Below are 57,671 nucleotides of genomic sequence, written 5' to 3'. Positions count from 1 at the left end.
TCCTGGTTCACACCCGATGCATGACGGAACGATGTCGAATCGGCAAGATCGTTACGTATCGGGAATCAAATAACAAAAAGAACAACTAACCATTCACTATTCGACGCGAATCCTCCAAGATGGGCACGCCGCCGGCCGGGCATGCCCGGTCGCCCGACCGGCGGCGATACGCGGGCCAGCGTATCCCTCTTCCACTTGGAGAACACAATGCACAACAATGTGTTGCCGCGTTTCATCCCGCGCGCGCTTGCCGCGGGTTGCCTGCTCGCCGTGGCGAGCGTGTCCCAGGGCGCCGGCGTCTATGCGCCCTATGTCGACGTGACGCTCTATCCGACGCCGCTCGTCGACCAGATCGGCGTCCGGCAAGGCATCCAGCAGTTCACGCTCGCGTTCGTGGTCGCGGGCAACGGGTGTACGCCGTCGTGGGGCGGCGTGCAGCCGATCGGCAACGGCGCGAGCGGCCTGCTGACCGCGCTGTCGACGTCGATCGCGAGCTATCGCGCGAAAGGCGGCGAAGTCGCCGTGTCGTTCGGCGGCGCGAACGGCACGCCGCTGATGCAGGCATGCTCGACGGTTCCCGCGCTGGCGGGCGCGTACCAGACCGTGATCGACACGTACGGCCTCACGCACATCGACTTCGACATCGAGGGCGCGTCGCAGCTCGACACGGCCGCGGTCGCGCGCAACTTCCAGGCCGTCGCCCAGCTGCAGGCGAGTTATGCGGCGAAAGGCAAGCCGCTGCACGTCACGCTGACGCTGCCGACGATGCCGACCGGGCTCACGCAGGACGGCCTGAACGTCGTCAACGCGGCGATCTCGAACCGGACCGTGTTCGATGCGGTGAACGTGATGGCGATGGACTACGGCCCCGCGAACATCGACATGGGGGCCGCCGCGATCAGCGCCGCGCAGGCGCTGTACGCGCAACTCGATACGGCCTTCAAGTCGGCCGGCCAGCCGAAGACCAACGCCCAGCTCTGGCAGATGGTCGGCGTCACGCCGATGATCGGCGTGAACGACGTGCAGGGCGAAACCTTCACGCTCGCGAATGCGCAGAGCGTGCTGAACGCGGCGGTCGCCAACGGCTACGGCTTCTTCGGCAACTGGTCGGTCGGCCGCGACCAGGCGTGTCCGTCCGGCGGCACGTATGCGTCGCCGACCTGTTCGGGCGTCGCGCAGCAGCCGTACGCGTTCGCGACGATCTTCAGGCAGCTCGACGGCAAGTGGGGTGCGGGCGTCACGCAGGATCCGAACTACGGCGGCGGCTCGGACGGCGGCACGCCGCAACCGGGCGCGCCCTGGGCGGCCGGCCAGGTCTATACGGCCGGCGCGACCGTCACCTACCAGGGCACGACGTATCAGGCGCAATGGTGGACGCAGGGCGACGTGCCCGGCCAGGCCGCCGTGTGGAAACCGGTGGGCGGCGGCACGGCCACGTGGTCGGCGACCACCGCGTATTCAGGCGGCACCTGCGTGATGTACCAGGGCGCGAAATACTGCGCGAAATGGTGGACGCAAGGCGACAACCCGAGTGCGGGTGGTGTGTGGGTGAAGTCGTGATGCCGCGGATCGGCCGTCGCTAGGCCTGCACGTGCATCGGGGGCCGTTCACGGCGATCGCGGCCCGATCGCCGGCGGACGGCCCGCTTCGCTTGCCGGCCCTCTTCCGGTACGCCCCGCCCGCCGTCAGCCGCGCGCGTGTTCGGCGAGCAGCCGGGCCTTCGCGTCGACGAGCAGCGCCGCATGCGTATCGCGATGCTGGCGGATCCGCTCGGACGGCCCGACCACCGACAGCCCGTACCAGTCGCCGTCGAGCGTCAGCGCAACCGCGATCGCCGACAGCTCGGGCGCGCTCTCGCCGAAGTTCTCGGCCCAGCCGAGTTCGCGAAACCGCGCGGTTTGCGCGACGAGCGCGGGCAGGTCCGCCACCGTCGCGTCGGTGAAGCGCTCGAACGGCAACTGCGCGCCGAGCGCCTGCTGCGCGTCGCCGGCCAGTTCCGCGAAGATCGCCTTGCCGATCGAGTTCGCATGCAGCGGGCGCAGTTCGCCCGGCTCGCGCGTGTAACGGATCGCCTGCTCCGATTCGACGACGTCGAGGTAGGTGACCGACACACCCTGGATCTTGCCGAGCACGGCCGTCTCGCGGCTCGCGTCGCGCAGCGCGACGAGATGCGGATGGACGATGTCGACGACCGGGTCGGTCGCGTCGATCGCCGCAGCGATCGTCTGCAGGCGGCGCGTCGGGTAGTAGCCGCCGCGCCTGCGCACTTCGTACAGGTAGCCGCGGCTCACGAGCGTGCGCGCCATCGCGAGGCAGCTCGACGCCGGCACATTGAGCAGGCGCGCGAGTTCGGTGAGCGGCAGCGGCCGCCGTTCGGCGGCGAACAGCTCGAACAGGTCGAGCGTGCGGGCAACGAGTTTGACGTCCATGACGAGCGCTTGAATCGGAACGGGAAACCGCGCGCCGGGCCGGCTGCCGGGTCGGTACGGTCAGTACGACTTCGGCAGCCCGAGCACCTTCTCCGCGATGTAGCAGAGGATCAGTTGCGGACTCACGGGCGCGAGCCTCGGAATCATACACTCGCGCAGGTAGCGTTCGACATGGTATTCCTTCGCGTAGCCCATCCCGCCGTGCGTCGCGACCGCCGTCTGGCACGCCTGGAACGCGGCTTCCGCGCCGAGGTATTTCGCGGCGTTCGCTTCCGCGCCGCACGGCTGCCCCGCGTCGTAGCGCGTCGCGGCCTTCATCACCATCAGCCACGCGGCCTCGAGCTGCATCCACGCCTGCGCGAGCGGATGCTGGATCGACTGGTTCTGCCCGATCGGCCGGCCGAACACGACGCGCTCGCACGCATACTGCGTCGCGCGGCGCAGCGCGGCCTGCCCGAGGCCGATCGCCTCCGCCGCGATCAGGATGCGTTCCGGATTCAGACCGTGCAGCAGATAGCGGAAGCCGTCGCCTTCGTTGCCGATCAGATCGCCTTCCGGCACGCGCAGGTTGTCGATGAACAGCATGTTCGAATCGACCGCCTTGCGGCCCATCTTCTCGATCTCGCGCACCTCGACGCGCGACCGGTCGAGATCGGTGTAGAACAGGCTCAGGCCGTCGGTCGGCTTCGCGACCCGGTCGAGCGGCGTCGTGCGCGCGATGATCAGCATCTTGTTCGCCACCTGCGCGGTCGAGATCCAGATCTTGCGCCCGCTCAGCACGTAGTGGTCGCCGTCGCGGCGGGCCTGCGTGCTCAAGTGCGTGGTGTCGAGGCCCGCATCGGGTTCCGTCACCGCGAAGCACGCCTTGTCGCGCCCGGCGATCAGCGGCGGCAGGAAACGCGCCTTCTGGGCGTCGTTGCCGAACACCTGCACCGGGTTCAGCCCGAAGATGTTCATGTGGACGGCCGATGCGCCCGACAGGCCGGCACCCGATGCGCTGATCGTGCGCATCATCAGCGCGGCCTCGGTCATCCCGAGCCCGGCTCCGCCGTGCGCCGGGTCCATCGCGATGCCGAGCCAGCCGGCCTCGGCAAGCGCCGCGTGGAAATCGGCGGGAAACCCGCCCGCGCGATCGCGTTCCAGCCAGTAGTCGTCGCCGAAGCGCGCACAGATTTTCTCGATCGCGCTTTCGATTGCGCGCTGGTCGTCGGTCAGGTCGAACTGCATGGATGGCTCTCCGGGAAAAGGCCGAGCGGCCGCGCCGCTCTGAGGAAAATGCGAGGCGGCGCCAGGGGTTGCGCCCAGCGGAACGTCCCCTTGCGGGATGACCCCGTCGGGGCGCCGGCGCGGCGCGGCAGGCCTGGGGCGCTCACAACGGAAACACGCCGACGATCACCGCGGCGAACACCATCAGCACCGTGGCGGCGAACAGGAACGGAATCGTGAATTTCTGATGCTCGGCGAGCTCGACGCCGGTCAGGCCGACGATCAGGAACGTCGCGGGCGTGAGCGGGCTCACCGGGAACCCCGTCGTCATCTGGCCGAGCAGCGCGGCCTGCGCCATCTGGATCGGCGGCACACCGAGCAGCTTCGCGCTTTCCGCGAGCACCGGCAGCACGCCGAAGTAGAACGAATCGGGGTCGAACAGCAGGCTGAGCGGCATCGACAGCAGCCCGAGCACGAACGGCATGTGGCGCGCATGCTCGACCGGCACGTGCGCGACCACCACGTCCGCCATCGCCTTCAGCATCCCGGTGCCGGACATGATGCCGGTGAACGCGCCGGCCGCGAGCAGCACGCTCGCCATCATCAGCGCGGCCTTCGCATGCGCGTCGATCCGCTCGCGCTGGGCCTGCACGTCCGGGTAGTTGATCACGAGCGCGGCGACCGTGCCGAGCATGAACATCACCATCGGGTCGACGATGCCGGACACGAGCGTGACGAGCACCACGAGCGTCAGCGCGAGATTGATCCGGAAGCGTTCCGGCCGGCGTAACGCGCGCTCGGCATCGGTCAGCGCACGCGGCGCGATCGCGAGCGGTGCCGCGCCGGCACGATCGAGCCCGAGGCGTTTCGCCTCGCGCACGCCGAGCACGTACGCAGTGCCGAATACGAACACGAGCCCGACGATCTGCACCGGAATCATCGGCATGAAGATCGCGGAACCGGGAATGTGCAGTGCCGCCGACGCCCGCAGCATCGGCCCGACCCACGGCAGGAAATTGACGCCGGCCGACATCGACGCGACGCACGCGAGGATGCGCCGATCCATTCCGAGCCGCGTATAGAGCGGCATCATCGCGGGCAGCGTGACGAGAAACGTGACGGCGCCGGAGCCGTCGAGGTGAATCAGCAGCGCGAGCAGCGCCGACCCCATCACGATGCGCGGCGGATGGCAGCCGATCACGCGCAGCACGCCTGCGATGATCGGGTCGAGCATCCCGGCGTCGGTGAGGATACCGAAAAAAAGAATCGCAAAAACGAACATCCCGGCGATCGGGCCGATGTTCTGTACGCCGTGCACGATGAACTTGCCGGTCGCGAGCCCGAAACCGGCCGCGAGCGACGCGGCCACCGGCACGACGATCAGCGCGACGAGCGGCGACAGCCGCTTCGTGATGATCAGGCCGAACAGCGCGACGATGGCGATCGCGCCGATCCATGCAAGCATGATGCGTCTCCTCTTCAGCCGGTGCGCCCGTGCGTGGCCCGGCGTGGGGTTCGAATGGTCGTGCGGCACAGCGCCGCCGGTCGCGCGGTACGCGCCGGCGGCCGCGATGCCGGTCAGTTCCGGTGCGGGGCGTTATCGCGGTCGCTATCGCGTTCGTTATCGCGGTCGGTCGTGCAGCCGGTCGTGCCGGCGTCGGCGAATACCTGCGCCGCGTGTTCGTTCAGCGCGGGCGGCGGCCGCCGGTACGTGGCCGGCGTGCGGCCGAGCTTGATCGGCGACGCGATGCCGCGATGCCGGCCCAGCTCGACTTTCATCGCCCGATGCGCGACATGCGGATGATCGAGCGCCGCATCGAGCCCGAGCACCGGCGCGCACGGCACGCCGCGGCGCATCAGCTGCTCGGCGAGCGCCGCGCCGTCGTGCGCGGCCAGCGCCGTTTCGAGCAGCGTGCGCAGCACGGCGCGGTTCGCGCTGCGCGCGCGGTTGTCCGCGAAACGCGGGTCGCCGGGCCAGTCGCGCGTGCCGAGCACGTCGCACAGTGCCGCGAACTGCCCGTTGTTGCCGACCGCGAGAAAGATGTCGACGCTCGCCGTCGGAAAACTGTCGTACGGCGTGATGTTCGGATGCGCGTTGCCGGTGCGCACGGGCGCGTTGCCCGAATGAAAGAAGTTCGGCGTGTGCGGATGCAGGATCGACAGCGCGCAGTCGAACAGCGTCGCTTCGACGAACTGGCCGCGGCCGCTCGCGTCGCGCTCGCGCAGCGCCATCAGCACGCCGAGCGCCGCGTTCAGCCCGGTGACGAGATCGACGATCGGCACGCCGACCCGCAGCGGCGCGCCGCCCGCTTCGCCATTGACGCTCATCAGCCCCGCGAGCGCCTGCACGGCCGCGTCGTAGCCGGGCAGCCCGCCGAGCGGGCCGTCCGCACCGAAGCCCGACACACGGCAATGGACGAGGCGCGGAAACCGCGCATGCAGCGCGTCGAAACCGAGCCCCCAGCGCTCCATCGTGCCGATCTTGAAGTTCTCGACGATGGCGTCCGCGCCTTCGAGCAGGCCGAGCAGCCGCTCGCGGTCGGCCGGTTGCGTCAGGTCGAGCGCGATGCCGAGCTTGTTGCGGTTCACGCCGAGGAAGTACGACGCGGTATCGCCGTCGAACGGCGGCCCCCACGTGCGCGTTTCGTCGCCGGACGGCGGTTCGACCTTGATCACCTCCGCGCCGTGGTCGGCAAGGATCTGCGTGGCGTACGGGCCGCCCAGCACCCGCGACAGATCGATGATGCGCAATCCCGCCAGCGCGCCCTGCTGCTCGTGTTCCGCCATGCGTCCCGCTCCTGGTTCCGGTTGATCGGACTGCCGGTTCCGGCAGGTCCGGCGCCTGCGGCGCGACCGTCCGGATTCGACGAATAATTCTTGTGTGTGAATTTATATTCACACTGGAGAATTATGTTGTCAACCCCGGCGGCACCCTGAGACCGTGCGGAAGACTTCGCCGTGCAGGTGGAGACGACACCCGACACAGGCCGGTTGCGATGGCACCCCGCCTTTCGCTAAGCTGGCGGGAAACCTCAATCTCGAAAAATTCAGGCGGACTATTCATGAAACGGATGCTGCTGGCGGCCTTCGTACTGGCGTCGACGCTGGGTGTCGGACATGCGCAGACCCAGACGTACCACTTCGGCGAGGGACAGACGCAGATGCCCGGGGGAACGCCGCACGCCGCCGCGCCAACCGCACGGCACGCGAGCCCGTCGCCTCACCATCGGCGTGCCGTTCACAAGCGCCGCCATCCGCGCCACGTGAAGCCGACGCGCAGCGGGATCTACAAGCACACGTGACCCGGCGTCCGTTGCGCGACGCCGTGCATGGAACTGTCATGAACGACCGGTAGGATCGCTGCGGCTGCCTGCAAGCCGTCGCGGCCCGCCGCCGGGCAACGCGCCGCCGATGCGCACTTTCTCCACGATTCAGCACCTGTTTTGCCGAACATGAGTACCGGGCCGGACACCCTCGCCGTCATCAAGGAACGCGCCACGATCGTGTGCCGCCAGCACGGCAGCGTGCTGCTGGTCGCCCGCACCGCGTCGCGGTGGTCGCTGCCGGGCGGCACGATCCGGCGCGGCGAGACGCCGCTCGACGCCGCACTGCGGGAACTTGCCGAGGAAACACGGCTGGAGGGGCTCGCACTCGACTACGCGGTGCAGTTCGGCGGGCTGACGAAGCTCCATCACGTGTTCGTGGCCGACGTGCCGGCGCACCTGACGCCGCGGGCGAGCAACGAGATCGCCCGCTGCAAGTGGTTCACCGCCGACCGGCTCGACACGCTCCGGGCGAGCGTGCCGACGCGCAAGATCATCGAGTTGCTGCGGCTCGACTGTTTTTCGGCGATCGCGAACGGCCGGCTGCGCTGACGTCGATCCCACCCGCGCCCGTCACGTGCGCAGGAACGGGCCGGCCTTGTGTTCGAGCAGCGTGACGAGTTCGGGCTGCATGTACGCGTAGCGATCGGGAATGTCGAGGCAGACGACCTTCTTGTGCCGCAGATGCGTGCCGAATTGCGCGGCCAGCCTGGTCTTGTGCGCGCGCTCCATCACGAACACGACGTCGGCCCAGTCGAGCTGCTCGGCGCACACGTGTGTGTCCGCATCGGGCGCGAGGCCCGCCGAATCGGTTTCGACACCCGGCCACGCGGCGAATACCGCTTCGGCCGTCGGGCTGCGCAGCCGGTTGCGGCTGCAGATGAAGAGTGCCCGCGTCATGTCGCCGCGAGGTTCAACCTTGCGGAATCGTGCCCGGCCGGACGTACGCAAGCATGTGCGGCACGTAGTCGGCCTTGCCGAGTTCGACGCCATGGTGACGCAGGATCCCGTAAGCGGTGATCGCGTGGAAATTGAACTGCGGCAGTGCCCAGTCGCGCGCGTACTGCTCGCCCGTCATGTCGAACGCGATCCCGTTCGGCATCTCGAGCGCGATCGGCAGCGCGCCGCCGCCGTCGAGCGCATCCGGCGCGAGTTCGCCGAGAAATGCGAGCGTGCCGGCGATGATCGCCTGCGCATCGGCGAGCGAGCCGGGCTGCGCATCCGCATTCCATCCCGCCTCGCGCAAGGCCAGCAGCGCAGCCGGCAACGGTTCGCCACGCAGCCGGTGGATGGGCTCCATGGCCTGGAAGCACGAGAAGCGCACCTGTGCCGCGAGCGGATACATGTCGGGCGCCAGCTTCAACGTCATCGCCGTGTCGGGCGCGTCGCCCGCGGCCTGCCGGTGCGCAGCGGCCTTGTCGAGCCACGCGGTCTGTGCGCGCAGCATGTGGGTGAAGGTCGGAACGAGAAGTTGGGTCGGTGTCACGCGTGCGCTCCTGGGTCGGGTTGTCGTTTGCGCCACGATAGCAGCGTCGGCGCAAACGTGCATCCCGGCCCGGGTGACGAGCGCGATTCGATGCCGATTCAACGATCCGGCAAGGTGACGCAAGCGTGCGCGTGTTCCCCTACCGCAAGACGATCACGGCGCGCGGCCGTTGCTGCCCGGCCTCAAGGCTTGCCGTGCCGGGCCAGGAACCGGTCGAGCTGCGATGCAAACGCCTTGCCGTCGCGCGCGCTGAACGGCGCCGGCCCGCCCGTGTCGATCCCGGCGCTGCGCAACTGGTCCATCATCGCGCGCGTCGACAGGCGTTCCTCGATGTTCTCGCGGCTGAACCAGTTGCCGCGCGGGTCGAGCGCATGCGCGCCCTTGTCGAGGACGGCGGCGGCCAGCGGGATGTCGGCGGTGATCACGAGGTCGCCGGCTTCCGCCAGCTCGACGATCCGCGCATCGGCCACGTCGAAGCCGGCCGGCACCTGCACCGCCTTGATGAACGGCGACGGCGGCGTGCGCAGGAACTGGTTCGCGACCAGCGTCACGCAGATTTCGGCACGACGCGCGGCGCGAAACAGCATGTCCTTGATGACGGCGGGACACGCGTCGGCATCGACCAGTACTTGCATGGCGGTTTTTTCCAGTGGGCAGAAGCAGAAGCGGCGATCATAGCGCACCGCGGCCGGCGATCAGCCTGCGCGGCCCGCGCACAGCGCGTCGGCCGTCACCCACTGCGCGCCCCACGCGGCGGCCAGCCGCTCGCCCTGCCCGATCCGCACGGCCGCATCGTCGAAGTCGACGAACACGACGTGATCGGCCGCCGCGGGTTTGGCCGGCATCTCGCGCGTGCGTCCGTCGGACAGCACCCACAGCCAGCGCTGCTTGTCCGGGTCGCGCCGCGCCGCACGCGCGAGCAACTGCGCGGCGGCCGCGATGCCGTCGGCAAGCGGCGTACCGCCGCCACCGTCGACCGGTTCGAGCCAGCGCGCATTCCACCAGCGCGGCACGGCCGGGCCGAAGCGCCGCGCGGCGCCGTCGCCACCGAAACAGATCAGCGCGGTTTCGACCCGATCGCGCGCGGCCTCGTCGAAATACGCGACGATCAGCCCCTTCGCCAGTGCGAGCCGCCCGTGCGACAGCATCGACGCCGAACAGTCGAGCACGAAGCAATGCAGCGCATCCGGTGCGCCAGCCCGCTTGCGGAAGCGCAGATGGCCGCGATGCAACGGATCGCCGCGCTTCGCGGCGAACGTCGCCGGCCATGCGACGGCCGTGCCGGTGCGCGCCGTACCCGGCACGCGCGCGGCTGCGCCTGGCTGCCATCGAGGACCGCGAACGGCGTTCGCGGCGGCGCCGGCTCGATGGCTCAGCGTTTTTTTAGCGGCAGCGGCACCACGCTTTTCACGTCGCGCAGCCCCGCCGGCTCGGGCCGCAGGTAGCCCCAGTCGCCCTGCGCGACGGCGGCGCCGTTTCCGCTTGTGGCCGGTCGATCGTCCGGCTGCTGGCGTGCATCCGGCGGCGAACGGTCGTCGCGTGCGCGATCCGGCTGCGACGCGCCGGACGACGGCGGCGCACCGGCATGGCGTCGGTGCCGCAGCACGGCTTCGGCCACGCGCGCCACATGCGACACCGTCACCGCATCGGCATGCTCCAGTGCGGCGAGCGCGCGCGCCGCGCGCAACATCACGAGGTCGGCACGCAGCCCGTCGACGGCCGCGTCGATGCACAGCGCGCTGACGTGCGCATGCACCGCATCGCCGAAATCGAGCGTCGCCAGCCGTGCGCGCGCCGCGCGAATCCGTTCGCCGAGTGCGCGCTGCGCGGAGGCATGGCGCGCGCGGAACGCCTCCGGATCGAGATCGAATGCAAGCCGCGCCTTCACGATCCGCTCGCGCTGCGCGGCGTCGAAGCAGTTCTCCAGTTCGACCATCAGGCCGAAGCGGTCGAGCAGTTGCGGACGCAGCTCGCCCTCCTCGGGATTCATCGTGCCGACGAGCACGAAGCGCGCGTCGTGCGCGTGCGACACGCCATCGCGTTCGACGATGTTCACGCCGCTCGCGGCGACGTCGAGCAGCGTATCGACGAGCCCGTCGGCGAGCAGGTTCACCTCGTCGACATACAGCACGCCGAGATGCGCCCGCGCGAGCAGGCCCGGCCGGAAGCGCACGCCGTGGTCGGCGAGTGCATGCGCGAGGTCGAGCGTCCCCGTCACCTGCTCGTCGCTCGCCGACAGCGGCAGCGTGACGAACTGCCCTTCGGGCAACAGCTCGGCGAGGCCGCGCGCGGCGGTCGATTTCGCGGTGCCGCGCGGGCCGCTCACGAGCACGCCGCCGAGCGACGGGTCGATCGCGGCGAGCAGCAGCGCCTGCTGCAGCGCGTCCTGTGCGACGAGCGCCGCAAACGGAAAAACCACGCGCGCGCGGTGCGTCGTCGGATCGGTCATCGCCGTCCCCCTTCCTGGAGTTGTTCGCTGTCGAGCCAGACCGTTTCGATCCGCTCGCGATAGTCGCCCGGTTGCTGCCACAGGCCGCGCTGCATCGCCTCGACGAAGCGTTCGCAGATACCGTGCAGCGCCTTCGGGTTGTGCCGTTCGAGGAAGGCGCGGGTGGCGTCGTCGAACAGGTATGCGTCGGCGACGAGCGCGTACTGGTGGTCGGACAGCACGCGCGCGGTCGCGTCATAGCCGTACAGGTAGTCGACGGTCGCCGCCAGCTCGGCCGCACCCTTGTAACCATGGCGCTTCACGCCGTCGAGCCATTTCGGGTTGACGACGCGCGAACGGATCACGCGCGCGATTTCCTCGCGCAGCGTGCGCATCTTCGGCGCGACCGGGTTCGCGTGGTCGCCGTGGTAGATGCTCGGCTGCTGCCCGGACAGGTGCCGCACCGCCGCGGTCATCCCGCCCTGGAACTGGTAATAGTCGTTCGAATCGAGGATGTCGTGCTCGCGGCTGTCCTGGTTCTGCACGACCACGTCGATCGTCGCGAGCCGCTCGCCGAACACGTCGGCCGCGGCGTCGCCCGCGCTGTTCTGCGCATACGCATGGCCGCCCCACTGGCGGTACGCCTCTGCGAGATCGGCGTCGGTCTGCCAGCGGCGCTGGTCGATCAGGTCCTGCAGGCCCGCGCCGTAGCTGCCCGGCCGCGCGCCGAACACGCGCCAGCCGGCGCGGCGGCGCGCTTCGTCCGGCGCCACGCCCTGTGCGACCCACTTCGCGCGTTCGCGCTCGATGCGCGCGCGGATCGGGTTCAGTTCCTCCGGCTCGTCGAGCGCAGCCACCGCCTGCACCGCTGCGTCGAACAGATGCATCAGGTTCGGGAACGCGTCGCGGAAGAAACCCGAGACGCGCAGCGTCACGTCGATGCGCGGCCGGTCGAAGATCTCGATCGGCAGGATCTCGAAATCGGTCACGCGGTGGCTGCCGTGCGCCCATTTCGGCCGCACGCCAAGCAGCGCGAACGCCTGCGCGATGTCGTCGCCGCCCGTGCGCATCGTCGCCGTGCCCCACACCGACAGCCCGATCGCGCGCGGATAGTCGCCGTGATCCTGCAGATGGCGCTCGATCAGCTGCTGCGCGGATTTCAGGCCGAGCGTCCACGCGGCCTGCGTCGGCACCGCGCGCGTGTCGACCGAGTAGAAATTGCGGCCGGTCGGCAGCACGTCGGGGCGGCCGCGCGACGGCGAGCCGCTCGGCCCCGGCGGCACGAAGCGGCCGTCGAGCCCGCGCAGCAACTGACGCATTTCCTCGCCGCCGCACGCGTCGAGCGCCGGCAGCAGCGTCGCGCGGACGCGCTCGATCACGGCGAGCGTGTGCGGCCAGTCGCCGGGGGGCGGCGCGTCTTCCGCGCCCGTATGGCTGCCGTCGGCTGCACACAGCCTGTCCAGCCATTGCTGCGCGAGCCGTTCGAGCCGCTCGCGCGTATCGCCGGCATGGCGCCACGGCGATGCGTCGAGCGCGTGCAGGATCGCCGGTCGCGGGCCGACCCACGGCGCGGCCCAGTCGGCCGCGAGCGGGTCGAAATCATCGCCGAGCGCAAGATCGCGCGCGAGCGCGCCGATCAGTCCTGCGCGTGCGCCCTTGCCGTCGCCGACCGGAAAGCGCGCGAGCGCCAGCAGCGTGTCGCGCCGCTGGCGCCCGGCCGGCGACACGCCGAACACGTGCAGCCCGTCGCGAATCTGCGCTTCCTTCAGTTCGCACAGCCACGCGTCGACGCGCGTCAGCAGCGCATCCTCGTCGCCCGCGTCGCGCGGCGGCGACACGCTCAGCTCGTCGTGCAGCCGGTGTTCGGCGATCGTCGCGAGGATCGTCTTGCGCAGCAGCTTCGCGCGCCGCGCATCGACCATCAACGCTTCGTAGTATTCGTCGACCTGCCGCTCGAGATCCTGCAGCGGGCCGTAGTTTTCCGCGCGCGTGAGCGGCGGCATCAGGTGATCGACGATCACGGCCTGCGCGCGGCGCTTCGCCTGGCTGCCCTCGCCCGGATCGTTGACGATGAACGGATAAAGATGCGGCAGCGGCCCGAGGGTCAGGTCGGGCCAGCACGCGTCGGACAGCGCGACGCTCTTGCCCGGCAGCCATTCGAGGTTGCCGTGCTTGCCAAGGTGGATGACCGCGTCGATGCGATACGCATCGCGCAGCCAGAAATAGAACGCGAGATACGCATGCGGCGGCACGAGATCCGCGTCGTGGTAGCTCGCGTAGTCGTTCTCGCCGCGCGAGCGCGACGGCTGGATGCCGACGAACACGTTGCCCGCGCGCCAGCCGGCGATCGTGAAGCGCCCTTGCCGCAGCGTCGGATCGGCTTCGGGCGGGCCCCAGCGTTCGTTCAGCGCATCGCGCACGGCGGCCGGCAGCCGCGCGAAATGCGCGACGTAGTCGGCCAGCGGGAAGCTCTGGAAGGCGGGGCGCAGCGCATGCACGGCCGCGTCGTTGGTCACGCCTTCGGTGAGCCGCGCGATCAGCGCGTCGCCGTCGGGCGGCAGGTCGGCCACCGCGTAGCCCGCGTCGCGCAGCGCCGCGAGCACGCGCAGCGCGGACGCTGGCGTATCGAGCCCGACACCGTTGCCGATCCGCCCTTCGCTTTGCGGATAGTTCGCGAGAATCAGCGCGACGCGCTTGCTCGCGTTGTCGAGCGTGCGCAGCCGGCACCAGCCGCGCGCGAGCGCCGCGACGAACGCGATCCGCTCGGCGTCCGGCTGGTAGCGCACGACGTCGACCTCGGTATGCGGGCAGCGGTACGCGAGCCCCTTGAAGCTCACCGCGCGCGTGACGATCCGGCCGTCGACCTCGGGCAGCGCGATGTGCATCGCGATGTCGCGCGCATGCAGGCCCTGGTTGTCGGCCACCCATGCGTCGCGATTGCCGCCGGACAGGATCACCTGCAATACCGGCGCGTCGCCGGCGAGCACGTCGTGTTCCGGGCTGTCGATCGCGCCGGCCGCGAACGCGGTCGTGTTCAGCACGAGTGCGACGTCGTGCGTGTCGCAGAGCTGCGTGATGACTTCGCGGCTCACCGCATCCTTCAGCGACGTGACCGCGATCGGCAGCGGATTCAGCCCCTCCTGAACGAGCGCATCGGCCAGCGCATCGAACACGGCCGTGTTCGCGGCCTGCCAGTGCGCGCGATAGAACAGGATCGCGACGACCGGTGCGCCCGGCGTCCAGCGCGGACGCCAGTCGTCGACGCTCGCGCGGTCGCGCGCAGGGTGATACAGCGCGGCGGCCGGCAACGGGCGCGGCGGTTCGGGTTCGTCGCCGAACCCGAGCGTATGGAATGCGATGCTGCGCAGCAGCGCCTCGGCGTTGTGCACGCCGCCTTCGCGCAGGTAGCGCCACCACAGCCGGCACAGGCCGGGCGCGACCGTGCTCTTCGCGACGAGGTTCGGGTCTTCCTGCAGGTCGCCCGAGAACATCGCGAGCTGCTGCGCGCGCTTCGACGCGAGCGACACGGCCTGCTCGATCCCGTACGGCCAGTACGCCTCGCCGCCGAGATGGTCGATCACGACCGCCTTCGCGTGCTGCAACACGTCGTCGACGTAGAAATCGACCGACGCCGGCTGCCGCAGGAACGTGACGTTCGCGAGCCGCACACTCGGGAAGCCGGCCGGCAGGTGCGGTACGACGCTGGCAAGCAGCGACAGCGTCGTGTCGGCCGAGCTCAGGATCACGATGTCGGCCGGTTGCTGGTCGATCCGGACGACACCCTGCGTATCGTCGACGAAACCGCCCGGCGTGGTGCGCAGCAGATGCATCGTGCGTTACGCCTGTTGCGGTTCGGCCGCGCACGCGGCGTCGAACGCGCGTTGCAGCGCGGCCGCGTCGAGATCCTCGCCGATCAGCACGAAGCGGCTCGCGCGCGTTTCGCCGTCCTGCCAGCGACGGTCGAAATAGCTGTCGAAGCGGCGGCCGACACCCTGGATCACGAGCCGCATCGGCGCGCCGGGCAGCGCGGCGAAGCCTTTCGCGCGGTAGATCGTATGCGCTTCGACGACGCGCTGCAGCGCGGCGATCGTCGCCTCGCGCGTGCCGGCGTCGCCCGACACGACCACCGAGTCGAAATCGTCGTGATGGTGATCGTGATCGCCGTCGTCGGCCGAGCCGTGATGGTCGTGGCGCAGGTGGATCGTTTCTTCCGACGCCGATTCGAGGCCGAGCAGCATCGCGAGATCGAGCTCGCCGCGCGTCGCGCGCACGATCTTCACCTGCGGCGGGATCTCGTCGCGGATCGCGGTTTCGATCTGCGCGAATTCCGCGTCGCCGACGAGATCGGCCTTGTTCACGATCACGAGATCGGCGGACGACAGTTGATCGGCGAACAGCTCGTGCAGCGGCGATTCGTGGTCGAGGTTCGGGTCGGCGCGGCGCTGCGCGTCGACGGCCTGCGGGTTTTCCGCGAACTGGCCGCTCGCGGCGGCCGGCCCGTCGACGACGGTCACGACCGCGTCGACCGTGAAGCTGTTGCGGATCGTCGGCCAGTTGAACGCCTGCACGAGCGGCTTCGGCAGTGCGAGCCCGGACGTCTCGATCAGCACGTGGTCGATGTCCGCGCGGCGCTCGACGAGCGCTTCCATCACCGGATAGAACTCTTCCTGCACGGTGCAGCACAGGCAGCCGTTCGCGAGTTCGTAGAGCTGGCCCGATGCTTCGCCCTGCGCATCGTCGGCATCCTCGCAGCCGATGCCGCAACCCTTGAGGATTTCGCCGTCGATGCCGAGTTCGCCGAATTCGTTGACGATCACCGCGATGCGGCGGCCTTCGGCGTGTTGCAGGATGTGGCGCATCAGCGTCGTCTTGCCGCTGCCGAGAAAGCCCGTGACGATCGTGACGGGAAGCTTGCGTAGGGTCATGGAATATCCAGGTTGGTAAGGGAGGGTCACGCCGAGATCGTCACGTCGATCTCGTCGTAGCGCTTCAGCCGGTAGATCAGGGCCGACACGAGCCAGCAGGCGAGGAACAGGCCGATCACGACATAACCGAGCATGCCGAAGTGCGACGCCACCATCGACGCGAAGTCCCACACCGGGCCCTGCAGCGACAGCTTGTCCGCGAGCAGCGCCAGCACCTCGATGCCGCCGATCAGCGCGGCGACCAGCACCGACACGAAGGTGATCGTCATGTTGTAGTAGATCTTGCGGATCGGCCGCACGTACGCCCAGCGATACGCACCCATCATCAGGATGCCGTCGGTCGTGTCGACGAGCGTCATGCCGGCGGTGAACAGCATGGGCAGCGCCATCACGGACCAGAACGACAGGCCGCCCTGCACCTGCGCCGCCGAGATGCCGAACAGCGCGATCTCGGTCGCCGTGTCGAAGCCGAAGCCGAACAGGAACCCGACCGGATACAGGTGCCAGCTGCGCGACACGAGCCGGAACAGCGGACGGAACAGGCGCGCGAGCACGCCGCGCTGGTTCAGCAGCATGTCGAGATCGGCGTCGACGATCGGCTCGCCGCGCCGCGCGGCGCGAAACGTCCGGTAGACGGAAATCAGGATCAGCAGGTTCGCGATCGCGAGCACCAGCAGGAAGAATGCCGACACGCTCGTGCTGATCACGCCGCCCCACGCTTTCATGCTCTCGAAGCGCGCGAGCGACGCGGCCGTGAGCGTCACCACGACCGACATCACGATCACGACCGTCGAATGGCCGAGCGAGAAGAACAGGCCCGCGCCGAGCGGGCTGCGGCCCTCCTGCATCAGCTTGCGCGTGACGTTGTCGATCGCCGCGATGTGGTCGGCGTCGACCGCATGACGCAGCCCGAACACGTACGCGAGCAGCGCGGTGCCGAGCAGCACGGGCTGGCCGTGGAAGGCGGCGAATGCCCAGATCCACGCGCCTGCGTTGAAGGCGATCAGCAGCGCATAGATCGCGACGATCTTGCCGCGCAACCCGGACGGACTGTCGTTGAACAGGCGAAACAGCGAATCGAGCATGACGCTCCCTTGCGAACGGTCGACATGAAGAATGCCAACACGGCCGTCGCGACGCGGCCCCGCGCGATCCGGCCCTTCGTCGCACCGGAACATGCGCGCTCGCGCAGGCGGCCGGACGTCGGGAATCGGGAAACGCTCGGGTGTCGGGCACGCTGCGGCCGTGGACGATGCGCCGCCTCCCCGCGGCGCTGAACCCCAACGTTTAGGCCGGTATCCGGGCTGACGAACACGCCGCTTCGCCTTCCCGGATGCGCAAGGCATCCAGTGGCGGTCGTCCGCATGCGCGCGGCATGCGGCGAAGCGGCGCTGCATCGCGGCGGGCACGATGCGTTCGCTTACCGTTGCGGGGGCAGCACAGGTTGGCTCGACTGCGACGCAGGCAGGCTCCCTGTTTCCCGTTTAACTGCGCGCGCCGGAGCGGCGCGCGCGAGCACCAAAACGCGTGCGAGTGTAGGCGCCGGGGGCGGGAGCGTCAAGGCGGCGAGTGGCCAGGCCGGCCGGATGAACCGGCGGGCAGCGATCCGGCGCGGGTATGCCGGGGAAATCGTTCGACTGCCTGGCGCACCCGACAACCCCGTGCGGGATCGAACGCGAAGTAGTACGACTCGCCATCCGAAGCGGTTTTTCAGAATTGACGGTTGTTCACGTTGTCCGTAATAGCAAGGCCCGCGCCGCAGCAGGTGGTAAGCGCCCACCCCGCATGCGTTTGCGCCGGTGCGCTGTGCTATCGTATGCGCCGCGTTCGGTGCTCGCATGCGCATTCCGTGCATGCAGTTAAACGGGAAACAGGAGGTGGATTGCCGCCCTGCCTGTGCTGTCCCCGCAACGGTACGCCGCCCGCGCGACGCGCTTCCCCGCGCACGCGCCCATGCCGCCCACGATGCCACTGCCCTTCCACCGGGCGGGAAGGCTGCGGCCTGGCAAGCGGCCAGCCCGGATACCGGCCGACGCAAGGGGCGAGCCCGATGCTCGCCGAACGCCCGATCCGCGGGGGACGGACCGGGTGCGCATTCCGCCCGCGTTCGCGCGGGCTTCGCCCGATCCGTTATGCGTTGCCTGTCTGCCGGCCGCCGATGTGCCGCCCGCCTTCCCCTTTCCACTGTTTCGACACGGTGCGCGCCGTGCCGCGCCCGATGAGCCGCGCCTGGCTCATCGGCGCCGGCCCCGGCGACGCCGACCTGCTGACGCTCAAGGCCGTCCACGCGATCGGCTCGGCCGACGTGCTGCTCGTCGACGATCTCGTGAACCCCGACGTGCTGCGCCATGCGCGCGCCGACGCGCACATCGAGCACGTCGGCAAGCGCGGCGGCCATGCCTCGACGCCGCAGGAGGCGATCGTCGCGGCGATGCTCGCGCACCTGCGCGCGGGCCGCAGCGTCGCGCGGCTCAAGGGCGGCGACCCGTTCGTGTTCGGCCGCGGCGGCGAGGAACTGGCCGCGCTTGGCGCCGCGGGATTTCGAGTCGAGGTCGTGAGCGGCGTCACGGCGGGCATCGCCGCGCCGGCCGCGCTCGGCATTCCGGTCACGCAGCGCGGCGACGCGCAGGGCGTGATCTTCGTCACGGGCCACGGCGCGGGCGCCGACGAACCCGACTGGCGCGCGCTCGCGGCCACGCGCATGACGATCGTCGTCTACATGGGCATCCGCCGGCTCGACACGATTGCAGCCGCGCTGCGCGAAGGCGGCCTGCCCGGCGACACGCCGTGCGCGGCGATCGAGAATGCGACGCGCCCCGAACAGCGGCACGTGCTCGCGACGCTCGACACGCTCGTCGAACAGGTCGGCGCGACCGGCATCGGCTCGCCGGCCATCGTCGTGATCGGCCGCGTCGCGGCGTTCGCCCACGATCCCGCGGTGCGCGCCGCACTCGGCAGCCGCGCATGATGCGCGTCGCGATCGGGGTCGGTTTCCGCGCGGACGTGACGGCCGCGCAACTCGATGCCGCGATCCGCGTCGCGCTGATGCGGTACCCGGCTGCCGAACCGGCGCTCGTCGCCACGCTCGCCGACAAGGCGCGCGCACGCGCGCTGCGCACGCTGTGCGCGAGACGCGGCTGGCCGCTCGTCGCGTTCGACGCGGCACAGCTCGCGAGCCGCCCCGAACTGGCCGTGAGCGGCCCGTCGGATGCCGCGCTCGCCCGCTTCGGCGTCGCGGGCGTGGCCGAGCCGTGCGCGCAGCTCGCGGCGCCGCACGGCCGGCTGCTGGGCCCCAAATCCATCCGGGACGGTGTGACGGTCGCACTCGCCGGCCCGCTCTGAACCCTTTGTTTCGCTTTCTTTCGACAGGACGAATCCGATGAAAACCGACGCCGAATCCCATCAACGGATGACCGAACGCCGCCGCGCGGGCCACGAGAAGAAGCAGGCCGCCGCCGTCAACGAAAAGGGCCTGCTGATCGTCAACACCGGCAACGGCAAGGGCAAGAGCACGGCCGCGTTCGGCATGGCCGTGCGCGTGCTCGGCCACGGCATGCGGCTCGGTGTCGTGCAGTTCATCAAGGGCGCGCTGCACACGTCCGAGCGCGACTTCCTCGGCGCGGTTGCCGAATGCGATTTCGTGACGATGGGCGACGGCTACACGTGGAACACGCAGAACCGCGACGCCGACATCGCGACCGCGCGCAAGGGCTGGGACGAGGCGCGCCGGATGATCGAAAGCGGCGATTACCGGATGGTGATCCTCGACGAGTTGAACACGGTGCTGAAGTACGAATACCTGCCGCTCGACGAAGTGCTCGCGACGCTCGCCGCGCGTCCCGATTCGGTCCACGTCGTCGTGACCGGGCGGCATGCGCCCGATGCGCTGATCGACGCGGCCGACCTCGTCACCGAGATGCGGCTCGTCAAGCATCCGTACAAGGAGCAAGGCGTGAAGGCGCAGCGCGGCGTGGAGTTCTGAGCATGCCCGCCTGCCCCGCGCTGTTCGTCAGTGCGCCCGCGTCGGGCCAGGGCAAGACGTCGGTGACGGCCGGCCTCGCGCGGCTGCACCGCCGGCTCGGCCGCCGTGTGCGCGTGTTCAAGACCGGGCCCGACTTTCTCGATCCGATGCTGCTCGAACGCGCGAGCGGCGCCCCCGTGCATGCGCTCGATCTCGGGATGGTCGGCGAGGCCGGCTGCCGCGCGTTGCTTGCCGATGCCGCACGCGATGCCGACCTGATCCTGATCGAAGGCGTGATGGGGCTGTTCGACGGCACGCCGAGCAGTGCCGATCTTGCGGCTGCGTTCGGCGTGCCGGTCGTCGCGGTGATTTCCGCGAAGGCGATGGCGCAGACGTTCGCGGCGATCGCGTTCGGACTCGCCCGGTTCCGGCCGGGGCTGCCGTTTCACGGCGTGCTGGCGAACCGCGTCGGCTCGGCCCGGCACGCGGAACTGCTGCAACAGGCGCTGCCCGACGACCTGCGCTGGCTCGGGCACGTGCCGGCTGACGCGGGCATCGCGCTGCCGGAGCGGCATCTCGGCCTGCACCAGCCGTCCGACATCGACGATCTCGACGCACGGCTCGATCGCGCGGCCGACGTGCTCGCGCAGACGGCGCTCGCCGAATTGCCGCCCGCCGTCGCGTTCGCCGAACCGGACGCCACGGCGCCGCTGCCGCGTGCGCTCGCCGGCAAGCGGATCGCGATCGCGCGCGACGCGGCGTTTTCGTTCATCTATCCGGCGAATCTCGCGCTGCTCGACGCACTTGGAGCGCAGTTGCGCTTCTTCTCGCCGCTCGCCGACGAACCCGTGCCGGACGATTGCGACGCGCTGTTCCTGCCGGGCGGCTATCCGGAACTGCATGCGGCGACGCTTGCGGCGAATGACGCCACCGCACGGACCATTCGCGCGCATGCGGCGGCTCGCCGGCCGATCGTCGCGGAATGCGGGGGGATGGTGTATCTGTGTGAATCGCTGACCGACGTCGACGGTGTCACGACGTCGATGCTCGGGCTGTTGCCGGGGCGGGCGACGATGCAGCGCCGGTTCGCGGCGCTCGGCATGCAGCAGCTCGATACGCGTACCGGGCCGATGCGCGGCCATACGTTTCATTATTCGACGCTCGCGACGCCGCTGGAACCGGTCGCGAACGCGGCGCGCCCCGACGGCAAGCCGGGAAGCGGCGAAGCCGTCTATCGCCACGGCGCGATCGTCGCGACGTACATGCACCTGTACTGGCCGTCGAATCCGGAGGCAGTCGTGGCGCTGTTCGGCGGCACGGCGTTCTGACCGAAAAAACGGCGAGGCGCCGCGATGTCAGGGTTTTTCGCGGCCCGGCGCTTCCGAGCGCGAAGTGCGGATCACGGTGCCGTCGGGCGAGAAATGCGCGTTGAACATCGCGTCGCCCGATACACCGCCCTCGGCCCAGTGCCAGCTCCACACCTCTTCGTGGCTCAGCGCGTATTGCGCGATCTCGGTCGGCTTGCCGAGCAGTTGGCGCACGTCGTCCTTCGACATCCCGGGCACGACCTTCGCGATGTTCGCCGCCGTCAGCGCCTGCGTGATCGACACGAGCCGGCCGTCGGGCCCGAAATCGAGCATGTAGGTGCTCGTGCCGTACGGGCCACGCGGATATTCGAACCGCTGCGAGCCGTCGTCGCCCTGCCTGACCATTTCCGGCTTGCCCGCCTGGCGGAGCACGTCCTCGGTCGTCGACACGCCCGGTTGCAGATTGCCGAACGCCATCGGGTCGGGCTTGATCGCATTCACCGCGTCAGCCACTTTCTGGTCGTCGCACCCGGCTGCCAGAATGGCGACCGCACCGGCGGTCAGCACGGTCAGAAGCTGTTTTCGCATTTCATCCACACCTGTATTCATCGTGCCGGTCCGGCGTCGCGCGCAGCGTAGCACGCGACCTGTTCCGTCGATGTCAAGGAGCGTCAAATGCGGTCACGGCGCGCTTTCCAGTGGAACATGAGCCTGGGCGGGGATCTGCGCTGGCTCGTGCGTAGCGCCTTTGGCGCGTTTCCAATGCGAATGAGCCTGTTGTGTCGAGCTCCGGCCTTGCAGGCGCGGCAGCTCGCACGCCGCCGCGCCGCCGCATCACACCAGGAACGCCTCGGCCAGCTTGACCCAGTACGACGCGCCGGTGGGCAGTGCCGCGTCGTTGAAGTCGTAGCCGGGGTTGTGCACCATGCAGCCGCCCTCTCCGTCGCCGTTGCCGATGATCAGGTAGCAGCCCGGCCGCTTCTCGAGCAGGAACGCGAAATCCTCGCTGCCGGTGAGCGGCACCATCCCGTCGATCAGGTTCGCTTCGCCCACCCACTCGCGCGCGACGCCGCGCGCGAACGCGGTCATGTCCGTGTCGTTGACGAGCACCGGGTAGCGGCGCTGGTAGTCGATCGTCGCGGTCGCGCCGAACACGGCGGCCTGCGCATGCACGACTTCCTTGATACGCGTCTCGAGCAGGTCGCGCACCTCCGGCTTCAGCGCGCGCACCGACAGGCGCATCTGCGCGCGATCGGGAATCACGTTCGGCGCCTCGCCCGCGTGGATCGCGCCGACCGTGACGATCGCCATGTCGAGTGGCGACACGTTGCGCGACACGATCGTCTGCAGCGCAATGACGATCTGCGCGCACACGACCACCGAATCGACCGCCTTGTGCGGCACCGCGCCGTGGCCGCCGCGGCCCTGCACGTCGATGACGACGGTATCGGACGACGCCATGAACGGCCCCGGCAGGAAGCCGAATTTGCCCGTGGGGAAGCCCGGCATGTTGTGCATCGCGAAGATCGCGTCGCACGGGAACAGCTCGAACAGCCCTTCGTCGAGCATCTTCTTCGCGCCGCCGAGCCCTTCTTCCGCCGGCTGGAAAATCAGGTTCAGCGTGCCCGAGAAGCGGCGCTCGCGCGCAAGATGCTTCGCGGCGGCGAGCAGCATCGCCGTGTGGCCGTCGTGACCGCAGGCGTGCATCTTGCCGGCGATCTTGCTCTCGTACGGCAGGCCCGTGGCCTCGTGGATCGGCAACGCATCCATGTCGGCGCGCAGGCCGAGGCGCTGCGTGCCGTTGCCGACCTTCAGCTGCGCGACGACGCCCGTGCCGCCCAGCCCGCGATGCACCGTGTAGCCCCACGACTGCAGTTGCTCGGCGACGAGGTCGCTCGTCGCGAATTCCTCGAAGCCGAGCTCGGGGTGGGCATGGATGCGGTGCCGGATCTCGATCATTTCGTCGGCGAGGCCTGCGGGAATCACGCTGTGCGTCACGGTGTCGTCTCCTGTTTCTGCGGGGAATGTGCAGGCAAGGATAGTCGGTTCGCCAGCAACCGGACAGACGAAAAGTCGTCGCGGTAGCAACCGATGGTTGCCGTATCTGGTACCGCACACGATATGAGCTGACCGGCCATCCGGATGACTGCCGCACATGGTTCGGGCGCGCGAGGCTGTGGGCTTGACAGCGATTTGACGAGCGCCAGGATTCGACGATGACCGTTCAAGCATCCGGAATAATGCCGACACATCAACGTGTTACCGGTAATTGTTCACTTTTTGACGCCTGTACATTTTTTGTGTACGCTGATGAGGAAGTGAACAAGCAATCGCCCCCGATGCCCGAGAACGCCCCCCTTCCGATGTCGGAACAGCACGTGCTCGACGAAGCCTGCGCCGCGTTCGAACGCGCGACCCGGCGCTTCGGCGCGCGGCCCGTGCGCGTGCCGGCCACGTATGCCGGGCAAGCCGACGCGATGATCCGCTTCGACGTTGCCGGGCAGGTGTTCGAGATGCCGGCCGCCGTGAGCCAGCGCGTCGAATCGCTGCCGGGCGCACTCGCGGCACTGCGCCGCCGCGGCGTCGCGACCGCGACACCCGGCGAGCGGCCGCTGATGCTGATCGCCCCCTATCTTTCGGCCGAACTGGCCGCCGGCCTGACCGACCAGGGCATCCCGTTTCTCGACACCGCGGGCAACGCATGCCTGATTCAGCCGGAGGCGACCGTGATGATCGCGGGCCGGCCGAAACCCGCACGCACGCCGCGCCGGCAGGCATCGCGCGCGACGACGCCGAAGGGGCTGGCCGTGATGTTCGCGGTCGCGACACAGCCGGGCCTCGTCGCGCAGCCTTATCGGACGATTGCGGCCGCGTCGGGTGTCGCGCTCGGCACGGTCAACCTCGCGATGGACGACCTGATCGCGCGCGGCCTCGTCGGGCAGCGCCGCAATGGCGAGCGCCTGATACCCGACTGGCCGCGCTTCGTGCACGAATGGGTTGCGCTGTACCCGAGCCGCCTGCGCGCGAAACTGCCGAGCCGTCGTTATGCCAGCCTCGCGCCCGACTGGTGGCGCGATTTCGATTTCGCGTCGTTCGATGCGCGGCTCGGCGGCGAACCGGCGGCCGACCTGCTGACGCACGACCTGAAGCCGGCCGAGATCACCGTCTATACGCATGGCGCGGCATCGAACCGCCTGCTGCTCCAGGCCCGCCTGCGCCCGGACGACCACGGCGACGTCGAAATCGTCGAAGCATTCTGGCCGCACTCGCCCGTGCTCGACTGGCACGAGCCGCGCTTGCCGCTCGTACCGCCGCTCCTGATCTATGCGGATCTCGTCTCCTCCGGGGACAGCCGCAACCTTGCCGCCGCCGAACGGATCCATGACCGATACCTCGCCCATCCGCCCGCTTGAAGTCGACGCGCGCCGGCCGCTCGACCCGGCGGCGGTCGCGCTCTTGCAAGCGGTGAGCCATGCCTGCGCGCGCGTCGATGCGGCTTTCGTCGTCGCCGGCGCAACCGCGCGCGACATCCTGATGTGGCACGTCCACGGCATCCGGCCGGTGCGTGCGACACGGGACGTCGACGTTGCGGTGTGCGCGGTGAGCTGGCCGTTTCACGCGCAGCTCGTCGATGCGCTCGTTGCGACCGGGCAATTCACGCGCGCACCGAAACAACAGCAGAAACTGCTGTTCGACAGCGGCACGCACGGTTTTCGCACCGAACTCGATCTCGTGCCGTTCGGGCCGCTCGAAACGCCGCCGGGCGAGATCGCGTGGCCGCCGGGCGGCGAATTCGTGCTGAATGTGCTCGGCTTCCAGGAAGCGGTGGACACCGCGCAGCCGGTGTCGATCGACGCACGCACCGTCGTGCCGGTGGCCAGCCTGCCGGCGCTCGCGCTGCTGAAGCTGCTCGCCTGGAAGGACCGGCGTGCACGCCAGAACAGCGATGCGTACGACCTGCTGTTCCTGCTGCGGAATTTTCACGATGCAGGCAATCGCGAGCGCATCTGGGACGCCGCCCCCGACCTGCTGGAACGGCATGCGTTCCAGCCCGGCCTTGCCGCCGCCGCGCTGCTCGCGCGAGACGCGAAACGGATTGCCTCGCCGCACACGCGCGACACGATCCGCGTGCTGTTGTCCGACGAAGCGACCTATGCCACGCTCGGCCAGGATCTGCTGGCACGTGCGTTCGCGCTGTTGCCGGGTGAATTCAGCGATGACGCCAACCGGTATCTCGACGCATTTCGCGACGCCTTTCTCGAGGATTCACCCGCACCGCACGCATGACACGACGCTGTGGCGCCGCCGCGTCATCCCGCTTTCGCACTGCCGCGCTCAGGCTGCCCAGTCTTCGAGCGACAACCCGGCCACCCGGCCGAACTCCCGGCCGTTGTTCGTGACGAGCACCGCACCGGCCGCGATCGCATGCCCGGCGATCGACGCATCGTTCGCGCCGATCGGCATGCCGCGCGCGGCGAGATCGGCGCGAATCGCGGCCGTTGCATCGACGGCCGCCGTATCCCATGACAGCACGCCATCGAGCCGCGAGACAAAGGCCGTCACGAGTTCCGCATGCCTCGGCGAAGCCTTCCTGCCGACTGCGCCGAACCGCATTTCGGCATAAGTGATGGCCGACACGACGATCCGGTGCTGCGCATTGACGCACGATTGCAGCCGCGAAAGCACTACCGGCGGCCGCTCGCGCATGATGAACGAACAGATGTTCGTATCGAGCATGTAGAGCGTGGTCACTGGCCGGACTCCGTCGGCGCGGCGCCGCCGGAAAGGTCGAAGCGGCCGGACTCGATCACGGCCGGGCGTTCGGCGAGGAAATCGGCGTCGGCCAGCGGTTCGCTCGCGAACGAGAGCCACGTGGGCCGCACGGGCCGCAGCAGCAGCGTGTCGCCCTCGCGACGGATCTCGAGTTCCGTCACCCCCTCGAACTCCATGTCCTTCGGGATGCGGATTGCCTGGTTACGGGCGTTCTTGAAAATGGAAACGGTGCGCATGAGCCACTCCATGGGAGTACGATGCGCCCATTCTAGACATATGCTGGCATATGTCAAATTGAGGGAACGCAAATCGGACGTCGCGCCCCACGCTGCCACGGGTGTTTTTGTCATGTTGCCGGCCTGTCGTCGATGAGGAGAGCGATCCATTCTTCACGACGCAGGCCACGCGGTCCATATCCCGAACGGCCGATGCCGGTGCGGCACCGCACCGCGCGCAACGTCGCACCGACGCTGCGCACCCGCGCCGTCACGGCAACCGGAAAGTGTCGAAGAATGTGTCTCGCTCGATCACGGTGAGCGCCGCGCGCTTGTGCGGAAAATCGAACTCCTTCAGCGTGTGGAACCCGAGCCGGTGCATGTACGCGATGTGCCGCACGTGATCGACGCGCGGCTCGCCGACGAGCCGCTGCGTGCGCGGTTCGTCGACGAACATGTAGTGCAGCACCCCGCTCCACCATGCATGCAGCTTGCCGGCGCTCTGGAACCGCGAATCGCCGATCAGCAGGTGCAGCCCGCGATCGTAGTCGTGCGCATCGTAGAACGGCGCGAGACGATCCTCCTTCGCCCAGTAGAACTCGAAATAGCCGAACGGCGTGTCGTCGAAATAGCCGATCATCGGGTGCATGTGCGGATCGGCGAGCCGCTCGGCAAGATACGCCGCGTGCTCGTCGCGCGTGCCGCGCTGGTCCCAGAAATGCGCGACGCGATCGAGGTTCATCCAGCCGCTGAACAGGTCCGCATGCGCGTCGATGTCGACGGTGCGCAGGCTGAACGTCATCCCGACCTGCGGCATATGGCGTGCATAGATCTCGCCGGCCGGCGACGGCGGCCGCACCGGGTGCCGGTGGCCGTTCGTGATCGCATGGCGCAGCGGCATCCCGCCCGACGCGGGCGCCTTCAGCCACGGTCGCGGGTTCTGCCAGAAGGTCGTGCGCGATACGGTGAACCGCAGCGTGTCGCCCTCGGCCTGCGCGCCGTCGATCACGCCCTCGCGCACCGCGCGCGCGACGAACGACGCAACGGCAGCCGCATCGGCGCCGCCGAGCGGCACCGTGATCGTCGCCGCGTCGTATCGCGTGTCGGTGTTGAAGAGCGCGACGAACGCCGCGAGCAGTGCCTCCGGCGAATCGTCGGGCCGCCACGCGTCGAGCGAGCGCTCGGCGACCGTCATCGCCGGCCCGTGCACGGCGCCGTCGAGCGCCGCGGCCACTTCACCTTCGACGGCGTCGGCGGCGCCGGCCGGTTTCGTCAGCGTGTCTTGCATCACAGTGCTCCCGCGTCGTGGCGATCGGCGAGAACGTGCAGCCCCCGCTCGAGCGCCGGAAACAGGCTGCGCTGGAAGTTGTTCCAGCGCAGTTCGAGAATCGTGTCGTCCGGTGCGATCGGCGTGTCGAGCACGTCGCAGATCACCTCGCCGGAATCGATGCCGTTGTCGACGTAGTGGAACGACGCGCCCGTCATCATCACGGGCTCGACCGACGACGTCGCGCCGCTCGCCCAGTCGACCCGTTCGCCGCGCGCGCCGTGCAGCGCGTCGAGCGTCGCCCATGCGCCGCGCCGCTGGTACGGCGAACCGTCGGCGGTGATGCCCGGGTGGATGTTGGCGATGCGCCGGTGAAAGCGCGCGCCGGGCCGCACGAGCTCGTCGAGGATCACGAGCAGCCCGTCGAGCACGACGACATCGGCTTCGAGTTCGAGCAGGCGCTCGAGCAGGCGGCGCTCGAACGCCTGTTTGCCGGCTGCACGCTCGCGTGCGTCGCGCGGCAGCCGCCGGTACGTCGACGCAATCGTGCAGAACAGTTCGTCGACCGGCCGGCCCTGCACCGTCAACCCTTCCGGCAGGATCCACGGGCGGCCCGGCGTGCGCGCGAAACCGTAGTCGGCCACCTTCGCGCGGTCGGCCGGCGAACCGTCGTCGTCGTCGACGATCACGCCCTTGAGCGTGTAGCGCTCGCCGAGCGGCGAGTCGTTCAGGCGCTCGACGAGGAATTCGAGCGGCGCCTTCATGTAGCGCGTGCCGCCCTGATAAGCGACCGGCTGGCCGGCGCGATCGGCCGCGCCGTTGCGCAGCGACTGGATGTAGACGAGATTTTTCTTCGGCATGGATGCGTCGTGGAAAAGCGGACGAAGGCGCCGCGGCCGGCCCGCGCCGGCCACGAAGGCCGGCCGGCGGGCCGCGGCGCGCATCGTCACCAGTTGTATTTCGCGGTCGCGATCACCGTGCGGTCGGTGCCGAACACGCAGACGTTCACCGACTGGCAACCGCTGATGTAGTGGCGGTTGAACAGGTTCGTCCCGTTCACGGCGAAGCGCCAGTTGCGCGTGTCGTAGTGCACGCCCGCGTCGAACAGCGTGACGCTCGACACCGTCAGCGAGTTGTCGGACCCACCGGCCGACGCGCTCTGGTAGCGAACGCCGCCGCCGAAGCCCAGCCCCGCGAGCGCCCCCGTATGCCACGTCCAGTCGGCCCACAGCGACGCCATCTGGCGCGGACGCGGAATGTCGACCGGCCAGTTGTTCAGCGAGTTGTCGTTCGCCTTGATGACCTTCACGTCCTGATAGACGTACGAGGCGATCAGCGACAGGTTCGGCGTGACCTTGCCGGTCGCACTCAGCTCGATCCCGCGCGAACGCACCTCGCCGGACTGTACCGACTTGGTGCCGCTGTCGTCCTGGCTCGGCAGCGCCGGCGTGATGCCGTTGGTCTGGTTGATCTGGTAGATCGCCGCGTTCAGCATCAGGTTCTTGCCGGGCGGCTGCCAGCGCAGGCCGGCCTCGATCTGCTTGCCGCGCGTCGGCTGCGGCAGCCCGCCGCCGAGCAGGTTCACGCCGATCAGCGGATTGAACGACGTCGCGTAGCTGATGTACGGCGACAGCCCGTAGTCGCCCTGGTACGTGAGGCCGACGCGGCCGGTGAACGCCGTGACGTCCGCCTTCGTCGACGTGCCGCCCGCGCGGTCGTCCTGGCGCATGTTGACCCAGTCCTCGCGGCCGCCGAGCGTCAGCGTCCAGCGGTTCCACTTGATCTGGTCCTGCGCGTACAGGCCGAACGTGTTCATCGCCGTGTACGTGTTGGTGCGACCCGTGGTCTCCGGATTGGAGAACACCGACGTGGTCACGGGCGTGTACACCGGGTTGTAGATGTTCAGCGGCGGCGCGGCGGCAATCCACTCGCTGTCGGTTGCGGTCTGCCGGTTGTACTGGAAGCCGAGCAGCAGCGTGTGCTGCAGCGGGCCCGTCGCGAAGCGGCCTTCGACGTTGTTGTCGATGTCGAAGCGGCTGTAGTTCATCTGGAACACGCCGGCCCAGCGGCTGACATCGGTCGTGCTGCCGTCGACGAAGCCGTTGCCCCACACCGAACCGTTGTCGAGCGACAGGTGCATCAGGCGGACGTTCTGCCGGAACGTCCACGCCGAAGTCAGGTTCTGCTCGAACTGATAGCCGACCGACCACTGCTTCTTGCGGTAGTAGTTGAAGTTCGGGTCGCCTTCGTACACGTCCTTGTTGATCTGGCCGCTCGGGTTCGGCAGCACCGTGCCCTGCGCGGGCAGGAAGTTCGACGAGATGTCGCCCCAGTCCTGCAGGTACGTCGCGGACAGCGTCAGCGACGTATCCGCGTTCGGGCGCCAGCGGAACGACGGCGCGAGCGCGACGCGCTGGTCGTTGTTCGGGCCGGTCAGCGCATTGCCGTCGCGCGCGACGCCGACGAACCGGTACGCGTACTTGCCGTCCGGGTCGAGCTTGTCGCCCACGTCGATCATGAACTGCTTGCGCGCGTAGTTGCCGATCTGCACGCCGGCCTCGCGCACGCGCTCGCCGTCGGCGAGCTTGGTCTGCACGTCGATGATCGCGCCGGGGTCGCCCGCGCCGTACAGCACCGAGGTCGGCCCGCGCAGCACGGTGATGCTGTCGATCATGTACGGATCGACGCGCCAGCTCGCAAGGTTGATCGTGTTCGGCACCTGCAGCCCGTTCACGTAGGCGGTCGGCGTGAAGCCGCGCAGTGCCGCGTACCAGTCGGAACGGTTGTCCGAACCGTACGACGAGAAACCCGGCACGTAGCGCAGTGCCGCGTTCACGTCGGTCGCGCCGGTCATCTCGATCTGCTGCGCGGTGACGACGTTGATCGTCTGCGGGATCTCGTTGATCGGTGTATCGGTCTTCGTGCCGGTCCGGCTGCGCTTCGCGACGAGCCCGACCGTGCCGTCCCCTTCCGAGGCCGCGTTGACGTTGATCGTCGGCAGCGTACCGGTCGACGCACTGGCCGCCGCACCGCCCTGCGCACTGCTGGCCGACGCCGCGGCGCCTGCGTTCACGGCCGGCGCCGTCTGGGCATAGGCCTGCCCCGCCGCCGCACCGAACGCCACGCTTGCCGCGGCTGCGATCGCACGCAAACGCGTGCCTGTTGCCCACTCCATCTTTCTCTGCTCCACTTTTTTCATGCGGTCTCCGACCGCGCCTTTGTCAAAGAGCGAAAGCCATCCGGCTCGCGCTCACCCCGTTTTCCTGTCTTGTCTTGGCCGCGCCTTCGTCATGGGCGGGCGCGATCCCGTCTTCGAGCGACGCGCAGATTTCGTCCGCGCGGCGTGCCAGCACCGACAGCAGCGTGTCGGACAAACCGTGGCTGTCTTCGCAGCAGCCTTGCAGGTAGATGCGCGGCGCGAAGTGCGCGGGCGTCGCGAGCAGGTAATCGCGCGTCACGTCGCCACGCGCGAGCGCATCGCCCAGGTGCGGCGCAAGCCCTTCGAGCAGCGCCGAATGGGTGTCGCGGCGATAGCCGGTCGCGAGCACGAGCGCGTCGAAGCGCTCGACGCGCGTCGCACCGCTCATCCGGTCGCGCACCGTCAGCTCGACGCGGCCGTCGGCGGTGCGCACCGCGGCCTCGATCGCGCTGTTCGCGAGCAGCGCATGACGCGGCGTGCCGTCGATGCGCTGCAGGTACAGCATTTCGTAGATCTGTTCGATCAGCGGCCGGTCGACCACCGCGTAGTTCGTGTCGCGATAGCGGTCGAGCAGCGCGCGGCGCGCGTCATGCGGCTGCGCATAGACGACATCGGTGAATTCGGGGCTGAAGATCTCGTTGACGAACGGGCTGTCGTCGGCCGGCTTCAGCGCGCCCGCGCGCATCACGAGGCTCGCCTCGACATGCGGGAAGCGGCGCGCGAGATCGATGAACACCTCGGCCGCGCTCTGCCCCGCGCCGATCACCGCGATGCGGCGGCGCTCGCCGGACGGCGACGCGACGAGCCGGTCGATGTCGGTCAGGTAGGACGACGAGTGGATCACGCGGTCGCGACCGAGCGCGGCGAACGCGTCCGGGATCGCCGGCGTACCGCCGACGCCGACCGACAGCGCGCGCGTGACGCGCTGGCGCTCGTGGCCGGCGGCATCGCGCGACAGCACGCGCAGCGCGTCGATCCGCGCGCCGTCGCCGCGCACGGGCTCGATGCCCAGCACGGTCTCGCTGTAATGGACGCGATCGTCGAACGCGTCGGCCACCCAGCTCAGGTAGTCGTGGAACTCGACGCGGGTCGGGTAGAAGTTCTTCAGGTTGACGAATTCGTTCAGCCGGCCGCGTTCGAACAGGTAGTTGATGAACGTGTAGCGGCTTTTCGGATCGCGCATCGTGACGAGATCCTTCAGAAACGAGATCTGCATCCGGCAGTCGTCGAGCAGCATCCCGCGATGCCAGCCGAATTCAGGCTGGCGCTCGACGAAGCAATGGGCGAGCCCGCCGCGCTCCGCGAGGCGCACGGCCAGCGCCAGATTCGACGGCCCGAAGCCGACGCCGATCAGGTCGAATACGGTTTCTCTCTGCATGTCTCAGCTCCCTTGTCGGTGAATCCGGCGCGTCAGACGTGACGGCCGGAGAAGAACGTCTCGCGCAGCGTGCGCATCCACAGCGGCTGCGCGTCGGCCAGCGCGAGACGGCGCTGCCGCGCGAAGCCATGCCGCGCGAGATGATCGGCAACCCGCGCGTGGCCGGCCGGAACGGCACAGCCGACCGCTTCGGTACGCGGGTCGTCGAGAAACAGGTAATGAACGACGGACGGCAGCCAGCCCGCCACGCAATGCGGGCCGCGCCAGCGCGATTCGCCGACCAGCATCCGCAGCCCGCGGTCGTAGTCGCGCGCCGCGACGTGCGGCGCGAGCGCGTTTTCCTTCAGCCAGAACGCCTCGAAATACGCGAACGGTTCGCCGTCGAAGCAGCCGACGAGCGGCGTGACGTGCGGGTCGGCATCCGGCGCCGCACCTTGCCCGCCGTCCACGCCAGGCTGCGCGCCCGGCCAGCCGTCGCGCACGCGCGGCTCGTCGAACCAGCGCGCGACGCGTTGGGCATCCTCGGCCGGCTGCCAGCCGCGCAGCGTGAAGCGCACGCCGAGCGCCGGCAGGTCGCGCGCATAGACTTCGCCGCGCGGCGCCGGCGGCCGGCGCGGGTGGCGGCGGCCGTCGGTGAACACCGGCAGCGTCGCGCACGGCAGATGCGGGCCGACGAGCCACAGGTCGGCCTGCTGTGCCCAGCCTTCGCGCATGCAACGGCCGGCGTCGGCGAGCACGCCGCTCGCGCGCATCGCATCGAGCGCGACCGCCGGCCACGCGGCCGGGTCGAGCCGGATCGACGAGTGGCGCGCGCTGTCGGAAAACGCCGCGGCCAATGCGGCCAGCAGCGCACGCCGCTGGTCGGCCGGCGACGCGCGATGGTTGTATGCGACGAGGCGCAGCGCGCCGTCGTCGCCGAGTTGCGCGCGCAACAACTGCGCACCGATGCCGTCGCCCTGCGCGACGCGGATCTCCGCGCCGTCGCGCACGGCGAACAGGCCGTCCGCGAACGCGAGGCGGTAGGTATCGAGCATCGTGAATCCGTCCGGACGCACTTCAGCCAGCATGGCGTTCCTCCTGTCCCGTTTCCGTGCATGCGTCGAGCCGCGCGCCGAGTGCGGCGAAGGTCGGCGACGCGAACAGGTCCGCGACCGTCAGCGCGTGACCGGCGCGGCTGGCCGCGTCGACGAAGCGCACGACGTCGAACGACGTCGCGCCCGCTTCGAACAGGTCGGCATCGGGCGCGGGCGCGGCCGTCGCGAACGTGTCGGACCACAGCGCCGCGAGCGCAGCAGCCGCGTGCGGTGCGCGTAACGACGTTGCGGCGCATGCACCGCCTTTCGCGTGCGCGCGCGGCGACGCTTGCGCAACGGCATGCGTGTCGGGCGCGCCGAGGGCGGCTTCCGACGCGCCGGCGAAGCGCGCGACTTCGTCGTGGTAAACGTCGACGAGCACGTCGACGAAGCTGCGGTCGAGCAGTTCGTCCGCATACGAGAACGCGGCGCTCACGCGCCCGTCCGGATGTTCGACGACGTCCAGCTCCAGCGTGAACACGACGCGATGGCGCACGTCGTCGAACCCGGCCAGCGACAGGCCGGCCCAGTCGCGCGCGGCGGCACCGGTCGGGCGCAGGTAGTTGAACATCACCTGGAACAGCGGATTGGCCTGCGCGGCACGCGGCGCGCGCAGCGCCGCGACGACGTCCGCGAACGGCACGTCGGCGTGCGCATAGGCCGCGAGTGCCGTGTCGCGCACCTGTGCCAGCACGTCCGCGCGACGCGCGGCCGGGTCGATCCGCGTGCGCACGACGACCGAATTGATGAAGAGGCCGAGCGCCTCGCGGGCCGCGTCGCCCGTCAGCTCGCGCGTCGACGCGAGCACGCCGACCGGCTGGTCGGCCGCACCCGTCGCGCGGAACAAGGCGGTGTTGAGCGCCGCGTGCAGCAGCATCGGCAGCGTCGCGTGCGCGGCCGATGCCGTATCGCGCGCGGCGCGGATCAACGCGCCGTCGAATTCGAACGCGATGCGGGCCGCGCGCCATTGCGGCACGGCCGGCGCGTTGGCGCGCTGCGGCAGCAGGCGCGCCGGCAGGTCGGCCAGCGCATCGCGCCAGTAAGCGACGCGGGCCGGATGGCACGGCGCGGGCAGCACGAGCGGCCGGGCGACCGGTTGGGCGATCTCCCCGCCCGCCACGGCACCGCCCTGCACGCGGGCGACATAGCGCGCGCGAACCGCGTCGAGCCAGAGCTCGATCGATTCGCCATCCGACACGATGTGATGAATCGTCAGCGACAGCACGTGATCGTCCGCGCCGAGCCGCAGCACCCGCGCGCGCCACAGCGGCGCATCGGCCGCGAGGTCGAACGGCGCGAGCGCGTCCTCGTCGGTCAGCGCCGCCGCTCGGGCAAGCACATCGGATTGCGCCGACAGGTCGATCACCGGCAGTTCGACGGAAACGTCCGCGTCGATCCGCTGGCCCGGCAGCGCGCCGTCACGCGCCACGAGCCGCGCGCGCAGCGCCGGATGCGCGGCCGCGACATCCGAGAAGGCCGCACGCAGCGCATCGACGTCCAGCGGGCCGCGCACCCGCAGCGCGACCGGAATGTTGTACGCGGCGCTGTCCGGCTGCGCGCGCCACAGGAACCACAGCCCGAGCTGCGCCGGCGACAGCGGCCACACGCCGTGGGCGTCCGGTTGCGCCACCGCAACACCCGGCGCCGCGGCACCCGCATGCGCGGCGCGCGGCGCATCGGCCACCTGCCGCGCGTACTGCGCGAGCACCGGCGCTTCGAACAGCGCGCGCACCGGCACGTCGCGGCCGAGCCGCTCGGCCACGCGCGTCGCGACGCGCACGGCGGCGAGCGAATGGCCGCCGAGATCGAAGAAGTGATCGCCCCGGCCCACACGCTCGAGATTGAGCACGTCGCACCAGATCGCCGCGAGCGCGGCTTCGTCGCCGTCCTGCGGCGCTTCGTACGCGCGTTCGACGCGCACGGGCGCCGGCAGCCGTGCGCGATCGACCTTGCTGTTCGCATTGCGCGGCAGCGCGTCGAGCACGATCAGCTGCGCGGGCACCATGTAATCGGGCAGCGTGCGGCGCAGGTGTGCGTCGAGCGTCGCGGCTTCGACCGGCTGCGCGGCCGCCCGTGCGTCGGCGGTCAGCTCGACGTATGCAACGAGCTGCGCGAGTGCGCCCTGCCCGTGCACGACCGCACATGCTTCACGCACCGCGTCGTGCGCGGCAAGCTGCGCCTCGATCTCGCCGAGCTCGATGCGCAGCCCGCGCAGCTTCACCTGGTGGTCGACGCGGCCGAAGAAGTCGAACACGCCGTCCGCGCGACGCCGCACGAGGTCGCCCGTGCGGTACAGCCGCGCGCCCGGCGCGCCGTACGGATCGGGCACGAAACGCTCGGCCGTCAGCGCCGGACGGTCGAGATAGCCGCGCGCGACGCCGATCCCCTCGCCGCCCAGGTACAGTTCGCCGATCACGCCGACCGGCAGCGGATGTAGCCGCTCGTCGAGCACGTGCGCGGTGCGTGCGCCGACCAGCGTACCGATCGGCAGGTACGCGGCGTCGCCGAGCTTCGCGAGATCGTCGCCCGGCCGGAACATCCACAGCGTCGGCGTGATGACCGTCTCGGTCGGCCCGTAGCCGTTGACCACGCGCACGTTCGGCAGCGCGCGGCGCAGCATCGCGAACGCCTCGCGCGACGTCGCCTCGCCGCCGACGGTCAGCGACCGCAGTGTCGGCGGCGCGCCGTGCGCGAGCGCCCATTCGGCGAGCTGCGCGGCGCAGCCGGGCGGCACGTAGGTCATCGTCACGCCGTCGCGGACCATCATCGCGCAGGTCTGCGCCGGCGGCCACAGCACGTCGGCCGTCACCGACACGGCGGCACCCGACATGTATTGCGAGAACCAGCCTTCATGCGCACCGTCGAAGTTGACCGACTGGAACAGCAGGAACACGTCCTGCTCGCCCGCGCCGTAGCGCTCGGCGATCGCCGCGCAATGCAGCGCGAACGATGCATGGTCGACGATCACGCCCTTCGGCTTGCCGGTCGAGCCCGACGTGTAGATCGCATAAGCCGCATGCCCCGGCAGCACGTCCGGCAGCACGACGTGCGCCGCTTCGTCGAGCGCAGCGACTTCGTCGGCGCGCCACACGCGCAGCGCCGGCAGCTCGGGCAGCGACGCCGCGCTCGCGCCGTCGGTCAGCACGTGCGCGATGTTCGCGTCGCCGACGATCTGCGCGAGCCGTTCGCGCGGATGCGCCGGATCGAGCGGCACGAACGCGGCGCCCGACTTCAATACCGCGATCAGCGCGACGAGCAGGTCGACCGAGCGCTGCAGCGCGACGCCGACCCGCATTTCCGGCCGTACGCCGGCCGCCACCAGATGGCGCGCCAGGCGGGCCGCGCGCGCATCGACTTCGCCGCGCGTGAACGCACGATCGATATCGGCGACACCGCGCGCGTCGGGCCGTGCGTGGGCATGCGCGGCGATGCGTGCATGCACGGGCACGAACGGCTCGGCATCGGTCGCGCCGGCCGGCGCGTTCCATGCAAGGAGCTGCGCGCGCTCGGCGGCGGGCAGCCAGTCGAGATCGCCGACCGGCATGTCGGGGCGCGCGAGCGCATCGGCGAGCAGCGTGACGAAGCGCGCGGCCAGCCGTTCGATCGCATCCGCATCGAACAGGTCGAGCGCGTAGATGAACGCGGCGTCGAACGTGCCGTCCGGCGTCGCCTCGACCGACAGCGTCAGGTCGAATTTCGCGGAAGGCGTACCGGACGGCAGCAACGCGGCCGACGCCGCGCCGAGCGCCGGCAACGCACGACGCTCGCCGTACGCGGCCATCACCTGGAACAGCGGATGGTGGCTCGCGCTGCGCGGCACGCCGAGCGCGTCGACCACCTGCTCGAACGGCACGTCCTGATGCATCTGCGCGTCGACGAGCGCACGCTGCGTGCGCGCGACCAGCGACGAGAAATCGCCGTGCGCGGGCACGTCGACGTCGATCGCCAGCGTGTTGACGAAGAAGCCGATCAGGCCGGCGACTTCCGCGCGTTCGCGGTTCGCGGCCGGCACGCCGACGCAGATCCGCGCATCGCCCGTCGCGCGCGCGAGCAGCGCATCGAGCGCGGCGAGCAGCACCGCGAACGGCGTGGCGCCCGATGCGGCCGCGAATGCTCGCAGTTGCGCACCAATGCGCGCGTCGAGCGAAAACACGTGGCGGGCGCCGCGCGCACTGCGGCGCGCGGGTCGTGCGGCCGCGCCCGGCAGCGTCAGCACGCCGCGCTGCGGATCGAGCCGTTCGCGCCAGAACGCGAGCTGGCGTTCGCGCTCGCCGGCGTCGAGCCAGCGGCGCTGCCACAGCGCGTAGTCGGCGTACTGGATCGGCAGCGGCGCGAGCGGCACCGGTTCGCCCGACGCATAGGCGCGATAGAACGACGCAAGCTCGAACAGCATCACACCCGACGACCACCCGTCCGACACGATGTGGTGCACGGTCAGCGCGAGCCAGTGATGCGTCGCGTCGAAGCGCACCAGGTGCGCGCGGACGAGCGGCGCCACGCCGAGATCGAACGGTTCGGCTTCGTCGGCCGTCGCGACCGCTTCGGCGCGTGCCGTGCGCTGCGCGTCCGGCAGCGCTTCAAGATCGGTTTCGCGCCACGGGCAGCGCAGCGGCGCGTGGATCGTCTGCGCGACGCCGTCCGGCGCTTCGTCGAAGGTCGTGCGCAGCGCCTCGTGGCGCGCGATCAGCGCATCGCATGCAAGCCGCAACGCGTGCACGTCGAGCGGGCCCGTCAGCGCCAGGCGCTCGGTGATGTGATACGCGTCGGGCGCATCGATCAGCCGCGCATGCAGCCACAGCCGCGTCTGTGCGAACGACGCCGGCACGCGGTCGCTGCGCGGCGTGCGCGGCGGGATCGGCAGCACGCGAAAATCGATGCCGGCCGCGCCGAGCTTGTCGATGAACACCGCGCGCTGCGCGTCGGGCAGTTGCGCGAAACGCGTCGCGAGCGCCAGCCAGTCGGGTTGAACCTTCGTCATCCGTCGTCCTTATTGGGTTTCCAGTTCGCCGAGCAGCGCGTCGATCGCGCTCGCCGCATCGGTCGCGCCGCGTGCCGCGCAGGCCGCGTCGATCGCCTCCGCGCAACGCGCCAGCGTGCGCGTGTCGAACAGCGTGCGCAGCGGCAACGCGAGCCCCCAGTGCAGGTTCGCCTGCGCATGGGCCTGCGTCGCGAGCAGCGAATGGCCGCCGAGCAGGAAGAAGTCGCCGTCGCGGCCGATCGCGTCCACGTGCAGCACGCGTTGCCAGATCCCGGCGAGCGCGCGTTCCGTGTCGGTCGCGAGTGCCGCTTCGGCTGCCGTCTCGCGTACCGGCGCGGGCAGCGCATGGCGGTCGCACTTGCCGTTCGGCGTGACGGGCAACGCGTCGAGTTCGACCAGCTGCGACGGCACCATGTAGGCCGGCAGTTGCGCGCGCAGCGTGTCGAGCAGCGCCGCCCGGTCGAGCGGGGCCGCATCGCCGCGCGCGACATAACCGACCAGTTGCTCGTCGCGCACGATCACGACCGCATCGTTCACGCCGGGCGCTGCGCGCAGCAGCGCCTCGATCTCGCCCGGCTCGATCCGCTGGCCGCGCAGCTTGACCTGCGTATCGACGCGGCCGAGGTAATCGAGCGCACCGTCCGCACGCCGTCGCGCGAGGTCGCCCGTGCGGTACATGCGCGCGCCCGGGACGAACGGATCGGGCACGAAGCGCTCGGCGGTCAGCGCCGGACGGCCGAGATAACCGCGCGCGAGGCCCGCGCCCGCGAGATACAGTTCGCCGGTCGCGCCGGCCGGCACCGGCTGCCATGCGGCATCGAGCACGTGCAGTTGCAGGTTCGCGATCGGATGGCCGATCGGCACCGCGACCGCCTGCGCGTCGTCGGGGCCGCACGTCCAGTGCGACACGTCGATCGCGGCCTCGGTCGGCCCGTACAGGTTGACGAGCGTCGCGTGCGGCAGCAGCCGCGCCATTTTCTCGACGAGTTCGGGCGCAAGCGCCTCGCCGCTCGCGACGATCAGGCGCACGCTGTCGCATTGCGCGGCGGCCGCGAAATCGTCGAGATGCGCGGCGAACGCGGCGAGCATCGACGGCACGAAGTGCAGCACCGTCACACCGTGCGCATGGATCGCGGCCGCGAGACGCGCCGGATCGCGATGGTCGCCGGGCGCGGCGATCGCGAGCTTCGCGCCGATCGCCAGCGGCCACACGAATTCCCACACCGACACGTCGAAGCCGAACGGCGTCTTGTGCAGCACGACGTCGTCGCGCGTCAGCCGGTACGCGTGCTGCATCCACGCGATCCGGTTCGCGAGTGCACCGTGCGTGTTGCCGGCGCCCTTCGGCTTGCCGGTCGAGCCGGACGTGTAGATCAGGTAGGCAAGCTGTGCGTCGTCGACCTCGGCGGTCACGCCGGCGGGGTCGTCGACCGTTTCGGCGACCGTTTCGTCGACGGTTTCATCCGCCAGCAGGTCCGCGACCGTCAGCAACTGCGTCGTTGCACCGTCGCCCAGGGCCGCCTCGACCTGCTCGCGCAGATGGGCCTGGGTGATCGCGACGGCCGGCCGCGCGTCGCGCAGCAGATACGCGATGCGTTCGGCCGGATAGTCGGGATCGACCGGCAGGTAGGCCGCGCCGGCCTTCAGCACGCCGACCAGCGCCATCACCATGTCGAACGAACGCTCGACGCACAGCGCGACCGGCGTATCGGGCCGCACGCCGCGCCGGCGCAGCGCGGCCGCGATGCGCGACGTACCGACGTCGAGCTCCCGATAGGTCGCGCGATGCACGCCGCCGTGAACGTCCGCGTATTCGAGCGCGATCGCGTCGGGCGTCGCCCGCGCCGCATCGGCGAATTGCAGGTGCAGCGGCTGCCGTTGCGAAACCGGCCATGTGCGCGCGGTGTCCTGCGCCCGCGCCAGTGCGTCGCGGGTGGCGTCGTCTGCGATCGACAGTGTGCCGAGCAGCGCATCCGGCGTGCGGGCCAGCGCATCGAGTGCGCAGGCGAACGCGCGGTGCCAGGTTTCGACCTGCCGCGCATCGACGCGCGCGGTGTCGTAGCCGTAGTCGATCGTCAGCTCGGCGCCGCTCTCGATCACGAGCGTCAGCGCGAAATCGGTGGCTTCGATGCTGCGCACGCCGCTCAAAACCAGCGCGCGCGGATCGGCGTCGCGCGCCGTGTCGTCGACCGGATAGTTCTCGAACACGACCAGCGTGTCGAACAGTGCGCCGCCCGCGCCGCGCGCCCAGCGCTGGATGTCGGCAAGCGGCGTATGCGCGTGCTCGGCGGCCGCCGCGTTGTCGCGTTGCAGCGCTTGCAGCCAGTCGGCCGCGCGTTGCTGCGGCGCCGGCGCGGTGATCACCGGCACCGTGTTGATGAAGAGGCCGAGCACCGCATCGACGTCCGCGAGTGCGTCGGGACGGCCCGCGACGGTCGCGCCGAACGCGACGGCCGGCTGGTGCGTCATCCGCTGCAGCGCGAGCGCCCACGCGCCCTGCACCAGCGTGTTGACGGTCAGCTTCAGCGCACGTGCCGTCTGCGCGACGCGAGTCATCGCGGCGGCATCGAGCGTCGCGCGCCACGTGACCATGTCGGCATCCGCACGGTCAGCCGTGCGGTCGGCGATCAGCGTCGGGGCGTCGAGTCGTGCGAGGCGTTCGGTCCAGAAGCGTTCGTCGGCGTCGCGGTCGCGCGTGCCGAGCCAGGCGATGAAGTCGCGGTACCGGAGTGCCGGGCGACCCGCGAACGGCGATACGGCGTCCGGGTCGCGATAGTCGCGCAGCACGTCCGCCAGCAGGCGCGCGGTGCTCCAGCCGTCGAGCAGCACGTGGTGACGCGTCCACACGACGCGCCATGCGTCGTCGGTCACGCGGATCAGCGTGAGACGCATCAACGGCGGCTCGCGCCAGTCGAAGCCGCGTGCGCGATCGGCCGCGAGCCATGCGTCGAAATCGGCGTCGAGCGTGTCGCCGCGCGTGCGCCAGTCGAGCTGTTCGACCGGCATCCGCGCATGGCGATGCACGCACTGCAGCGGCGCGGCTTCGTCCGGCATCACGCTCGTGCGCAGGATGTCGTGGCGCGCGACGGACGCCTCGAACGCGGCCACGAGCCGGTCGGCATCGAGCGCGGCCGCGGTCGCGACGAGCTGGTTCACGTAGCTGGCGTGACCGGGTGCGAACAGCGCATGGAACAGGATGCCCTGCTGCATCGGCGACAGCGGATACACGTCGTCGATCGTGCGCCAGTCGAGCGGCGTGCGTTCGATCGCGGCCTGCGTGAGACCGGCGGCCTGCGCGAGCGGGAAATCGCCCGGCGTCGCGCCGGCGCCGCGATGCGCGACGCGTGACGCACACGCGTCGACGAGCTCGCGCAGCGCCGCCGCGAAGCGCTCGGCACATGCGTCGATCGTCGTGCGCTCGAATTGCGGTGCACCATAGACCCAGTGCACTTTCAGCGTGCGTGCGCCGTCGCGATCCGTATCGAGGTACGCGTGGATCGCGAGCGTATTGCCGAGCGGACCTTGCGGATCGCGCTCGACGCCGGTGCCGCCGAAGCGCGGCACGAGCATGGCATCGCGCGGTGCGTCGAACTGGCCGAGATAATTGAACGTGACGCGCGGACGCGGCACGGCGGCCAGCACCGCGCGCGTCGCCGCATCGCCGTAGTGCGCGAGCACGCCGAAACCGAGCCCCTTGTGCGGCACAGCGCGCAACGTGTCCTTGACCGCGCACAGCGTGTCGCGCGCGGTGGCCGCGACCGGCAGCGTCACCGGGTAATGGCTCGTCAGCCAGCCGATCGTGCGGCTCGCATCGGCATCGTCGAACAGCGCCTCGCGGCCATGCCCTTCCAGTTCGATGCGGCACGAGGCGGCGCCGCTCGCGCCGGCCAGCGCCAGTGCAAGCGCGGCACCCAGCAATTCGATCGTCTGCGTGCGATAGGCGGCATGCGCATCGGTCAGCGCCGCGCGGGTCAAGGCCGCGTCGATCGTCTGCACGACGACGGCAGCATCGGCGTTCGTCGCCGTGGCGTCGGGGTGGTCGGGCACGACGTCGTCACCCTGCGCCATGCCGGCCCAGTACGTCGCCTCGGCCGCGAACGGCGATGCCGGTTCCGTCGCCGCACGGGCAAGCCGCGACGCCCAGGCATCCGCGCGCAGGCCCGGCTGCGACAGCCGGATGGGCGTGCGTTCGCATGCCGCGCGGTAGGCCGAGTCCAGGTCGTCGAGCAGGATGCGCCACGACACGCCGTCGACGATCGCATGGTGAATCGCCAGATGGAGCTGCGTCGAGCCGTCCGGCAAGCGTGCCGCGCATGCGCAGGCCAGCGGCCCGCGACCGAGGTCGAGGCGGCGCTGCAACGCGTCGAAGCGCGCGAGCGCGTCGGCTTCGTCGCGGGCGGCGACTTCGACGAACGGCAGTGCGTCGTACGGTTTCGCGGCATCGCTGGCGTGCCACGTGCCGTCCGCGCCGCGTGTGAAACGCTGGCGGAATGCGTCGTGATGCGTCAGCAATGCGTCGAAGGCGCGCGCGAACGCATCGGCGTCGAACGGCCCGCGCACGTCGAATGCGACCGACTGGTTCCAGTGGCCCGGGCGCGGGATGTCGAGCGCGAAGAAGCGCTGCTGCGCGGGCGTCAGGACCGGCGCCGTCACCGGTGCGCCGGCAGCAGATCCGGCCGCAGGCTGCGCGACGGCGGCGGCGACAGCCACGTCCTCCGTCTTCGCGATGCGTGCGAGTTCGGCGACCGTCGGGCCGTCGAACAGCTGCTTCGGCGTGAAGCGCACGCCGCGCTTGCGCGCACGGGCGATCACCTGCAGCACGAGGATCGAATCGCCGCCGAGTTCGAAGAAGTTGTCGTCGCGGCCGACCTGCGGCGCCTTCAGCACGGCCTGCCAGACTTCGGCGAGCACCGTTTCGACCGCGCCCTGCGGCGCATTGCCGGACGCGGTCGCGACCGGCGCGGCCGCCTGTTCACGCAACGCGGCACGATCGATCTTGCCGTTCGCGGTCACGGGAAGGCGTGCGAGCGCGACGAACTGCGCGGGCACCATGTAGTCGGGCAGCTTCGCGGCAAGCGCCGCGCGCACGGCGGCCTCGTCGAAGGTCGCGCCGTCGCGCATCACGACGAACGTCGCGAGCCGCAGGCGGCCATCGTGTTCGATCGCGAGCGTTTCGGCCTGCGCGACCGGCCCGGCCGCACGCACGGCCGCACTGACCTCGCCCGGTTCGACACGGTAGCCACGAATCTTCACCTGGTCGTCGATGCGGCCGAGGAACGCGAGACGGCCGTCGGCGCGCAACCGGACACGGTCGCCCGTGCGATACAGCCGCGCGCCGGGCGTAAACGGATCGGGCACGAAGCGCTCGGCGGTCTGCGCCGGGCGCGCCAGGTAGCCGCGCGCGACGCCCGGCCCGCCCAGATACAGCTCGCCCGTCGCGCCGGCCGGCACGCACGCGCCGAACGCGTCGAGCACCAGCGCGCGCGCATTCGGCAGCGGCAGGCCGAGCGGCACGCCGCTCGCGGGATCGCGCGCCTCGGCGGCGATCGACGCCGTATCGCACACGATCGCACCGACCGTCGCTTCGGTCGGCCCGTAGTGGTTGATCACGCGACAGGCCGGCGCAAGCGCGGCCAGGCGCGCGACGAGCGCCCACGTCAGCGTTTCGCCGCCCGTCACGAGCGCATGGCGCGGCAGCACGTCGGCCGGCACGCGTGCGTCGAGCAGCGCCTGCAGGTGGCTCGGCACGATCTTCAGCACGCCGACGTCGCGGCGGCGCATCTCGTCGGCGAACAGGTCCGGATCGAACGCGCAAGCGGCCGGCAGCAGGTGCAGCGTGCGGCCCGCGCACAGCGCGCCGAACAGCGTCGTGTGACCGAGGTCGGCCGCGACGGTCGATACCATCGCGAACGATGCGTCCGGTGCGAACGCGAGTTCGTCGAGCATCCCCTGCACGTAGTCGGCCAGCGCGCCGTGCGACACGACGACGCCCTTCGGCGTGCCGGTCGAGCCCGACGTATAGATCAGGTAAGCGCCCTGCTCCCGGTGCGGCGCGACGCGCACACCGGCCGCGAGCGCGAGCGTGGGGTCCTGCGCGAGCGTGTCGACGTCGAGCGGCTGCGCGTCGATGCCGGCCGGCCACGCCGCGGTATCCGCGACGAGCGCCCAGCGCGCGCCGCAGTCGGCTGCCGCCGCGGCCAGCCGGGCGGCCGGCTGGGCGGGATCGAGCAGCACGGCGAGCGCGCCGGCCTTCAGCGCGCCGAGCAGGCCGACGACGAAGCGCGCGGAGCGTTCGATGCAGACGATCACCGGCACTTCGGCGCCCACGCCTCGCCCGGACAGCGCGCGTGCGAGGCGGTTCGATGCGTCGTCGAGTTCGCCGAACGTCAGCGACGCCGACGCATCGGCAAGCGCGACGCGATGCGGATACGCGGCCGCCTGCCGCGCGAACGCGGCGACGATGTCGGCATGTTCGATGCGCAGCGCACGGCCATCGCGCGGCTGGCGCGCAGCGGCCGACGCGTCGCACGGCAGAACGGCCGTCGTCTGGTGCGGATCGCGCGCGGCGGCACCGACAAGCGCCGCGTAGCTGTGGAGCCACGCACGCGCGGTGTCCGCATCGATGCAGTCGGTCGCATAGGCCGCGACCAGTTCGATGCCGTTCGCATCGTCGGTGAAATCCACCGCGTAGTCGAAGCGTGCGGCGAGATCGGGGCCCGGCGTCGCGACGGCCGTCGCGCCCGGCAGCACGCTGTCGTGCCGCGCGTCGAACTGCTGCGCGAATTTCACGCGCAGCCATTCGTCGCCGCGCTTGACCGGCGGCTTCACCGCGTCGACGACACGCTCGAACGGCACGTCCTGGTGGGCGACCGCGTCGAGCGCCGCCGTGCGCGCCGCATCGACGAGCGCGCGGAACGGCAGCGTCGGCGACACCCGCACGCGCAGCGCGACCGTATTCAGGAACAGGCCCAGCAGCGCACGCGTTTCGGGGCGCTGACGATGAGCGACCGGTACCGCGACCACGACATCCGTTGCGCCGGTCAGGCGCGACAGCCATGCGTCGAGCGCGGCCAGCAGCACGGTGAAGACGGTCGCCTGCGCGTCGCGCGCGAGTTGCCGCACGTCGGCCGCGACCGCGTCGGGCAGCCGCACCGACACGCGCGCACCTTGCAGCGTGCGCGCCGCGCCCGGCTGGCGGTCGACCGGCAGCGCGAGCGGGCCCGGCACGTCGCGCAATGCGCCGCGCCAGTAATCGAGCTGACGTTCACCCTCGCCGCCGGCCAGCATGTCGCGTTGCCAGTCCGCATAGTCGGCATACTGGATCGGCAGATCGGGCAGCGACGGCGCGCGGCCTTCCGCATACGCGCGATAGGCGGCCGACAGTTCGTCGAACGCGCAGCGCGAGCTCCAGCCGTCGGTGATGGCGTGATGGGCGGTCAGCAGCAGGCGGTGACGGTCGTCCGCGAGCGCGACCAGCGTCGCGCGCAGCAGCGGGCCGCGCGAGAGGTCGAACGGTTCGGCCGCTTCGCGCTCGGCAAGACGCGCGGCTTGCGCGTCGCGGGCGGCGGGCGGCTGGTCGCGCAGGTCGACACTGGCGATCGACACCGGCAGGTGCGCATGAATCCGCTGCATCACCACGCCGTCGTCGTTGTCGACGAGCGTCGTGCGCCATGCCTCGTGCCGGCCGATCACGTGATCGAGCGCGCGCTGCAGCGCGTCGCGATCGAGCGTGCCGTCGATCGTCCAGTGCGCGGCGATGTGATAGGCGGCGCTCGCGTCACGCGTTTGCGCGAGCACCCAGAAACGTTGCTGCGCGAGCGAGGCGGCGCGATCGACGTACGGCGCGCATGCCGCGGCGGCATCGGCCGCACCGGTCGTCAAACGGCGCGCGACGATCGCGGCCAGCGGTTCGCCGGTTTCGCGTTCCGCACGATCGACCGCTTCGGCCAGTTCGGCGAGCGCCGGATCGGCAAACAGCGTATCGAGCCGCAGGTTCACGCGTACCGCGGCCCGGATCGCGGCCTGCAACTGCATCGCGGCGAGCGAATCGGCGCCCAGCGCGAAGAAGCGGTCGTCGCGCGACGGTGCGACATCGAGGCCGAGCAGCGTCTGCCAGAGGCCGGCGAGCTGCTGTTCGGTCGGCGTGCGCGGTGCGTCGCCGCCACCCTGCGTCGTGTCGCGCGCGGCGGCAATCTTCTCGCGCAGCGCGGCACGGTCGATCTTGCCGTTCAACGTGTACGGCAGCGCATCGCAACGCACGAACCGGTGCGGCTGCCATGCGGCCGGCAGTTGCCCGGCCACGTGCGCCTTGAGCGCCGCATCGTCGGCCGCCGCGCACAGTGCGACGCACGCGATCAGGCGCGTCGGCCCGTTGCCGGTGTCGGCGACCACGGCCGCGTCGGCCACGGCCGGATGCGAGCGCAGGCACGCGGCGATTTCGGCCGGCTCCACGCGCACGCCGCGTACCTGGACCTGGTCGTCGAGGCGGCCGAGATAGTCGAATGCGCCGTCGTCGCGCAGCCGTGCGAGGTCGCCGGTACGGTACACGCGCGCACCGGGTTCGCCGTCGGCATCCGGAACGAAACGTTCGGCCGTCAGCGCCGGGCGGCCGTGGTAGCCGCGCGCGACGCAGACGCCGCCTAGCAGCAATTCGCCCACACCGTCGCTCTCGCCGCCGTCGCCACCCTCGCCACGGTCAACGCGCGCGACGCGCGGGCCGATCACGCGGCCGATCGGCAACGACGCATAAGCGTCGTCGTCGGCCAGCGCGGGCGTCTCGCCCGGTTCGACCGGCCACAGCATCGGCGAAATCACGGCCTCGGTCGGCCCGTAACCGTTGATCAGGCGTACCGACGGGAAGGTGCGGCGCACGAATTCGAACGCCTGCTGCGGCAGCGCTTCACCACCGAACGCGAGCACGCGCAGCGCCGGCGGCACGCCGTCGCGCGCGGCCACCGCGGCGAATTCGCGCAGGTAGGCGGGCGGGAACGCCGCCACGTTGACCGCCTCGCTCACCATCAGCGCATGCGCGGCATCCGGCGCGAACGGCTGCGGCGGTGCGACGACGATGCTCGCGCCGGTCGCGAGCGGCGCGAGCCAGCACTCGTGCGCGGCATCGAAATTGACCGACGCGAAATGCAGCAGGCGGTCGCCGGCCTCGATCGGCAGCGCGGCCGCGAGCGCGTCGCAGTGCGCGGCGAGCGGCCCGTGTTCGACGACGACCGCCTTCGGCGTGCCGGTCGAACCCGACGTGTAGATCATGTAGGCGGCCGCACGCGGGTGGACGGGCACTGCCTCGTCGTCCTCGGCGACCTCCTGGCCATCCGCTGCATCGGCTGCCGCGTCGAACGCGTGTTCGAACGGCGTACCGAGCGCCGCGCGGCCGGCCGCGTCGACGATGCCGTGCCGCAGCCGGGCATCCCGAACGATCCAGTCGAGGCGTGCGGCCGGATGGCGCGGGTCGAGCGGCACGAACACGCCGCCCGCCTTCAGCACGGCCAGCAGCGCGACGAACAGTTCGCACGAACGCTCGACGCACACGCCCACCCGCACTTCCGCGCCGACACCGGCCGCGCGCAGTTGCCGGGCCAGCCGCGACGCCCGCGCGTCGAGCGCGCCGCGCGACAGGCGCAAGCCGTTCTGGAAAGGTGCCGCGATTGCGGGTGCGTCGGGCGCGAGGCGCGCCAGTTCGCGGATTCGGTGATGCAGCGCAGTCGGGAAACTCGTCATGTGCGTGAAGTCCTTCGGTCCGGCCGCTTCGGCCAAGTCTCGGGGCCGCTTGAGGCGGCTTCACTGGTGTGACGAACGGCGCGGCCGATTTTTTACCGTTTTGTGCGCAAAGTACGGGCGGACGCTTTTTTTCGAACGCGCGGCTAAATATTTGCGCGGCCCGTTCGTCTATCAGGGAGGAAAGCCGCAACGGGGCCCCGCCTCGCCCGCTGCTTTCGCGCCAGTTTTGCCGTTTTGGCGTATTCGCCTGCCTTCCCTTTACCGACGTTGCCGATGACAGCTGCCCACGAGCCTTCTTCCCCGCCGTCCCTCGACGCCTCCCCCGCCCGCCCCGCGGCGCGGCTGATCCTCGCGCTGCTGCGCGAAAGCCGCGCGTCGCTCGCGCTGGCGCTCACCGCGTGCGTGCTGAACGGCGTCGCGAGCGTGCTGCTCGTCGCGACGCTGAACCGCGCGCTGTCGCAACCGGGCGCGGCCGACGCGTCGCTCGCATGGCGCTTCGCGCTGTGCGCGGTGATCGCGCTCGTCACCCGGATCGTGTCGGGCACGCTGTTCGCGCGCCTGTCGCAGGACACGATGGCGCGGCTGCGCGTGCATCTCGCGCGGCGCGTCGGCGCGGCCGAGCTGCGCGACATCGAGCGGATCGGCGCGGCGCCCGTGCAGTCGGTGCTGACCGACGACGCGACCAACGTGTCGATGCTGTTCTTCGCGCTGCCGAACCTGGTCATGCACGGCTCGATCGTGTTCGGCTGCCTCGGTTATCTCGCGTGGCTGTCGTGGCCGGTGTGCCTGCTGGCGCTGGCCGCGATCGTCGCCGGCTCGCTCGGCTATCACACCGGCGACCGCCGCGCGATCGCGTCGCTCGAAGCGGCCGGCCAGGCGCAGGACCGCCTGTTCGGTTATCTCGGCTCGCTGTTTTCCGGCGCGAAGGAGCTGAAGCTGCACGATGAACGCGCAAGACAGTTCGTCGACGGCCAGCTCGGCGCCGCGATCGGCGAAGTGCGCGACCACCGCCGCCGCGCGTTCAGCGCGTACGCGGTCGGCGTCGGCTGGATCATCTTCCTGTTCTATGCGTTCCTCGGCGTCGCGTCGTTCTGGCCGCAGCTCGGCGTGCACGCCGATCCGGCCGCGGCCGCCGGCTACGTCGTCGTGTTCCTGTTCATGCTCGTGCCGCTCGACGGGCTGCTGAACAACCTGCCGACCGTCAACGCGGCACGCGTGTCGCTGACGCGGATCGAAGGCGTGATGGCCGAATTCGGCGCGCTGCGCACGGTGCCGCCCGCGGCCGACGCACCCGACGTGCCGCCCGCCGGCGCCGTCACGCTGCGCGGTGTCACGCATGCGTACTTCCACGAACGCGACGAACGGATGTTCAGCATCGGGCCGATCGACCTGACGATCAGGCCGGGCGAACTCGTGTTCATCGTCGGCGGCAACGGCAGCGGCAAGACGACGCTCGCGAAGGTTCTGACGGGGCTTTACGAACCGGAGGAAGGCACGATCGAGGTCGACGGCCGCCCGATCGGCTGGCGCGAGCGCGCCGCCTATCGGCAGCGCTTCAGCGCGGTGTTCAACGATTTCCACCTGTTCGATGCGCTGCTCGGCATCGTCGATCCCGACGATCCGTCCCGCGCGCAGGCCGATGCACGCGCGAACGCGCTCGTCGCGAAGCTCGCGCTCGATCACAAGGTGAAGGTGGTCGACGGCGCGTTCTCGACCCGCGCTTTGTCGACCGGGCAGCGCAAGCGGCTCGCCCTCGTCGTCGCGTACCTGGAGGACCGGCCGTTCTACCTGTTCGACGAATGGGCGGCCGATCAGGATCCGTCGTTCAAGGCCGTGTTCTACGAACAACTGCTGCCCGAGCTGCGGGCGCGCGGCAAGGCCGTGATCGTGATCACGCACGACGACCGTTACTTCGATCTCGCCGACCGCTTGTTGAAGCTCGACAACGGACGCATCGTCAGCGACACGATGCCCGCTCGGTCACGCGCGCAGGATGGCGTCGACGCGCTGAGCGCGTAATCCGGCAGTCGATGAAAAAATCGCCGGTGGGCTGCAATGGCAGCGCACCGGCGAAATTCGTTTCAGAAGGAAATGTGGGTGGCGCGCGGCGCGATCGTCGCGACACTCCGGCCGTTCAGCGCGAGCCGGGTCTACCGCCACACGCTGCCCGCCCGGGCGGCATCGACCGCCGCACACTCAACGCACGGCCGGCAGCTTCAGCATCGTGTCGGTCATCACGTCGGCCAGTTTCAGCGCCGACATCGGCCCGCCGAACCCCCAGATATTGCGTTCGATCAGCGCGATCCGGCGTTCCTTCATCGCGGGGACGAAACGCCACACCGGCGAATCGAGTTTCGCGGACAGCGGCACGTCCATGCCCGATGCGGTCACGAACAGCACGGCCAGCTCGCGCTGCCTGAGCAGATCGGCCGACGTCACGTACAGCGTGCCTTCCCGCGTCGGTTTCTTCGGCCACGGGTCGAGCCCGAGCGCCCGCGCGAGGCCCGCCGACGTGCTGTTGCCCGTATAGGCCCAGTAGCGGTCGGGCAAGCCGAGATCCTGCAGCAGCGCGATGCGCTCGCCTTTCCTGCCCGCGGTCGCGAGCCGCGCCGCATTGCGCTCGATGCCCGCATCGAGTTGCGCATCGACCGCCTGCGCGCGCGCGTCGCGCCCCGTGACCGCACCGATCGTCCGGAAGATCTGCCGCATCCAGTCGAGCTGCGTCACCGGCACGCCGCCGTCCGACACGTTCGGGCTGAACTGGAACAGGATCGTCGGCGCGATCCGGTCGAGCGCATCGAAAATCGGCGCGTGACGGAAGCCGACGCCGATGATGAGATCGGGCTTGACCGCCGCAATCGCCTCGAGGCCCGGCTCCTGGCGCGAACCGATGTCGGTCACGCTGGCGAGCCGGTCGCTTTGATAACCGAGCCAGCCCGGATAGAACGCCGTATCGGCCATCCCGACCGGCACGAGGTCGAGCGCGATCACGCTTTCCGCGAACATGAAGTCGAGCGCGACCACGCGCTGCGGCCGCACCGGCATCGTCGCGCTCGCCTGCGACACGACGGGATTGCCGGCCAGCGATACCGAACCCGGCGCACCCGGCACCCGCGCGCCCTGCGCGCGATGTGCATCGAGGGCCGCGGCAACGGCGCCGGACGAGGCCGACAGCGCGCCGCAACACGCGGCGCCGAGCGCCGCGAGTGCGCCGATTGCGCCGAGTGCGTGCCGGCGGCCGGCATCCGTCACCGGATCGCGTCCTGCTCGGCCAGCGCCGCGTCGTCCATCGTCAGTAGCAGGGGGCAGCTTCCACACAGTTGCGTTTCTCCAGGAATTTCATAGCGCAGGCAGCACACGCGTCGCGCGCGGAACGGCGTCGGCAGCAGCGCCGAACGCGGCACCGCATCGCGCACGGGCATGCGCAACGGATTCGGCTCACACGCAAAGCACGTCGCACCGAACAGCCAGCCCGCGTCGCGCACCGGATCGGCCACGCATGGCAGCGCACGATACGTATCGAGCAGATAGTCGAGCAGGTTGCCTGCATTGCTCCACAGCACGCGCGGCGTGACGCGCCCCATCGCCGCGAGCAGGTCGATCACCGCGCCGAGATGCGCGACGAGCCCCGCATAGCGTGGCGCCGGATCGTCGCAGGGTTCGCCGAGCGCATCGTGCGCGAAATACAACGCGGCGGGCATCCCGTCGTCGAGCGCGACGAACGTGCGCTCGGGTGTCATGTCGAGCGGCCGGCCGAGCGTCAGCGCGGCGACGACGCCGGCCGGCGCCGCGCGGCCGAAATAGTATTTGCTCCATTGCGACATCAGCGCGCGCGCGTGCTGCGCCGGATCGCCGCCGTAATGGCGGACCATCGCGTCGAGCACGATGTCGCGGTGCGCGGGCAACGCGCTGACCGGCACGACGAGGCGGCCCGGCGCGTGCGCGTCGTCGGGCAAACCGAGCCAGACGACGTCGAGATGATCGGCGAACGGTTCGGGCGCGAACGCCGAGAAACGCGTGGCGCGCGCGCCGTCGAGCGGCGGCGTCATCGCCCCGCGCGCCGGGCGCGGCGCCCCTCGAGGATCAGGAGCCCGAGCAGGTACGGCGCACCGATCAGCGCGGTCAGCACGCCGGCCGGCACTTCGCGCGGCGCGACGACCGTGCGCGCCGCGAGATCCGCCACACCGAGGATCAGCGCGCCGCACGCGGCCGCGAGCCACAGCCGCGTACGGTGCCGGCGCGCGCCGAGCATCGTCGCGACGTGAGGCGCCATCAACCCGATGAAGCCGACCGGCCCGACCGCCGCGACGGCCGCACAGGCGGCGAGCGTCGCGATCGTCAGCGCGAGCGGCCGCAGCACGGCCACGGGCAGGCCGAGCGCGGCCGCCTGGTCGTCGCCGAGCGCGAGCATGTCGAGCGGTTTCGCGAGCCATGCGAACACGGGCACCGCGAGCACGCACCACGGCAGCAGCATCGACACCTCACCCCAGCTGCGGCCGTAAGTCCCGCCGACGAGCCACACGACGAAGCGCGCGGGCTGCACGCTTTCCTGCGTGATCAGCCATTGCGCGAGCGTGGTCCACAGCGCGCCGATCACGATGCCCGTCAGCGCCACCGCGAGCGGCGCATAGCGATGCCGGTGATTCAGCGCGAGCGTGATCGCGAGCGACAGCCCGCCGCCGATCAGCGCAGCCGCCGCGAGCGTCACGTGGCCCATCAGCGGCCACGTCGACAACGCGAACAGCGTGACGAGCCCCGCACCCTGCGTGACGCCGAGCACTTCGGGGCCCGCGAGCGGATTGCGCACGACGCTTTGCATCGCGACGCCGCTCACTGCGAGCAGCGCGCCCGCGAAGAGCGCGCACAGCAGCCGCGGCATGCGCAGGTCGATCAGCATCCGCGCGAGCGCATCGTGGCCGGACAGCGCAGCGGACCAGCGCGCGATCGACAGCCACTCGGGGCCGGCCGACACGCCGACGAACACGGCCAGCACGCCCGCCACGACGAACAGCGCCGTGCGCAGCGGCCAGCCGAGCCGCTCGAGCCAGCCGACGAGCCGCGTCGAGCCGCTGCCCGCCGCGCGTTCGGCATCCGCATGCAGCACGCCAGACCACGCGGCGCCGCGCCGGATCATCGCCAGCATCAGCGGCGTGCCGACCAGCGCGATCGCGACGCCGGTCGACAGCGTCGCGTCGAGCCCCGACGCGAGCACCGCGCTGTCGGTGACGAGCACGAGCGCCCCGCCCGCGAGCGCCGACAGCGGCACGAGCACGCCGAGCCGAGCGGCGCGCGCGCCGCGCACCTGGCGCAGCAGGTTCGGGGCGACGAGGCCGACATACGACAGCGGGCCCGCGATACTGACGGCCACGCTCGTGAACGCAACCGCGACGATCGTCGCGGCGAGCCGCGTCGCGTCGACGCGCACGCCGGCCGCGGCTGCCGCGTCGTCGCCGAGCGTGAGCGGATTCAGCGGCCGGATCACGAACGGCAATGCGATCAGCGGCACGACGAGCCAGCGCGCGGCGAGCGCGAGGCCCGTCGCGCCCGGCTGGTACAGGCTGCCGTTGGTCCACAGCGCGGCGCCCGCGATGTTCTGCTCGAAGAAGGCGAGCACGAGCGTCGACAGCGCGGCGAACAGCAGCATGCACACGCTGCCCGCGAGCACGAGCCGCAACGGCGTCGCGCGCCAGCCGCCGGCCGCGACGATCGCGCAGGCGGCCGCGGCCAGCCCGCACACGAACAGCAGCGGCACCGATGCGACGCCGGCCAGCGCCGGCACCAGCATCGCCGCGAGCAGGCCGAGCTGGGCGCCGCCCGTCACGCCGAGCAAATCAGGCGACGCGAGCGGATTGCGCGTGAGCGACTGGAACAGCGCGCCCGCGATGCCGAGGCAGCCGCCCGCGACGAGCGCGGCCGCGACGCGCGGCAGGTTGAGGTCGAACAGGAACACGTGCGCGAGCGCAGCGGCATCGCTGCCGGGCACCGCGCTCCACCACACGCGCAGATCGGGGGCGACGCGCAACGCCGCCAGTGCCGCGATCAGCGCGACGAGACCGATCGCGATCGCACCGGCCCGGCCCGATCTCGTGCCCCGCCCCGCCGCCGCGAGGCGCTTGCGCATCGCGAACGTGGTCATACGGCGAGATCCCGGTCGAAGACACCGGCCGCCTGCGGCGCGCCGTCGGTGGCCGGCCCGTAGGCCGGCACGCACATCGGTGCGCCCGTCTGCGGATGCGCGAGCTTCAGCATCTCGACGCCGAACGCCGCGCGCAGCCGCGCCGGATCGAGCATCGCGTCGGGCGTGCCCTGCGCGACGAGGCGGCCCGCGCGCATCAGCACGATTTCGTCGCTGTATGCGGCCGCCTGGTTCAGGTCGTGCAGCACCCAGACGATCGTCAGCCCGCGCGTGCGGTTCAGCGTGCGCAACGCATCGAGGATGTCGAGCTGGTGATGGATGTCGAGATAGGTCGTCGGCTCGTCCAGCAGCACGATCGGCGCCTGCTGGGCGAGCGCCATCGCGATCCACGCACGCTGGCGCTCGCCGCCCGACAGTGCGCCGACGTCGCGCTCCGCATCGCCGGCGAGGCCGCTCGTGTCGAGCGCCTCGTCGATCGCCGCATGGTCGGCGCGCGACAGGCCGCGCAGGAAGCCGCCGTACGCATAGCGCCCGTACGCGACGAGTTCGCGCACCGTCAGGCCCGACGGAATCTGGTTGAACTGCGCGAGCATCGTCAGTTCGCGCGCGAGCGCGCGACGGCGAAACGACGCGAGCGGCTGCCCGTTCACTTCGACATGGCCGGCACGCGCGGGCTGCAAGCCCGCGAGCGTGCGCAGCAGCGTGCTCTTGCCGCAGCCGTTCGGTCCGCACAGCGCGGTTACGCGGCCGGCCGCGATCGACAGGTCCAGCCCGTCGATCACGACATGGTCGCGATATCCCACCGACAGCCCGCGCGCGGCAAGCGCGGCGGTACTACGCGTCATCAATCCTCCGTTCGGTCGCGCGGGACCGTATAACTCTGCGCCATCGCGACGACGACCTTGCGCGGCCCCTCGAACGGGTCGCGCGCATGCGCGGTCAGCATGTTGTCGAGCATCAGCACGTCACCCGTGCGCCACGGGAACACGATGCGCTGCTGGTCGAGCACGCCGCGGATCTCCGCGAGCGCGTCGGCTTCGAGCGGTTCGCCGTCGCCGTAATACACGTTGCGCGGCACGTTCTCGAGCCCGACCGCGTCGACGAGCGCTTCCTGCATGTCGTCGTCGAGCGCCGACAGGTGAAACAGGTTCGCCTGGTTGAACCACACGCGGTCGCCGGTGCGCGGATGGCGCGCGACGGCCTGGCAGCGTTCGCGCGTGCGCAGCAGCAGCTCGCCGTCGTCATCGGTGCGCCACGCGCATTCGATGCCGCGCGCCGCGCACATCCGTTCGACCTCGGCCGGTTCGTCGGTGCCGAACGACTGCTGCCACGGCAGGTCGAGCCCCTGCCCGAAATTGCGCACGTACAGCAGCTCGCGCTTTTCGAAACGCGCGACGAGCGCCGGATCGAGCGCGCGATACACCGCGCGGCTGTCCGCGATCGGCGTCGCCCCGCCCTTCGGCGCGGCGAGCGCGCAGTGGAACCAGATCCGCAACGGCCATTCGCGCGTATACGACTGCTCGTTGTGCAGCGGAATCGCGCGGTGCGGCGGGTACTCGGTCGACGTGTAGACGGCGCCCTCGACCTGGCTGCGCGGTGTCGATGCGTATTCATAGCCGATCAGCGGATCGCCGAACGACGCCGCGAACTGCTGGAACGCGTCGATCGACGGCACGTGAAAACCCGTGAACAGCACACCGCCCGCCCGTTCGAGCGTGTCGGCCGCGATCTCGCGCGCCAGCGGCGCGACGTCGTCGATCGACATCCCGTCGCTGCCGCGCGGCGACACGACGGTGGGCAGCCCCGGCTCGATACGCAGGTCGTCGAGCGTCGGCAACGAAAGCAGGGTCATGCAACGTCCTCTTCAGGTGGCGCGCCGCCCACGCGGCGCGGCGGGTCACGACGCGCGCGATGCGCGCTCGCCGTCCATCGCGCGGCGCAGGCTCGCGGGGCGCATGTCGGTCCAGACGGTCTCGATGTGCGCGAGACAGTCGGCTTTCGGGCCGCTCACGCCCACTTCGCGCCAGCCGGCCGGCACGGGCCGGAACGTCGGCCAGATCGAATACTGTTCTTCGTCATTGATGACGACCGTATAGACGAGATCGTCGGTGTCGGCGGAAGGCGTCGTGGCTTGCGTCATGATCGGAAATCGCTGAGGCGGTTGAAAGTGGCAAAGCGCATGGCAAAGCGGCGGTTTCGGCCGCTCCTGTCTGATAGACGATTGGTCGGCGCGGTTTTTTACCCGCGTTCACCGGCGCCGCGTGCGGCCGCCGAGGAACACCGGGCACGCGACACCGCGATGGCATGCGTCGAGGCATTCCGCGCAGTGGCGCTCCGCGTCGCGCACCATGAAATGCACGAGCGTCTGCGACACGTTCAGCGCGCGCGCCGCGGTCTGCAGCGTCTCCTCGCGCAGCCGCACCATCTCGAAGGCCGCGCGGCTGCGCGCCGGCAGGTCGTCGAGCGCGGCCCACACGCGCCGCAGCGTATCGCGCGTCAGCAGTGCGGCTTCCGGCGTCGGCTCGGGCGACGGCACGTCGAAACCGTCGTCCTCTTCCGTGTGATAGACGTTCTCGAGGTTTTGCCGGCGGCACGCGTCGATCGACGCATTGCGCACCATCCGCGTCACGTACGCGACCGGCTGGCGCACCGCATCCTGGTTCGGGAATTCGACGAGCTTCACGAACACGTCGTGTACGACGTCCTCGGCACGGCTCGCGCAGCCGACGAAGCCGCGCGCGACGTTCACGAGCATCGCGCGATGCGAGATCAGCACGTCGAGCAATGCGCCCTGCGCACGGGGCTCCGTGGCGCGGCGCGCACGCGGCGGCCGGTCGGGATGACTGCCGAGGAACGGGTTCGCCGCTGCCGCCGCCGGTCGGTCGAGCACTTCCGCCATCGCCATCGATCTGCTCCGTCAAATTCCGAGATAGCGCAATTTAACGTAAACGCAAATCATTCTCAATCTGATTACCCAATGACCCTTTCAGTCGACAGGATTTGTCTGAACAATTGACGAAATCGTTGCCCGCGTGGATGGGACGCACGTCGGCTGGTTCGGTACGTGGTCATCGGCCCGTCCGAACGGCGCGACCGGCCTGCGACCCGCCGACACGACCTTTCACGCGTCTGACAACGCGCCTGCACGTGTCATGGCCGGTAGCAACTTCTTACCACGTGAAATTTTGGGGGCTCGTACGATCGGGGGGCTGTTTCCAAGGGAGAAAACCATGAAATCCATCGTGTTGTCCGCTGTCATGGCTGGCGCGCTGTCGAGCGTGATGCTGACCGGGTGCGTTGCCTATCCTGCCGGTCCGGCTCAGGTCACGATCGGCTGGCATGGCGATCGTTACTGGGACGGCAATCGTTACTGGGAGCGCCGCGACTGGGAAGCGCAGCATCCCCGCGGATATGACGACCGCCGGGATGACCGACGCGATGACCGCCGGGACGACCGACGCGACGATCAGCGGCCGCAGTGGTAAGGCGTTCCCGCTTCCCGTGATTCACTTTTCAACGATCAGGACTGCAACATGAAAACGCTACTGAAATCGCTCGCCGTCGCGGCGCTTGCCGCCGCCGTGCTCGTGCCGGCCATCGCCGAAGCGCATCCGCACCGCGTGTGCCACTTCGACCATCACCATCACAGGATGTGTCGCTGGGTGCGGTAAACGAAACAAGGCGCCGGAAAACCGGCGCCTTGTTTCATCGCTTCACCTGCGTGCGACCACGCTCGTCAGCGTGCGGCCGGCAACCGCGGCAGGCATCGCGCGAGCTGCGCCGGGCTGACGGGCATGCGGCACACGCTTCGCTGCATCGCTGCGTCCGGCTTCGCCGCCAGCATGCGTGACGCCGCCT

43 protein-coding genes and 2 riboswitches (1 of these 45 only partly in view) are annotated in these 57,671 nt (G+C 70.3%); of the genes, 12 read left to right on the top strand and 31 right to left on the bottom strand.

Going from position 1 to position 57,671, the window contains the following annotated elements:
- Window positions 1-207 precede the first annotated feature (207 nt).
- Window positions 208-1,560, top strand: coding sequence for a chitinase (locus VK92_RS18140; protein WP_048020563.1), 1,353 nt, complete (start codon window positions 208-210; stop codon window positions 1,558-1,560).
- 125 nt (window positions 1,561-1,685) lie between these two features.
- On the opposite strand, the gene VK92_RS18135 is transcribed toward VK92_RS18140, so the two are convergent.
- From VK92_RS18135 to VK92_RS18120, 4 genes are all read right to left on the bottom strand, one after another.
- Window positions 1,686-2,429, bottom strand: a complete 744-nt coding sequence (locus VK92_RS18135) for an IclR family transcriptional regulator (protein WP_021160072.1) — start codon at window positions 2,427-2,429, stop codon at window positions 1,686-1,688.
- A 60-nt stretch (window positions 2,430-2,489) separates the two neighbouring features.
- On the bottom strand, window positions 2,490-3,656 hold the full coding sequence (locus VK92_RS18130; RefSeq protein WP_021160073.1) for an acyl-CoA dehydrogenase family protein: 1,167 nt from the start codon (window positions 3,654-3,656) through the stop codon (window positions 2,490-2,492).
- A gap of 142 nt (window positions 3,657-3,798) precedes the next feature.
- A complete protein-coding gene (locus VK92_RS18125; protein WP_048020780.1) occupies window positions 3,799-5,100 on the bottom strand; it encodes a CitMHS family transporter in 1,302 nt (433 codons plus the stop codon).
- A gap of 113 nt (window positions 5,101-5,213) precedes the next feature.
- Complete coding sequence (locus tag VK92_RS18120; RefSeq protein ID WP_048020567.1) at window positions 5,214-6,422, bottom strand: CaiB/BaiF CoA transferase family protein; 1,209 nt, start codon at window positions 6,420-6,422, stop codon at window positions 5,214-5,216.
- A 275-nt stretch (window positions 6,423-6,697) separates the two neighbouring features.
- On the opposite strand from VK92_RS18120, the gene VK92_RS18115 reads away from it, so the two are divergent.
- Window positions 6,698-6,937, top strand: a complete 240-nt coding sequence (locus tag VK92_RS18115; protein ID WP_048020568.1) for a hypothetical protein — start codon at window positions 6,698-6,700, stop codon at window positions 6,935-6,937.
- A gap of 150 nt (window positions 6,938-7,087) precedes the next feature.
- Window positions 7,088-7,510, top strand: coding sequence for an NUDIX hydrolase (locus VK92_RS18110; protein WP_048020570.1), 423 nt, complete (start codon window positions 7,088-7,090; stop codon window positions 7,508-7,510).
- Between the two features lie 21 nt (window positions 7,511-7,531).
- Here the strand turns inward: VK92_RS18110 and VK92_RS18105 are convergent, their stop codons facing one another.
- The 8 genes from VK92_RS18105 to VK92_RS18070 all read right to left on the bottom strand — a co-directional run bounded on the left by VK92_RS18105 (window position 7,532) and on the right by VK92_RS18070 (window position 16,882).
- Window positions 7,532-7,858, bottom strand: coding sequence for a low molecular weight protein tyrosine phosphatase family protein (locus tag VK92_RS18105; RefSeq protein ID WP_048020572.1), 327 nt, complete (start codon window positions 7,856-7,858; stop codon window positions 7,532-7,534).
- 13 nt (window positions 7,859-7,871) lie between these two features.
- Window positions 7,872-8,444 carry a DUF1993 domain-containing protein gene (locus tag VK92_RS18100; RefSeq protein WP_122982944.1) on the bottom strand — a complete coding sequence of 191 codons (573 nt, stop codon included), beginning with the start codon at window positions 8,442-8,444 and terminating at the stop codon, window positions 7,872-7,874.
- Window positions 8,445-8,626: 182 nt separating this feature from the next.
- Window positions 8,627-9,079: a YaiI/YqxD family protein gene (locus VK92_RS18095; RefSeq protein ID WP_021160082.1), complete on the bottom strand. Its 453-nt coding sequence runs from the start codon at window positions 9,077-9,079 to the stop codon at window positions 8,627-8,629.
- 60 nt (window positions 9,080-9,139) lie between these two features.
- Window positions 9,140-9,748, bottom strand: coding sequence for a vWA domain-containing protein (locus VK92_RS18090; RefSeq protein ID WP_048020575.1), 609 nt, complete (start codon window positions 9,746-9,748; stop codon window positions 9,140-9,142).
- Between the two features lie 68 nt (window positions 9,749-9,816).
- The gene (locus VK92_RS18085; RefSeq protein ID WP_048020577.1) at window positions 9,817-10,893 is read right to left on the bottom strand and encodes an ATP-binding protein; all 1,077 of its coding nucleotides are present in this window, start codon (window positions 10,891-10,893) and stop codon (window positions 9,817-9,819) included.
- Window positions 10,890-14,702 (bottom strand): cobaltochelatase subunit CobN, encoded by a 3,813-nt coding sequence (cobN, locus tag VK92_RS18080; RefSeq protein WP_048020579.1) that lies wholly within the window; start codon window positions 14,700-14,702, stop codon window positions 10,890-10,892. The genes VK92_RS18085 and cobN overlap by 4 nt, the downstream gene beginning before the upstream one ends.
- Window positions 14,703-14,708: 6 nt before the next feature.
- The gene (cobW, locus tag VK92_RS18075) at window positions 14,709-15,797 is read right to left on the bottom strand and encodes a cobalamin biosynthesis protein CobW (RefSeq protein WP_048020581.1); all 1,089 of its coding nucleotides are present in this window, start codon (window positions 15,795-15,797) and stop codon (window positions 14,709-14,711) included.
- A 26-nt stretch (window positions 15,798-15,823) separates the two neighbouring features.
- Window positions 15,824-16,882, bottom strand: a complete 1,059-nt coding sequence (locus VK92_RS18070; RefSeq protein WP_042975467.1) for a HoxN/HupN/NixA family nickel/cobalt transporter — start codon at window positions 16,880-16,882, stop codon at window positions 15,824-15,826.
- A 188-nt stretch (window positions 16,883-17,070) separates the two neighbouring features.
- Window positions 17,071-17,335, bottom strand: a riboswitch (cobalamin riboswitch).
- A gap of 272 nt (window positions 17,336-17,607) precedes the next feature.
- Window positions 17,608-17,845, top strand: a riboswitch (cobalamin riboswitch).
- Between the two features lie 110 nt (window positions 17,846-17,955).
- Here VK92_RS18070 and cobA point away from each other — a divergent pair.
- The 4 genes from cobA to VK92_RS18050 are packed head-to-tail and all read left to right on the top strand — an operon-like array spanning window position 17,956 to window position 21,086.
- A complete protein-coding gene (gene cobA / locus VK92_RS18065) occupies window positions 17,956-18,765 on the top strand; it encodes a uroporphyrinogen-III C-methyltransferase (protein WP_185735601.1) in 810 nt (269 codons plus the stop codon).
- Window positions 18,762-19,139 (top strand): cobalamin biosynthesis protein, encoded by a 378-nt coding sequence (locus VK92_RS18060; protein WP_048020586.1) that lies wholly within the window; start codon window positions 18,762-18,764, stop codon window positions 19,137-19,139. The genes cobA and VK92_RS18060 overlap by 4 nt, the downstream gene beginning before the upstream one ends.
- 37 nt (window positions 19,140-19,176) lie before the next feature.
- Window positions 19,177-19,779: a cob(I)yrinic acid a,c-diamide adenosyltransferase gene (gene cobO, locus VK92_RS18055; protein ID WP_021160089.1), complete on the top strand. Its 603-nt coding sequence runs from the start codon at window positions 19,177-19,179 to the stop codon at window positions 19,777-19,779.
- A 2-nt stretch (window positions 19,780-19,781) separates the two neighbouring features.
- Entirely contained in the window at window positions 19,782-21,086 is a 1,305-nt protein-coding gene (locus VK92_RS18050; protein ID WP_048020588.1) for a cobyrinate a,c-diamide synthase, read from the top strand.
- A gap of 27 nt (window positions 21,087-21,113) precedes the next feature.
- On the opposite strand, the gene bamE is transcribed toward VK92_RS18050, so the two are convergent.
- Together bamE and VK92_RS18040 are read right to left on the bottom strand one after the other, a co-directional pair.
- Window positions 21,114-21,653, bottom strand: coding sequence for an outer membrane protein assembly factor BamE domain-containing protein (gene bamE / locus VK92_RS18045; protein WP_048020589.1), 540 nt, complete (start codon window positions 21,651-21,653; stop codon window positions 21,114-21,116).
- A gap of 246 nt (window positions 21,654-21,899) precedes the next feature.
- On the bottom strand, window positions 21,900-23,063 hold the full coding sequence (locus VK92_RS18040) for a M20 aminoacylase family protein (protein WP_027787433.1): 1,164 nt from the start codon (window positions 23,061-23,063) through the stop codon (window positions 21,900-21,902).
- A gap of 341 nt (window positions 23,064-23,404) precedes the next feature.
- Here VK92_RS18040 and VK92_RS18035 point away from each other — a divergent pair, with 341 nt between their 5' ends.
- Both VK92_RS18035 and VK92_RS18030 read left to right on the top strand, forming a co-directional pair.
- Window positions 23,405-24,478, top strand: a complete 1,074-nt coding sequence (locus tag VK92_RS18035) for a type IV toxin-antitoxin system AbiEi family antitoxin (protein WP_048020591.1) — start codon at window positions 23,405-23,407, stop codon at window positions 24,476-24,478.
- On the top strand, window positions 24,447-25,352 hold the full coding sequence (locus VK92_RS18030) for a nucleotidyl transferase AbiEii/AbiGii toxin family protein (RefSeq protein WP_048020593.1): 906 nt from the start codon (window positions 24,447-24,449) through the stop codon (window positions 25,350-25,352). The genes VK92_RS18035 and VK92_RS18030 overlap by 32 nt, the downstream gene beginning before the upstream one ends.
- Window positions 25,353-25,400: 48 nt before the next feature.
- On the opposite strand, the gene VK92_RS18025 is transcribed toward VK92_RS18030, so the two are convergent.
- The 9 genes from VK92_RS18025 to VK92_RS17985 form a co-directional block, all read right to left on the bottom strand.
- Entirely contained in the window at window positions 25,401-25,817 is a 417-nt protein-coding gene (locus VK92_RS18025; RefSeq protein ID WP_048020594.1) for a PIN domain-containing protein, read from the bottom strand.
- Window positions 25,814-26,074 carry a type II toxin-antitoxin system VapB family antitoxin gene (vapB, locus tag VK92_RS18020; RefSeq protein ID WP_021160097.1) on the bottom strand — a complete coding sequence of 87 codons (261 nt, stop codon included), beginning with the start codon at window positions 26,072-26,074 and terminating at the stop codon, window positions 25,814-25,816. Before vapB ends, VK92_RS18025 begins: the two co-directional genes overlap by 4 nt.
- Window positions 26,075-26,324: 250 nt before the next feature.
- Complete coding sequence (locus VK92_RS18015; protein WP_048020596.1) at window positions 26,325-27,341, bottom strand: GNAT family N-acetyltransferase; 1,017 nt, start codon at window positions 27,339-27,341, stop codon at window positions 26,325-26,327.
- Complete coding sequence (locus VK92_RS18010; protein WP_042975471.1) at window positions 27,341-28,180, bottom strand: formyltransferase family protein; 840 nt, start codon at window positions 28,178-28,180, stop codon at window positions 27,341-27,343. The genes VK92_RS18015 and VK92_RS18010 overlap by 1 nt, the downstream gene beginning before the upstream one ends.
- An 86-nt stretch (window positions 28,181-28,266) precedes the next feature.
- Entirely contained in the window at window positions 28,267-30,519 is a 2,253-nt protein-coding gene (locus VK92_RS18005) for a TonB-dependent siderophore receptor (protein WP_048020598.1), read from the bottom strand.
- Between the two features lie 22 nt (window positions 30,520-30,541).
- Complete coding sequence (locus VK92_RS18000) at window positions 30,542-31,897, bottom strand: lysine N(6)-hydroxylase/L-ornithine N(5)-oxygenase family protein (RefSeq protein WP_048020600.1); 1,356 nt, start codon at window positions 31,895-31,897, stop codon at window positions 30,542-30,544.
- 32 nt (window positions 31,898-31,929) lie between these two features.
- Window positions 31,930-32,964 carry a GNAT family N-acetyltransferase gene (locus VK92_RS17995; protein ID WP_048020601.1) on the bottom strand — a complete coding sequence of 345 codons (1,035 nt, stop codon included), beginning with the start codon at window positions 32,962-32,964 and terminating at the stop codon, window positions 31,930-31,932.
- Window positions 32,954-37,948 (bottom strand): non-ribosomal peptide synthetase, encoded by a 4,995-nt coding sequence (locus VK92_RS17990; protein ID WP_048020603.1) that lies wholly within the window; start codon window positions 37,946-37,948, stop codon window positions 32,954-32,956. The genes VK92_RS17995 and VK92_RS17990 overlap by 11 nt, the downstream gene beginning before the upstream one ends.
- Before the next feature lie 9 nt (window positions 37,949-37,957).
- Window positions 37,958-47,677 carry a non-ribosomal peptide synthetase gene (locus VK92_RS17985; RefSeq protein ID WP_048020782.1) on the bottom strand — a complete coding sequence of 3,240 codons (9,720 nt, stop codon included), beginning with the start codon at window positions 47,675-47,677 and terminating at the stop codon, window positions 37,958-37,960.
- Window positions 47,678-47,950: 273 nt separating this feature from the next.
- Here VK92_RS17985 and VK92_RS17980 point away from each other — a divergent pair, with 273 nt between their 5' ends.
- Window positions 47,951-49,696 (top strand): cyclic peptide export ABC transporter, encoded by a 1,746-nt coding sequence (locus tag VK92_RS17980; protein ID WP_048020604.1) that lies wholly within the window; start codon window positions 47,951-47,953, stop codon window positions 49,694-49,696.
- A gap of 177 nt (window positions 49,697-49,873) precedes the next feature.
- Here VK92_RS17980 and VK92_RS17975 read toward each other — a convergent pair whose 3' ends face one another.
- The 7 genes from VK92_RS17975 to VK92_RS17945 all read right to left on the bottom strand — a co-directional run bounded on the left by VK92_RS17975 (window position 49,874) and on the right by VK92_RS17945 (window position 56,718).
- Window positions 49,874-50,929 carry an ABC transporter substrate-binding protein gene (locus tag VK92_RS17975; protein ID WP_048020605.1) on the bottom strand — a complete coding sequence of 352 codons (1,056 nt, stop codon included), beginning with the start codon at window positions 50,927-50,929 and terminating at the stop codon, window positions 49,874-49,876.
- Window positions 50,926-51,726 (bottom strand): siderophore-iron reductase FhuF, encoded by an 801-nt coding sequence (gene fhuF / locus VK92_RS17970; protein WP_048020607.1) that lies wholly within the window; start codon window positions 51,724-51,726, stop codon window positions 50,926-50,928. Before fhuF ends, VK92_RS17975 begins: the two co-directional genes overlap by 4 nt.
- On the bottom strand, window positions 51,723-53,813 hold the full coding sequence (gene fhuB / locus VK92_RS17965; RefSeq protein WP_048020608.1) for a Fe(3+)-hydroxamate ABC transporter permease FhuB: 2,091 nt from the start codon (window positions 53,811-53,813) through the stop codon (window positions 51,723-51,725). The genes fhuF and fhuB overlap by 4 nt, the downstream gene beginning before the upstream one ends.
- Window positions 53,810-54,658 (bottom strand): ABC transporter ATP-binding protein, encoded by an 849-nt coding sequence (locus VK92_RS17960; RefSeq protein WP_048020609.1) that lies wholly within the window; start codon window positions 54,656-54,658, stop codon window positions 53,810-53,812. Before VK92_RS17960 ends, fhuB begins: the two co-directional genes overlap by 4 nt.
- Entirely contained in the window at window positions 54,658-55,665 is a 1,008-nt protein-coding gene (locus tag VK92_RS17955; protein WP_021163603.1) for a TauD/TfdA family dioxygenase, read from the bottom strand. The genes VK92_RS17960 and VK92_RS17955 overlap by 1 nt, the downstream gene beginning before the upstream one ends.
- Window positions 55,666-55,710: 45 nt before the next feature.
- The gene (locus VK92_RS17950; protein WP_021163602.1) at window positions 55,711-55,953 is read right to left on the bottom strand and encodes an MbtH family protein; all 243 of its coding nucleotides are present in this window, start codon (window positions 55,951-55,953) and stop codon (window positions 55,711-55,713) included.
- 108 nt (window positions 55,954-56,061) lie between these two features.
- The gene (locus VK92_RS17945; protein WP_027787449.1) at window positions 56,062-56,718 is read right to left on the bottom strand and encodes an RNA polymerase factor sigma-70; all 657 of its coding nucleotides are present in this window, start codon (window positions 56,716-56,718) and stop codon (window positions 56,062-56,064) included.
- Window positions 56,719-57,043: 325 nt separating this feature from the next.
- Between VK92_RS17945 and VK92_RS40225 the strand changes: the two genes are divergently transcribed.
- Together VK92_RS40225 and VK92_RS42505 are read left to right on the top strand one after the other, a co-directional pair.
- On the top strand, window positions 57,044-57,298 hold the full coding sequence (locus VK92_RS40225) for a hypothetical protein (RefSeq protein WP_021163600.1): 255 nt from the start codon (window positions 57,044-57,046) through the stop codon (window positions 57,296-57,298).
- Window positions 57,299-57,346: 48 nt separating this feature from the next.
- Window positions 57,347-57,484, top strand: coding sequence for an HHHH-motif protein (locus VK92_RS42505; protein ID WP_021163599.1), 138 nt, complete (start codon window positions 57,347-57,349; stop codon window positions 57,482-57,484).
- Window positions 57,485-57,549: 65 nt separating this feature from the next.
- Here the strand turns inward: VK92_RS42505 and VK92_RS17935 are convergent, their stop codons facing one another.
- Window positions 57,550-57,671: the final stretch of a calcium-binding protein gene (locus tag VK92_RS17935; protein ID WP_231616460.1), read on the bottom strand. Its footprint extends 1,204 nt past the window's final position; only the last 122 of its 1,326 coding nucleotides appear in the window; its start codon lies off the right edge, out of view; the stop codon is at window positions 57,550-57,552.

It is taken from the genome of Burkholderia sp. LK4, assembly GCF_001043615.1.
In the GTDB taxonomy this organism is placed as follows: domain Bacteria; phylum Pseudomonadota; class Gammaproteobacteria; order Burkholderiales; family Burkholderiaceae; genus Burkholderia; species Burkholderia cepacia.
The sequence above is the reverse complement of the archived record's forward strand: the minus strand, read 5'-3'. Positions and strand labels throughout refer to the sequence as shown.

Coding starts and splice junctions, on each gene's coding strand:
- VK92_RS18140 (WP_048020563.1), top strand. CDS start 208: ATGCACAACAATGTGTTGCCGCGTTTCATCCCGCGCGCGCTTGCCGCG.
- VK92_RS18135 (WP_021160072.1), bottom strand. CDS start 2,429: ATGGACGTCAAACTCGTTGCCCGCACGCTCGACCTGTTCGAGCTGTTC.
- VK92_RS18130 (WP_021160073.1), bottom strand. CDS start 3,656: ATGCAGTTCGACCTGACCGACGACCAGCGCGCAATCGAAAGCGCGATC.
- VK92_RS18125 (WP_048020780.1), bottom strand. CDS start 5,100: ATGCTTGCATGGATCGGCGCGATCGCCATCGTCGCGCTGTTCGGCCTG.
- VK92_RS18120 (WP_048020567.1), bottom strand. CDS start 6,422: ATGGCGGAACACGAGCAGCAGGGCGCGCTGGCGGGATTGCGCATCATC.
- VK92_RS18115 (WP_048020568.1), top strand. CDS start 6,698: ATGAAACGGATGCTGCTGGCGGCCTTCGTACTGGCGTCGACGCTGGGT.
- VK92_RS18110 (WP_048020570.1), top strand. CDS start 7,088: ATGAGTACCGGGCCGGACACCCTCGCCGTCATCAAGGAACGCGCCACG.
- VK92_RS18105 (WP_048020572.1), bottom strand. CDS start 7,858: ATGACGCGGGCACTCTTCATCTGCAGCCGCAACCGGCTGCGCAGCCCG.
- VK92_RS18095 (WP_021160082.1), bottom strand. CDS start 9,079: ATGCAAGTACTGGTCGATGCCGACGCGTGTCCCGCCGTCATCAAGGAC.
- VK92_RS18085 (WP_048020577.1), bottom strand. CDS start 10,893: ATGACCGATCCGACGACGCACCGCGCGCGCGTGGTTTTTCCGTTTGCG.
- cobN (WP_048020579.1), bottom strand. CDS start 14,702: ATGCATCTGCTGCGCACCACGCCGGGCGGTTTCGTCGACGATACGCAG.
- cobW (WP_048020581.1), bottom strand. CDS start 15,797: ATGACCCTACGCAAGCTTCCCGTCACGATCGTCACGGGCTTTCTCGGC.
- VK92_RS18070 (WP_042975467.1), bottom strand. CDS start 16,882: ATGCTCGATTCGCTGTTTCGCCTGTTCAACGACAGTCCGTCCGGGTTG.
- cobA (WP_185735601.1), top strand. CDS start 17,956: ATGTGCCGCCCGCCTTCCCCTTTCCACTGTTTCGACACGGTGCGCGCC.
- VK92_RS18060 (WP_048020586.1), top strand. CDS start 18,762: ATGATGCGCGTCGCGATCGGGGTCGGTTTCCGCGCGGACGTGACGGCC.
- cobO (WP_021160089.1), top strand. CDS start 19,177: ATGAAAACCGACGCCGAATCCCATCAACGGATGACCGAACGCCGCCGC.
- VK92_RS18050 (WP_048020588.1), top strand. CDS start 19,782: ATGCCCGCCTGCCCCGCGCTGTTCGTCAGTGCGCCCGCGTCGGGCCAG.
- bamE (WP_048020589.1), bottom strand. CDS start 21,653: ATGCGAAAACAGCTTCTGACCGTGCTGACCGCCGGTGCGGTCGCCATT.
- VK92_RS18035 (WP_048020591.1), top strand. CDS start 23,405: ATGCCCGAGAACGCCCCCCTTCCGATGTCGGAACAGCACGTGCTCGAC.
- VK92_RS18030 (WP_048020593.1), top strand. CDS start 24,447: ATGACCGATACCTCGCCCATCCGCCCGCTTGAAGTCGACGCGCGCCGG.
- vapB (WP_021160097.1), bottom strand. CDS start 26,074: ATGCGCACCGTTTCCATTTTCAAGAACGCCCGTAACCAGGCAATCCGC.
- VK92_RS18015 (WP_048020596.1), bottom strand. CDS start 27,341: ATGCAAGACACGCTGACGAAACCGGCCGGCGCCGCCGACGCCGTCGAA.
- VK92_RS18010 (WP_042975471.1), bottom strand. CDS start 28,180: ATGCCGAAGAAAAATCTCGTCTACATCCAGTCGCTGCGCAACGGCGCG.
- VK92_RS18005 (WP_048020598.1), bottom strand. CDS start 30,519: ATGAAAAAAGTGGAGCAGAGAAAGATGGAGTGGGCAACAGGCACGCGT.
- VK92_RS18000 (WP_048020600.1), bottom strand. CDS start 31,897: ATGCAGAGAGAAACCGTATTCGACCTGATCGGCGTCGGCTTCGGGCCG.
- VK92_RS17995 (WP_048020601.1), bottom strand. CDS start 32,964: ATGCTGGCTGAAGTGCGTCCGGACGGATTCACGATGCTCGATACCTAC.
- VK92_RS17990 (WP_048020603.1), bottom strand. CDS start 37,948: ATGACGAAGGTTCAACCCGACTGGCTGGCGCTCGCGACGCGTTTCGCG.
- VK92_RS17985 (WP_048020782.1), bottom strand. CDS start 47,677: ATGACGAGTTTCCCGACTGCGCTGCATCACCGAATCCGCGAACTGGCG.
- VK92_RS17980 (WP_048020604.1), top strand. CDS start 47,951: ATGACAGCTGCCCACGAGCCTTCTTCCCCGCCGTCCCTCGACGCCTCC.
- fhuF (WP_048020607.1), bottom strand. CDS start 51,726: ATGACGCCGCCGCTCGACGGCGCGCGCGCCACGCGTTTCTCGGCGTTC.
- fhuB (WP_048020608.1), bottom strand. CDS start 53,813: ATGACCACGTTCGCGATGCGCAAGCGCCTCGCGGCGGCGGGGCGGGGC.
- VK92_RS17960 (WP_048020609.1), bottom strand. CDS start 54,658: ATGACGCGTAGTACCGCCGCGCTTGCCGCGCGCGGGCTGTCGGTGGGA.
- VK92_RS17955 (WP_021163603.1), bottom strand. CDS start 55,665: ATGACCCTGCTTTCGTTGCCGACGCTCGACGACCTGCGTATCGAGCCG.
- VK92_RS17950 (WP_021163602.1), bottom strand. CDS start 55,953: ATGACGCAAGCCACGACGCCTTCCGCCGACACCGACGATCTCGTCTAT.
- VK92_RS17945 (WP_027787449.1), bottom strand. CDS start 56,718: ATGGCGATGGCGGAAGTGCTCGACCGACCGGCGGCGGCAGCGGCGAAC.
- VK92_RS40225 (WP_021163600.1), top strand. CDS start 57,044: ATGAAATCCATCGTGTTGTCCGCTGTCATGGCTGGCGCGCTGTCGAGC.
- VK92_RS42505 (WP_021163599.1), top strand. CDS start 57,347: ATGAAAACGCTACTGAAATCGCTCGCCGTCGCGGCGCTTGCCGCCGCC.